This is a genomic window from Roseivirga seohaensis subsp. aquiponti (assembly GCF_001267955.1).
In the GTDB taxonomy this organism is placed as follows: Bacteria; Bacteroidota; Bacteroidia; order Cytophagales; family Cyclobacteriaceae; genus Roseivirga; species Roseivirga seohaensis.
In genome coordinates this window covers 172465-227272 of the sequence record NZ_JSVA01000007.1, presented here as the reverse complement: position 1 = coordinate 227272, position 54808 = coordinate 172465, and the positions used below count along the sequence as shown (strand labels likewise).

Annotated in this window: 70 protein-coding genes (2 of these 70 running past the window's edge); 48 read left to right on the top strand and 22 right to left on the bottom strand. The window is 39.2% G+C overall.

Features of this window, described 5'->3' with window-relative positions:
- The 35 genes from fusA to OB69_RS06545 form a co-directional block, all read left to right on the top strand.
- Positions 1-624, top strand: the 3' portion of a protein-coding gene (fusA, locus tag OB69_RS06710) for an elongation factor G (RefSeq protein WP_053222935.1). 1476 nt of this gene lie to the left of the window's left edge; 624 of the gene's 2100 nt are visible here — the last part of the coding sequence; its start codon lies beyond the left edge, outside the window; the stop codon is at positions 622-624.
- Positions 625-642: 18 nt separating this feature from the next.
- Positions 643-948 carry a 30S ribosomal protein S10 gene (rpsJ, locus tag OB69_RS06705; RefSeq protein WP_053222934.1) on the top strand — a complete coding sequence of 102 codons (306 nt, stop codon included), beginning with the start codon at positions 643-645 and terminating at the stop codon, positions 946-948.
- Positions 949-1160: 212 nt separating this feature from the next.
- Positions 1161-1793 (top strand): 50S ribosomal protein L3, encoded by a 633-nt coding sequence (gene rplC / locus OB69_RS06700; RefSeq protein ID WP_053222933.1) that lies wholly within the window; start codon positions 1161-1163, stop codon positions 1791-1793.
- A 4-nt stretch (positions 1794-1797) separates the two neighbouring features.
- A complete protein-coding gene (rplD, locus tag OB69_RS06695) occupies positions 1798-2424 on the top strand; it encodes a 50S ribosomal protein L4 (protein ID WP_053222932.1) in 627 nt (208 codons plus the stop codon).
- 6 nt (positions 2425-2430) lie between these two features.
- Positions 2431-2718 carry a 50S ribosomal protein L23 gene (gene rplW / locus OB69_RS06690; RefSeq protein ID WP_053222931.1) on the top strand — a complete coding sequence of 96 codons (288 nt, stop codon included), beginning with the start codon at positions 2431-2433 and terminating at the stop codon, positions 2716-2718.
- A 10-nt stretch (positions 2719-2728) separates the two neighbouring features.
- On the top strand, positions 2729-3559 hold the full coding sequence (gene rplB / locus OB69_RS06685) for a 50S ribosomal protein L2 (protein ID WP_053222930.1): 831 nt from the start codon (positions 2729-2731) through the stop codon (positions 3557-3559).
- A 3-nt stretch (positions 3560-3562) separates the two neighbouring features.
- A complete protein-coding gene (gene rpsS / locus OB69_RS06680) occupies positions 3563-3841 on the top strand; it encodes a 30S ribosomal protein S19 (protein WP_053222929.1) in 279 nt (92 codons plus the stop codon).
- Positions 3841-4242: a 50S ribosomal protein L22 gene (gene rplV / locus OB69_RS06675; RefSeq protein WP_053222928.1), complete on the top strand. Its 402-nt coding sequence runs from the start codon at positions 3841-3843 to the stop codon at positions 4240-4242. Before rpsS ends, rplV begins: the two co-directional genes overlap by 1 nt.
- Positions 4243-4248: 6 nt before the next feature.
- A complete protein-coding gene (gene rpsC, locus OB69_RS06670) occupies positions 4249-5001 on the top strand; it encodes a 30S ribosomal protein S3 (protein WP_053222927.1) in 753 nt (250 codons plus the stop codon).
- A gap of 28 nt (positions 5002-5029) precedes the next feature.
- On the top strand, positions 5030-5449 hold the full coding sequence (rplP, locus tag OB69_RS06665; protein ID WP_053222926.1) for a 50S ribosomal protein L16: 420 nt from the start codon (positions 5030-5032) through the stop codon (positions 5447-5449).
- A 2-nt stretch (positions 5450-5451) separates the two neighbouring features.
- Positions 5452-5646, top strand: a complete 195-nt coding sequence (gene rpmC, locus OB69_RS06660) for a 50S ribosomal protein L29 (RefSeq protein WP_053222925.1) — start codon at positions 5452-5454, stop codon at positions 5644-5646.
- A 7-nt stretch (positions 5647-5653) separates the two neighbouring features.
- Positions 5654-5911: a 30S ribosomal protein S17 gene (gene rpsQ / locus OB69_RS06655; RefSeq protein WP_053222924.1), complete on the top strand. Its 258-nt coding sequence runs from the start codon at positions 5654-5656 to the stop codon at positions 5909-5911.
- Between the two features lie 2 nt (positions 5912-5913).
- A complete protein-coding gene (rplN, locus tag OB69_RS06650; protein WP_053222923.1) occupies positions 5914-6282 on the top strand; it encodes a 50S ribosomal protein L14 in 369 nt (122 codons plus the stop codon).
- 3 nt (positions 6283-6285) lie between these two features.
- Complete coding sequence (rplX, locus tag OB69_RS06645; RefSeq protein WP_053222922.1) at positions 6286-6618, top strand: 50S ribosomal protein L24; 333 nt, start codon at positions 6286-6288, stop codon at positions 6616-6618.
- A gap of 5 nt (positions 6619-6623) precedes the next feature.
- Positions 6624-7178 carry a 50S ribosomal protein L5 gene (gene rplE / locus OB69_RS06640; RefSeq protein WP_053222921.1) on the top strand — a complete coding sequence of 185 codons (555 nt, stop codon included), beginning with the start codon at positions 6624-6626 and terminating at the stop codon, positions 7176-7178.
- Positions 7179-7182: 4 nt separating this feature from the next.
- A complete protein-coding gene (rpsN, locus tag OB69_RS06635; protein WP_053222920.1) occupies positions 7183-7452 on the top strand; it encodes a 30S ribosomal protein S14 in 270 nt (89 codons plus the stop codon).
- A gap of 154 nt (positions 7453-7606) precedes the next feature.
- The gene (gene rpsH, locus OB69_RS06630; RefSeq protein ID WP_053222919.1) at positions 7607-8002 is read left to right on the top strand and encodes a 30S ribosomal protein S8; all 396 of its coding nucleotides are present in this window, start codon (positions 7607-7609) and stop codon (positions 8000-8002) included.
- Between the two features lie 11 nt (positions 8003-8013).
- The gene (gene rplF / locus OB69_RS06625) at positions 8014-8568 is read left to right on the top strand and encodes a 50S ribosomal protein L6 (protein ID WP_053222918.1); all 555 of its coding nucleotides are present in this window, start codon (positions 8014-8016) and stop codon (positions 8566-8568) included.
- An 8-nt stretch (positions 8569-8576) separates the two neighbouring features.
- Positions 8577-8924, top strand: a complete 348-nt coding sequence (gene rplR, locus OB69_RS06620) for a 50S ribosomal protein L18 (RefSeq protein ID WP_053222917.1) — start codon at positions 8577-8579, stop codon at positions 8922-8924.
- A gap of 5 nt (positions 8925-8929) precedes the next feature.
- On the top strand, positions 8930-9448 hold the full coding sequence (gene rpsE / locus OB69_RS06615) for a 30S ribosomal protein S5 (protein WP_053222916.1): 519 nt from the start codon (positions 8930-8932) through the stop codon (positions 9446-9448).
- Positions 9449-9453: 5 nt separating this feature from the next.
- Positions 9454-9633, top strand: coding sequence for a 50S ribosomal protein L30 (gene rpmD, locus OB69_RS06610; RefSeq protein ID WP_053222915.1), 180 nt, complete (start codon positions 9454-9456; stop codon positions 9631-9633).
- 1 nt (position 9634) lies between these two features.
- Complete coding sequence (gene rplO, locus OB69_RS06605; RefSeq protein WP_053222914.1) at positions 9635-10081, top strand: 50S ribosomal protein L15; 447 nt, start codon at positions 9635-9637, stop codon at positions 10079-10081.
- Between the two features lie 6 nt (positions 10082-10087).
- Positions 10088-11416 (top strand): preprotein translocase subunit SecY, encoded by a 1329-nt coding sequence (gene secY, locus OB69_RS06600; RefSeq protein ID WP_053222913.1) that lies wholly within the window; start codon positions 10088-10090, stop codon positions 11414-11416.
- A 1-nt stretch (position 11417) separates the two neighbouring features.
- A complete protein-coding gene (gene map / locus OB69_RS06595; RefSeq protein WP_053222912.1) occupies positions 11418-12191 on the top strand; it encodes a type I methionyl aminopeptidase in 774 nt (257 codons plus the stop codon).
- Between the two features lies 1 nt (position 12192).
- Positions 12193-12411: a translation initiation factor IF-1 gene (gene infA, locus OB69_RS06590; RefSeq protein WP_053222911.1), complete on the top strand. Its 219-nt coding sequence runs from the start codon at positions 12193-12195 to the stop codon at positions 12409-12411.
- Positions 12412-12417: 6 nt separating this feature from the next.
- Positions 12418-12534, top strand: a complete 117-nt coding sequence (gene ykgO, locus OB69_RS18440; protein ID WP_082338105.1) for a type B 50S ribosomal protein L36 — start codon at positions 12418-12420, stop codon at positions 12532-12534.
- 2 nt (positions 12535-12536) lie between these two features.
- The gene (rpsM, locus tag OB69_RS06585) at positions 12537-12914 is read left to right on the top strand and encodes a 30S ribosomal protein S13 (RefSeq protein ID WP_053222910.1); all 378 of its coding nucleotides are present in this window, start codon (positions 12537-12539) and stop codon (positions 12912-12914) included.
- Between the two features lie 39 nt (positions 12915-12953).
- The gene (gene rpsK, locus OB69_RS06580; RefSeq protein ID WP_053222909.1) at positions 12954-13346 is read left to right on the top strand and encodes a 30S ribosomal protein S11; all 393 of its coding nucleotides are present in this window, start codon (positions 12954-12956) and stop codon (positions 13344-13346) included.
- An 18-nt stretch (positions 13347-13364) separates the two neighbouring features.
- The gene (gene rpsD, locus OB69_RS06575) at positions 13365-13970 is read left to right on the top strand and encodes a 30S ribosomal protein S4 (RefSeq protein ID WP_053222908.1); all 606 of its coding nucleotides are present in this window, start codon (positions 13365-13367) and stop codon (positions 13968-13970) included.
- Positions 13971-14000: 30 nt separating this feature from the next.
- A complete protein-coding gene (locus tag OB69_RS06570; protein WP_053222907.1) occupies positions 14001-14990 on the top strand; it encodes a DNA-directed RNA polymerase subunit alpha in 990 nt (329 codons plus the stop codon).
- 6 nt (positions 14991-14996) lie between these two features.
- On the top strand, positions 14997-15569 hold the full coding sequence (rplQ, locus tag OB69_RS06565; protein WP_053222906.1) for a 50S ribosomal protein L17: 573 nt from the start codon (positions 14997-14999) through the stop codon (positions 15567-15569).
- 111 nt (positions 15570-15680) lie between these two features.
- Positions 15681-16793 carry a glutamine-hydrolyzing carbamoyl-phosphate synthase small subunit gene (gene carA, locus OB69_RS06560; protein WP_053222905.1) on the top strand — a complete coding sequence of 371 codons (1113 nt, stop codon included), beginning with the start codon at positions 15681-15683 and terminating at the stop codon, positions 16791-16793.
- 5 nt (positions 16794-16798) lie between these two features.
- Complete coding sequence (eno, locus tag OB69_RS06555; RefSeq protein WP_053222904.1) at positions 16799-18088, top strand: phosphopyruvate hydratase; 1290 nt, start codon at positions 16799-16801, stop codon at positions 18086-18088.
- A 147-nt stretch (positions 18089-18235) separates the two neighbouring features.
- On the top strand, positions 18236-18535 hold the full coding sequence (locus tag OB69_RS06550; RefSeq protein ID WP_053222903.1) for an FtsB family cell division protein: 300 nt from the start codon (positions 18236-18238) through the stop codon (positions 18533-18535).
- Between the two features lie 60 nt (positions 18536-18595).
- A complete protein-coding gene (locus OB69_RS06545) occupies positions 18596-19171 on the top strand; it encodes a hypothetical protein (protein ID WP_053222902.1) in 576 nt (191 codons plus the stop codon).
- 127 nt (positions 19172-19298) lie between these two features.
- On the opposite strand, the gene OB69_RS06540 is transcribed toward OB69_RS06545, so the two are convergent.
- Both OB69_RS06540 and OB69_RS06535 read right to left on the bottom strand, forming a co-directional pair.
- The gene (locus OB69_RS06540; protein WP_053222901.1) at positions 19299-20372 is read right to left on the bottom strand and encodes an Ldh family oxidoreductase; all 1074 of its coding nucleotides are present in this window, start codon (positions 20370-20372) and stop codon (positions 19299-19301) included.
- Between the two features lie 11 nt (positions 20373-20383).
- On the bottom strand, positions 20384-21340 hold the full coding sequence (locus OB69_RS06535; protein WP_053222980.1) for a Ppx/GppA phosphatase family protein: 957 nt from the start codon (positions 21338-21340) through the stop codon (positions 20384-20386).
- A gap of 134 nt (positions 21341-21474) precedes the next feature.
- Between OB69_RS06535 and OB69_RS06530 the strand changes: the two genes are divergently transcribed.
- From OB69_RS06530 to OB69_RS06520, 3 genes are all read left to right on the top strand, one after another.
- Complete coding sequence (locus tag OB69_RS06530) at positions 21475-23055, top strand: acyl-CoA carboxylase subunit beta (RefSeq protein WP_053222900.1); 1581 nt, start codon at positions 21475-21477, stop codon at positions 23053-23055.
- Between the two features lie 76 nt (positions 23056-23131).
- Positions 23132-24202: a M42 family metallopeptidase gene (locus tag OB69_RS06525; RefSeq protein WP_053222899.1), complete on the top strand. Its 1071-nt coding sequence runs from the start codon at positions 23132-23134 to the stop codon at positions 24200-24202.
- Between the two features lie 5 nt (positions 24203-24207).
- Entirely contained in the window at positions 24208-24987 is a 780-nt protein-coding gene (locus tag OB69_RS06520; RefSeq protein WP_316931877.1) for a helical backbone metal receptor, read from the top strand.
- 34 nt (positions 24988-25021) lie between these two features.
- Here OB69_RS06520 and OB69_RS06515 read toward each other — a convergent pair whose 3' ends face one another.
- The 7 genes from OB69_RS06515 to OB69_RS06485 form a co-directional block, all read right to left on the bottom strand.
- Positions 25022-25531 (bottom strand): DUF1036 domain-containing protein, encoded by a 510-nt coding sequence (locus tag OB69_RS06515; protein ID WP_082338104.1) that lies wholly within the window; start codon positions 25529-25531, stop codon positions 25022-25024.
- A 149-nt stretch (positions 25532-25680) separates the two neighbouring features.
- Positions 25681-27432, bottom strand: a complete 1752-nt coding sequence (locus OB69_RS06510; RefSeq protein WP_053222896.1) for an ABC transporter ATP-binding protein — start codon at positions 27430-27432, stop codon at positions 25681-25683.
- Positions 27433-27513: 81 nt separating this feature from the next.
- Positions 27514-28728 carry a 3-phosphoshikimate 1-carboxyvinyltransferase gene (locus OB69_RS06505; protein ID WP_053222895.1) on the bottom strand — a complete coding sequence of 405 codons (1215 nt, stop codon included), beginning with the start codon at positions 28726-28728 and terminating at the stop codon, positions 27514-27516.
- Positions 28729-28730: 2 nt separating this feature from the next.
- On the bottom strand, positions 28731-29765 hold the full coding sequence (gene aroB, locus OB69_RS06500) for a 3-dehydroquinate synthase (protein WP_053222894.1): 1035 nt from the start codon (positions 29763-29765) through the stop codon (positions 28731-28733).
- On the bottom strand, positions 29762-30859 hold the full coding sequence (locus OB69_RS06495; RefSeq protein WP_053222893.1) for a bifunctional 3-deoxy-7-phosphoheptulonate synthase/chorismate mutase type II: 1098 nt from the start codon (positions 30857-30859) through the stop codon (positions 29762-29764). The genes aroB and OB69_RS06495 overlap by 4 nt, the downstream gene beginning before the upstream one ends.
- Before the next feature lie 198 nt (positions 30860-31057).
- Positions 31058-31600, bottom strand: coding sequence for a prephenate dehydratase (locus OB69_RS06490; RefSeq protein WP_053222892.1), 543 nt, complete (start codon positions 31598-31600; stop codon positions 31058-31060).
- Positions 31593-32690 carry a bifunctional 3-deoxy-7-phosphoheptulonate synthase/chorismate mutase type II gene (locus OB69_RS06485; protein ID WP_053222891.1) on the bottom strand — a complete coding sequence of 366 codons (1098 nt, stop codon included), beginning with the start codon at positions 32688-32690 and terminating at the stop codon, positions 31593-31595. The genes OB69_RS06490 and OB69_RS06485 overlap by 8 nt, the downstream gene beginning before the upstream one ends.
- An 82-nt stretch (positions 32691-32772) precedes the next feature.
- Here OB69_RS06485 and OB69_RS06480 point away from each other — a divergent pair, with 82 nt between their 5' ends.
- On the top strand, positions 32773-33984 hold the full coding sequence (locus tag OB69_RS06480) for a proline dehydrogenase family protein (RefSeq protein ID WP_053222890.1): 1212 nt from the start codon (positions 32773-32775) through the stop codon (positions 33982-33984).
- 79 nt (positions 33985-34063) lie between these two features.
- Here OB69_RS06480 and OB69_RS06475 read toward each other — a convergent pair whose 3' ends face one another.
- Positions 34064-35245, bottom strand: a complete 1182-nt coding sequence (locus tag OB69_RS06475) for a M56 family metallopeptidase (protein ID WP_053222889.1) — start codon at positions 35243-35245, stop codon at positions 34064-34066.
- The gene (locus OB69_RS06470; RefSeq protein ID WP_053222979.1) at positions 35238-35597 is read right to left on the bottom strand and encodes a BlaI/MecI/CopY family transcriptional regulator; all 360 of its coding nucleotides are present in this window, start codon (positions 35595-35597) and stop codon (positions 35238-35240) included. Before OB69_RS06470 ends, OB69_RS06475 begins: the two co-directional genes overlap by 8 nt.
- Positions 35598-35923: 326 nt before the next feature.
- Here OB69_RS06470 and lysS point away from each other — a divergent pair, with 326 nt between their 5' ends.
- Entirely contained in the window at positions 35924-37645 is a 1722-nt protein-coding gene (gene lysS, locus OB69_RS06465; RefSeq protein WP_053222978.1) for a lysine--tRNA ligase, read from the top strand.
- Positions 37646-37734: 89 nt separating this feature from the next.
- Here lysS and OB69_RS06460 read toward each other — a convergent pair whose 3' ends face one another.
- The 7 genes from OB69_RS06460 to OB69_RS06430 all read right to left on the bottom strand — a co-directional run bounded on the left by OB69_RS06460 (position 37735) and on the right by OB69_RS06430 (position 44288).
- The gene (locus tag OB69_RS06460; RefSeq protein WP_053222888.1) at positions 37735-38247 is read right to left on the bottom strand and encodes a hypothetical protein; all 513 of its coding nucleotides are present in this window, start codon (positions 38245-38247) and stop codon (positions 37735-37737) included.
- A gap of 2 nt (positions 38248-38249) precedes the next feature.
- Positions 38250-39431, bottom strand: a complete 1182-nt coding sequence (locus tag OB69_RS06455; protein ID WP_053222887.1) for an ImmA/IrrE family metallo-endopeptidase — start codon at positions 39429-39431, stop codon at positions 38250-38252.
- A gap of 282 nt (positions 39432-39713) precedes the next feature.
- Complete coding sequence (locus tag OB69_RS06450) at positions 39714-40067, bottom strand: DUF5615 family PIN-like protein (protein ID WP_053222886.1); 354 nt, start codon at positions 40065-40067, stop codon at positions 39714-39716.
- Positions 40068-40077: 10 nt separating this feature from the next.
- Positions 40078-40305: a DUF433 domain-containing protein gene (locus OB69_RS06445; protein ID WP_053222885.1), complete on the bottom strand. Its 228-nt coding sequence runs from the start codon at positions 40303-40305 to the stop codon at positions 40078-40080.
- 468 nt (positions 40306-40773) lie between these two features.
- A complete protein-coding gene (locus tag OB69_RS06440; RefSeq protein ID WP_053222884.1) occupies positions 40774-41115 on the bottom strand; it encodes a HepT-like ribonuclease domain-containing protein in 342 nt (113 codons plus the stop codon).
- Entirely contained in the window at positions 41105-41413 is a 309-nt protein-coding gene (locus OB69_RS06435) for a nucleotidyltransferase family protein (protein WP_053222883.1), read from the bottom strand. Before OB69_RS06435 ends, OB69_RS06440 begins: the two co-directional genes overlap by 11 nt.
- Positions 41414-41591: 178 nt before the next feature.
- Positions 41592-44288: a putative LPS assembly protein LptD gene (locus tag OB69_RS06430; protein WP_053222882.1), complete on the bottom strand. Its 2697-nt coding sequence runs from the start codon at positions 44286-44288 to the stop codon at positions 41592-41594.
- A gap of 109 nt (positions 44289-44397) precedes the next feature.
- Between OB69_RS06430 and OB69_RS06425 the strand changes: the two genes are divergently transcribed.
- The 4 genes from OB69_RS06425 (at position 44398) to OB69_RS06410 (ending at position 48764) form a co-directional block, all read left to right on the top strand.
- On the top strand, positions 44398-45204 hold the full coding sequence (locus OB69_RS06425) for an N-acetylmuramoyl-L-alanine amidase family protein (RefSeq protein ID WP_053222881.1): 807 nt from the start codon (positions 44398-44400) through the stop codon (positions 45202-45204).
- A 3-nt stretch (positions 45205-45207) separates the two neighbouring features.
- Entirely contained in the window at positions 45208-46161 is a 954-nt protein-coding gene (locus OB69_RS06420; protein WP_053222880.1) for an MlaD family protein, read from the top strand.
- Between the two features lie 102 nt (positions 46162-46263).
- Positions 46264-47892, top strand: a complete 1629-nt coding sequence (locus OB69_RS06415; protein ID WP_053222879.1) for an acyl-CoA carboxylase subunit beta — start codon at positions 46264-46266, stop codon at positions 47890-47892.
- Between the two features lie 2 nt (positions 47893-47894).
- Positions 47895-48764, top strand: coding sequence for a transglutaminase-like domain-containing protein (locus OB69_RS06410; protein ID WP_053222878.1), 870 nt, complete (start codon positions 47895-47897; stop codon positions 48762-48764).
- A gap of 204 nt (positions 48765-48968) precedes the next feature.
- Here OB69_RS06410 and OB69_RS06405 read toward each other — a convergent pair whose 3' ends face one another.
- The 3 genes from OB69_RS06405 to OB69_RS06395 all read right to left on the bottom strand — a co-directional run bounded on the left by OB69_RS06405 (position 48969) and on the right by OB69_RS06395 (position 50704).
- Complete coding sequence (locus tag OB69_RS06405) at positions 48969-49262, bottom strand: type II toxin-antitoxin system RelE/ParE family toxin (RefSeq protein ID WP_053222877.1); 294 nt, start codon at positions 49260-49262, stop codon at positions 48969-48971.
- The gene (locus tag OB69_RS06400) at positions 49247-49486 is read right to left on the bottom strand and encodes a hypothetical protein (RefSeq protein WP_053222876.1); all 240 of its coding nucleotides are present in this window, start codon (positions 49484-49486) and stop codon (positions 49247-49249) included. Before OB69_RS06400 ends, OB69_RS06405 begins: the two co-directional genes overlap by 16 nt.
- Positions 49487-49753: 267 nt before the next feature.
- The gene (locus OB69_RS06395) at positions 49754-50704 is read right to left on the bottom strand and encodes an NAD-dependent epimerase/dehydratase family protein (RefSeq protein ID WP_053222875.1); all 951 of its coding nucleotides are present in this window, start codon (positions 50702-50704) and stop codon (positions 49754-49756) included.
- Between the two features lie 222 nt (positions 50705-50926).
- Between OB69_RS06395 and OB69_RS06390 the strand changes: the two genes are divergently transcribed.
- Complete coding sequence (locus OB69_RS06390; RefSeq protein WP_071426730.1) at positions 50927-51190, top strand: hypothetical protein; 264 nt, start codon at positions 50927-50929, stop codon at positions 51188-51190.
- A 2-nt stretch (positions 51191-51192) separates the two neighbouring features.
- The gene (kbl, locus tag OB69_RS06385) at positions 51193-52386 is read left to right on the top strand and encodes a glycine C-acetyltransferase (protein ID WP_053222874.1); all 1194 of its coding nucleotides are present in this window, start codon (positions 51193-51195) and stop codon (positions 52384-52386) included.
- A 62-nt stretch (positions 52387-52448) separates the two neighbouring features.
- Here kbl and OB69_RS06380 read toward each other — a convergent pair whose 3' ends face one another.
- Positions 52449-52655: a YgaP family membrane protein gene (locus OB69_RS06380; protein ID WP_053222873.1), complete on the bottom strand. Its 207-nt coding sequence runs from the start codon at positions 52653-52655 to the stop codon at positions 52449-52451.
- A gap of 411 nt (positions 52656-53066) precedes the next feature.
- Here OB69_RS06380 and OB69_RS06375 point away from each other — a divergent pair, with 411 nt between their 5' ends.
- Both OB69_RS06375 and OB69_RS06370 read left to right on the top strand, forming a co-directional pair.
- Positions 53067-54287 (top strand): 6-bladed beta-propeller, encoded by a 1221-nt coding sequence (locus OB69_RS06375; protein ID WP_053222872.1) that lies wholly within the window; start codon positions 53067-53069, stop codon positions 54285-54287.
- Positions 54288-54411: 124 nt separating this feature from the next.
- Positions 54412-54808, top strand: the beginning of a protein-coding gene (locus OB69_RS06370) for a 6-bladed beta-propeller (protein WP_053222871.1). 779 nt of this gene lie beyond the right edge of the window; the window shows 397 of its 1176 coding nt (coding positions 1-397); it begins with the start codon at positions 54412-54414; its stop codon lies off the right edge, out of view.

The following is a 54808-nucleotide window of genomic DNA, read 5'->3' as shown; positions in this document are numbered from 1 at the left end:
GTTGAACACAAAGAGGTTTATAAGAAACAGTCTGGTGGTAGAGGTAAATTTGCCGATATCTCTTTCGAAATTGGCCCAAAGGATGAAGATTTCGTAGGAAAAGGACTTCAATTTGTGAATCAAATCGTTGGTGGTGTAATTCCAAAAGAATTCATCCCAGCTATTGAAAAAGGATTTGCTTCAGCTATGAAGAACGGGCCTTTGGCAGGTTACCCTGTTGAAGACATGAAAGTTAGATTGTTCCACGGATCATTCCACGATGTGGATTCGGATGCGCTTTCTTTCGAACTTGCAGCTAGAATGGGCTTTAAGGCTGCTGGTAAGCAAGCCGGTCCAAAATTGCTAGAGCCAATTATGTCGGTAGATGTAGTTACTCCTGATGAATATACTGGTTCAATTACTGGTGATTTGAATAGGAGAAGAGGTATTATGAAAGGTATGGATACAAAAGGAACTTCTACAGTTGTTAGAGCCAGCGTTCCTTTGTCAGAACTTTTCGGTTACGTTACAGATTTGAGAACAATGTCTTCTGGTCGTGCTACGGCTGCTCTGACTTTCTCTCACTATGACGTAGTACCTAATGGCATTGCAGACGAAGTGATCAAAAAATCCAAAGGAGAATAATCTGTAAATTTTAGAATAATGACACAGAAGATAAGAATCAAATTAAAGTCATACGATCACAACTTGGTGGATAAGTCATCAGAGAAAATCGTAAGAGCTGTGAAAACTACTGGAGCTATTGTTAGCGGTCCAATTCCGTTACCAACAGTAAAAGAGAAATTTACAGTATTGAAATCTCCACACGTAAACAAAAAAGCGCGTGAGCAATTTCAACTTTGTACTTACAAGCGATTGGTAGATATTTATTCTAGCAGTGCTAAAACTGTAGATGCCCTTATGAAGCTTGAGCTTCCTAGTGGTGTTGACGTTGAAATCAAAGTATAAGTACTTTTTTAGATACAGAATATAAGAGGCTGGTCTTAATGGCTAGCCTCTTTTTTATGCGAAGAGAGCAAGCCATTACTAACGGCTTGAATTTGAGAGAATTTATTATAGAAATTTCAAATCTAGAGTTTGTAGCAGAAAATTAATTCTCTATCTTTGCAATCCGTTTCACGGGAGCCTCGGATTTGTGGGGTTCTAAATGAATTAATAAGATGTCTGGAATAATCGGAAAAAAAATCGGAATGACTAGCATTTATAGTGCCGATGGACGTAGTGTCGCATGCACGGTGATAGAGGCTGGTCCTTGCGTAGTAACGCAAGTAAAAAATGAGGGAACAGACGGGTATACAGCTGTACAGCTTGCTTTTGGAGAGCGTAAGGAGAAAAATACTCCTAAGGCTTTAAAGGGTCATTTCGCTAAAGCGAATACTACTCCAAAGAAAGATGTTGTTGAGTTCCGAAATTTTCGCGAAGAATTTGAAGGTCAGGTGGCTTTAGGTAACGAAATCGTTGTAGGCGATGTCTTCAAAGAAGGTGATTTCGTTGATGCTGTTGGTACTTCAAAAGGTAAAGGTTTTCAAGGTGTTGTAAAAAGACACGGATTTGGTGGAGTTGGACAAGCAACGCACGGTCAGCACAACAGATTGAGAGCACCTGGTTCCGTTGGTGGAGCTTCTTATCCTGCAAGAGTATTTAAAGGTACTCGTATGGCTGGAAGAACTGGTGGAGATAGAGTGACAGTAATCAACCTGCGCGTAATGAAAGTGGTACCAGAAAAGAATCTGATTGTAATCAGTGGTTCTATTCCTGGTGCGAAAAATTCAACCGTAATCCTAGAGAAATAAGAAGATGGAGATTGCAGTACTAAAAAATAGTGGCGAAGACACTGGAAGAAAAGTAACGCTTTCAGGCGACATCTTCGGTATTGAACCGAATGATCACGCAATTTACTTAGACGTAAAGCAGTACTTGGCTAACCAAAGACAAGGAACACATAAGTCGAAGCAGAGAGCCGAGATTGCAGGTTCTACCAGAAAAATTAAAAAGCAAAAAGGTACAGGAACAGCGAGAGCTGGTAGTATTAAATCACCAGTATTTAGAGGCGGTGGTAGAGTATTCGGTCCTGAGCCAAGAGATTATCACTTCAAGTTGAATAAAAAGCTTAAAGTTTTAGCTCGTAAATCTGCTTTAGCATACAAGGCGAAAGATAATAATCTTTTGATTTTGGAAGACTTTACTTTCGATGCTCCTAAAACAAAAGAGTACAAAAAGATGATTGACGGTTTGTCATTATCTGGTAAGAAAACTCTTGTGGTTGTAGGTGAACATGATACTAATGTTCTTTTGTCTGGAAGGAATATCCAGAATACTAAAGTAATCACGGCAAGTGCATTGAATACTTATGATGTGCTGAATGCTGAAAGCTTGCTTTTGAGTGAAAGCTCAGTTGAAATAATCGAAAACTTATTGAAGTAACAGAAAATGAGTGTTCTTAAAAAACCTTTAGTTACCGAAAAAGTATCGGCCTTGAACGAAAAAGGCAAGTACGGATTTGTTGTAGACTACAAAGCCAACAAAATAGAAATCAAAGTGGCTGTTGAGCAAATGTACGGTGTAACCGTGGAAGATGTTAACACCATGAGATATAGTGGTAAGACCAAATCTAGAATGACAAAGTCTAGAGTAGTACAAGGTCAAACCAGCGCATTCAAAAAAGCAATTGTAACAGTTGCTGAGGGTGATGTTATTGATTTTTATAGCGGCATTTAAATAGATAATAATGGGCGTTAGAAAACTAAGACCAATGACTCCAGGAACCAGACATAGAATGGCTCCTGACTTTGCAGAAGTAACTGTTAAAAAGAGTGCTCCTGAGAAATCGTTGACCGTACCTTCTAAGAGATCTGGTGGACGTAATAATACTGGTAAAATGACCATGCGCTACATGGGTGGTGGTCATAAGCAAAAAATCAGAATTGTTGATTTCAAGAGAGAAAAATTTGATGTACCTGCCACGGTAAAATCAATTGAATATGATCCAACACGTTCAGCAAGAATTGCATTGTTGTTTTACGCTGATGGAGAGAAAAGATATATCATTGCCCCTAAAGGCTTAGAAGTAGGTCAGGTTGTAGTGTCTGGTGAAGGTGTTGCACCTGAAGTAGGTAATGCAATGCCTCTTTCTAAAATCCCAATGGGTACAATTATTCACAATATTGAATTGAAGCCAGGAAAAGGAGCTTCAATGTCGAGAAGTGCTGGGGCTTATGCTCAGATTGTAGCCCGTGAAGGAAAATACGCTACCCTCAAATTACCTTCTGGTGAAATGAGAAACGTTCTTTCTGCTTGTATGGCAACTATTGGTGCTGTAGGAAATGCAGAGCATATGAATGTTGTGCTTGGTAAAGCTGGTAGAACAAGATGGTTAGGAAGAAGACCAAGAGTAAGGGGTGTAGTAATGAACCCAGTTGATCACCCGATGGGTGGTGGTGAAGGTAAATCTTCAGGTGGACATCCTAGATCAAGAAAAGGATTGTTCTCTAAAGGTTTGAAAACCAGAACACCTAAGAAATATTCGAATCGTTTGATCATTGGTAAAAAGAAGAAATAAGACATGGCACGTTCGTTAAAAAAAGGACCATATATCGATTTTCGCTTAGCCGGTAAAGTAGAGGCTATGGAAGAGTCTGGTAAGAAGTCTGTAATTAAGACTTGGTCCAGAAGATCAATGATAGCCCCAGATTTTATTGGGCACACTTTCGCTGTTCATAATGGAAATAAATTTATTCCAGTGTTTGTAACTGAGAATATGGTGGGGCATAAGTTAGGTGAGTTTTCACCAACTAGAAATTTCCGTGGTCACATTGCTAAAAAAGATAAAGGTAGAAGATAATGGAAGCTGTAGCTAAGTTAAATAATGTACCTACATCTGCTCGTAAAATGAGAATGGTAGCTGATTTAATCAGAGGCCAACGTGTAGACAGAGCTTTGAATCTTTTAAAGTTTGAGCCAAAAGAAGGAGCAGCACGTCTTGAGAAATTATTGAGATCAGCTGTATCTAACTGGATCGCTAAAAATGAGGACGAAAGATTAGAAGATGCAGATCTTGTGATCAAAGAAATCCGTGTTGATGGTGGCAGAATCTTAAAAAGATTAAGACCAGCTCCACAAGGAAGAGCACATAGAATAAGAAAAAGATCTAACCATGTAACACTTATTGTAGACTCAAAAAATGCATCTACTAAGGTTACCGCTGGTCAGGAGGAAGAAGTCACTAACGAAACTGCTAATTAAGAACAGATGGGACAAAAAGTAAATCCTATAGGTCTAAGATTGGGTATCATCAAAGGTTGGGATTCCAACTGGTACGGAGGTAAAGACTTTTCTAATAAATTGGTCGAAGATCAAGAAATCAGAAAGTATGTAAATGCCCGTATTCCAAAAGGTGGTATTTCTAAGATTATTATTGAAAGAACACTTAAGCGTATCACCATTACAGTACATACTGCTAGACCAGGAGTTGTAATTGGAAAAGGTGGACAAGAAGTGGATCGCATCAAAGAAGAGTTGAAAAAACTTACAAGTAAGGATGTTCAAATCAATATCTTCGAGATCAAAAGACCAGAATTGGATGCCAAGCTAGTAGGAGAATCAATTGCTCAACAATTAGCAGCTAGAATTTCTTACAGAAGAGCAATGAAGCAAGCAATTGCTTCTGCAATGAGAGTTGGTGCTCAAGGAATTAAAGTAAAGTGTTCAGGACGTTTAGGCGGAGCTGAAATGGCAAGAACTGAGATGTATAAAGAAGGAAGAATTCCTTTGCATACACTTAGGGCCGACATAGATTACGCAATTTCTGAAGCTGATACAGTTTACGGAAAAATCGGAATCAAAGTATGGGTATTCAAAGGTGAGGTTTTCGGTAAGAGAGATCTTTCTCCTAATATAGGAGGTGGAAATCAATCAGAAAGAGGAGCTGGAGGTGCACCTGGAAACAGAAGAAGACCTTCTGGAAACAATAGAGGAGGAGCCCCAGCCGGTAGAAGACGTTAATCACATCACCTGTTAAAAGTTTACAACGATGTTACAACCAAAGAGAACCAAATTTAGAAAAATGCAAAAAGGCCGTGTGAAGGGACTTGCGGGTCGCGGTCACACTTTGGCTTTCGGAACATTTGGTATAAAATCATTAGAAGCTGGATGGATCACAGCACGTCAGATTGAAGCTGCTCGTATTGCCATGACCAGAGCTATGAAAAGGGAAGGTCAAGTTTGGATTAGAATTTTTCCAGATAAACCAATCACGAGTAAGCCTGCTGAGGTAAGGATGGGTAAAGGTAAAGGAGCTCCTTCATATTGGGTAGCTTGTATTAAGCCTGGTACTATTCTTTTCGAATCTGGTGGAGTAAGCCAAGAATTGGCAAAAGAATCGTTGAGATTGGCAGCCCAAAAGCTACCTATATCAACAAAGTTTGTTGTACGTAGAGATTACGTTGGATAGTTATGAAAAATCAAGAGATCAAAGCACTTACCGTTGAGGAATTGGCGGAAAGAATTAAGGCCGAGACAGATAACATTGGCAAATTGAAATTTGCCCAAGCCATCTCTCCAATAGAAAACCCAATGAAAATCAGGGATTCTAGAAAGTTGATAGCTAGACTAAAAACTGAGTTGAGAGCTAAAGAACTCGCAAATTAAGATACGCATGGAGACCAGAAATCTTAGAAAAGAAAGAATCGGGATAGTAACCAGCAACAAAATGGAAAAAACCATTACTGTAGCCGTGTTACGTAAAGAAAAGCACCCGATCTACGGTAAGTTTGTTAAGAAAACTACCAAATTTTCTGCTCATGACGAAACTAATGATTGTGGTATCGGTGATACTGTGAAAATCATGGAAACTCGTCCGCTGAGTAAGAATAAGCGTTGGAGATTAGTAGAAATTATTGAAAGAGCTAAGTAATCATGATCAGGCAAGAATCAAGATTGAACGTTGCAGATAACAGTGGAGCAAAAGAAGTTCTATGTATTCGCGTATTAGGCGGTACAAAAAAGAAATTCGCGACTGTTGGCGATAAAATTGTGGTCTCTGTGAAAGCGGCTCACTCTTCAAGCAATTTGAAAAAAGGTACTGTTACAAAAGCAGTAATTGTTAGAACCAAGAAAGCCGTAAGAAGGAAAGATGGTTCTTATATCAGATTCGAAGACAATGCTGCTGTATTACTGAACCAGAACGATGAACCAAGAGGTACTCGTATGTTTGGCCCGGTGGCTAGAGAATTGCGTGAAAAACAATTCATGAAAATTGTTTCATTGGCACCAGAAGTATTGTAAGCAATGGAAAGAAAGAAAAACAAGCAGCAAAAACTGCATTTGAGAAAAGGAGATACTGTGAAAGTACTTTCTGGAAACTCAAAAGGTAAAGAAGGACAAGTCCTTGAAGTTTTCATCGCAAAGCAGAGAGCAATTGTTGAAGGCGTTAATATTGTATCAAAACATACTAAGCCTTCTGCTACTAACCCTAACGGGGGAATTGAAAAAACAGAAGCTCCAATTCATGTTTCAAACCTTATGGTAAAGGATCCAGCTACTGGTCAATTTGCTAGAACAGGTAGAAAAGTGAACAGCGAAGGAAAATTAGAAAGGTATTTTAAGACTAAGTCAAATTAATTATAATGGCTAATCCTAGATTAAAAGATACTTATATCAATGATATAACTCCTGCAATGATGAAGAGGTTTGAATATACCTCCATTATGCAGGTGCCTAAAATCACTAAAATTGTGGTTAACAAAGGTATAGGAGCTGCAGTTGCAGACAAAAAATTAGTTGACGTAGGAGTAGAAGAACTTACTACCATTACTGGTCAGAAAGCTGTTGCTACAATTGCTAAGAATTCAATTTCAAACTTTAAGTTAAGAGAAGGGATGCCTATTGGTGCCCGCGTAACTTTGAGAGGAGATAGAATGTTCGAATTCCTTGATAGACTTTTGAATATCGCTTTACCACGTGTAAGGGATTTCAGAGGTGTAAAAGATAAAGGATTTGATGGAAGAGGTAATTACACTTTAGGTATCAAAGAACAAATCATTTTCCCTGAAATTTCCATCGATAAAGTGAATAAAATCACGGGTATGGATATCACTATTGTTACTACTGCAAATTCTGATGAAGAAGCATTCGAGTTGTTGAAAGCATTTGGAATGCCTTTCGCAACTGGTAAAAAATAATACTATGGCTAGAGAATCGATAAAAGCTAGAGAAAGAAAAAGAGAACGTCTTGTTGCTAAGTACGCTCAAAAAAGAGCAGAGCTTAAAGCTGCTGGTGACTGGGAAGGTTTGGATAAATTACCTAGAAACGCATCTCCAGTAAGACTACACAACAGATGTAAACTTACTGGTCGTCCTAAAGGATATATGAGGAAATTTGGTATTTCTCGTGTTACATTTAGAGAAATGGCTTCTGCAGGTAAAATACCTGGAGTAACAAAATCAAGCTGGTAAGCTTTTTTTTATTTCGCTAATAAAATATTTTCAATACCTTTGCAGGCCGATTTAGGTCGGGAGGTATTAATTTTAAATAGAATTCCAATTCTGGGTGATATCGCCAGATTGGAGACGGATTTTTGAAAAATCGAGCCGTCATAAACAAAAAACAATGACTGATCCAATAGCAGATTATTTAACACGATTACGTAATGCCATAAAGGCAAAGCATAGAGTCGTAGACATTCCTGCTTCTAACTTGAAGAAGCAGCTGACAAGTGTATTACACGAAAAAGGATACATTTTAAACTATAAGTTTGAAGATGAAGGTCCACAGGGTAATATCAAAATCGCTCTAAAATATAATAGAGTTTCAAAAAAGTCAGCTATCGAGAAATTACTCCGTGTGAGTAAGCCAGGCTTAAGAAAATATGTTGGTGCAGAGGAATTACCTAGAGTTTTAAATGGCTTAGGTATAGCTATCATCTCTACATCAAAGGGAATTATGACCGATAAAGAAGCGAGAAATCTTCATATCGGTGGTGAAGTTTTATGTCACGTATACTAAGATAAGAAGAGATGTCACGAATTGGTAAGAAACCGATTGATCTACCTCAAGGAGTATCTGTAGACGTAACCGCAGACAATGTGGTTACTGTTAAAGGACCTAAAGGAGAGCTGAAACAGGCAGTAAATCCTGATATAAAAGTAACCGTTGATGGTGCTGTTCTTATGGTTGAAAGACCAACTGAACAAAAAAGGCACAAGTCACTACACGGTTTATACCGCTCATTAATCAATAACATGGTTGTTGGTGTAAGTGAGGGTTACAAGAGAGATTTAGAATTAGTAGGTGTAGGTTATAAAGCGACCGTTACTAATAACGTGTTAGAGCTAAGCCTAGGTTACTCACATAATATCTTTGTTGCTGTTCCTGATGAGATTAAGGCGAGTGCCGAAATGTTGAAAGGAAAGAACCCTACAGTTTCTTTAGAAGGAATTGATAAAGAATTGATTGGTCAAGTGGCTGCTAAGATTAAGTCATTAAGAAAATCAGAACCTTATAAAGGTAAAGGTATCAAGTTCGTTGGTGAGGTAATCAGAAGAAAAGCTGGTAAAACTGCTTCTAAATAAGAGTAATCATGGCTGTTAGTAAAAGTAGACTAAGAATAAAAAGAGGAATTAGAAATAAGATTTCTGGAACTTCTGAAAGACCGAGAATTTCAGTTTTCAAAAGTAATTCACGTATATCTGCCCAAATTATCGATGATTCAAAAGGGCATACGCTAGTATCAGCTTCTTCTGTTGAATTTGATAGTAAGAAGAAAAATACCAACATAGAATTATCTAAAGAAGTTGGGAAAAAATTGGCTGAAAAGGCAATAGCAGAAGGTATCACCAGTGTGGTTTTCGACCGTAATGGTTATGTATACCATGGTAAAGTACAAGCATTGGCAGAAGGAGCTAGAGAAGGCGGTCTTAAATTTTAATCAGGATGTCACAGAAAAATATAAAATCAGTAAAAGCAAGTGAGATCGACCTTAAAGAAAAGGTAGTTGCGATCAAGCGTGTGGCTAAGGTAGTTAAAGGTGGTAGAAGATTTAGTTTCTCTGCAATCGTTGTAGTTGGTGACGGAAATGGTGTTGTTGGATACGGTTTAGGAAAAGCTAATGAGGTTACTGACGCGATAACTAAAGGTATTGATGATGCAAAAAAGAACTTGGTAAAAGTTCCTTTGTTGAAAGGTACTGTGCCTCACGAGTCAATCGGTAAATTTGGTGGTGGTTTCGTATTAGTGAAGCCAGCAGCTGAAGGTACTGGTGTGATTGCAGGTGGTGCGATGCGTGCCGTATTTGAAAGTGCGGGTTATCACAATGTTTTGGCCAAATCTAAAGGTTCTTCAAACCCTCACAACGTAGTAAAGGCTACATTTGATGCTCTTTTGAGCATGAGAGATGCTTATACTGTTGCTGAACAAAGAGGAATCACGATGTCTAAAGTTTTTAACGGATAATAAGAATGGCAAAGGTTCAAATTACACAGGTTAAGAGCACAATCGACAGACCTGAAAGACAAAAGAGAACAATCCAGGCTTTAGGCCTTGGTAAAATCAACAGAACAGTAGAGGTAGAGTTAACTGCATCTATTGCTGGTATGATTAATAAGGTAAATCATTTAGTATCTGTAAAGGAACTGTAAGATGGATTTGAATAGTTTAAGGCCTGCAGAAGGTTCTACGAAAAATAGAAAAAGAATAGCTAGAGGTACAGGTTCTGGTCGTGGCGGAACGTCAACACGTGGTCACAAAGGGGCTAAATCTAGATCTGGATATAAAAGCAAAGGCGGTTTTGAAGGCGGTCAAATGCCATTACAAAGACGTGTGCCTAAGTTTGGTTTTACTAACCCTAACAGAGTTGAATACAAGGCGTTAAACCTTGATTCGCTTCAAGAGTTAGCAACAAAATTAAATGCTGACACCATTGATTTCAACACTTTGATGGAGAATGGTTTTGCTCAGAAGAATGATCTAGTTAAGATTTTAGGTAGAGGCGAATTAACCTCTAAAGTGAATGTATCGGCCCATAAATTTTCTAGTTCTGCTCAAGCAGCAATCGAAAAAGTAGGCGGAACCGTTACAAAGCTTTAATATAAGATGAAGAAGTTTTTTACTACCATACGAAATATATACTCCATTGAGGAATTGAGAAATAGGATCCTAGCTACGCTGGGATTCTTGATCGTTTTCAGACTTGGATCTTTTGTTGTTTTACCTGGTGTAGACGTTGCTAAATTAACCGATGATGCGGGTGGGATATTTGGTATCCTTAACTCATTGTTAGGAGGTTCATTTAGTAGAGCATCTATATTCGGTTTAGGTATTATGCCTTATATCTCAGCTTCAATTGTAATTCAATTGATGACTGTGGCGGTACCTAGCTTCCAGAAAATGCAGAAAGAGGGTGAATCTGGTAGGAAGAAACTTACTCAAATCACTAGAGTTTTAACAATTCTAGTAACTCTTGCTCAAAGCTTTGGATATATAAAAGCGACTATTATTTCTCAAGATGCTGTTTTACCAAGCATTGACCCTTCTCTTTTCATGATCAGTTCAATGATCTTGTTAACTGCAGGTACAATGTTCTGTATGTGGTTAGGAGAGAAGATTACCGATAAAGGAATTGGCAATGGTATTTCTATGCTAATTATGATCGGTATCATTTCAAGTTTACCTGGAGCAGCATGGATGGAGTTTGTAACTACAAATGGTATAGGTAGAGCATTGTTCTCTGTGATTGAAGTAATTGTTTTGTTCTTTGTTGTAATTGTTACAGTAGCTTTGGTTCAAGCAACCAGAAGAATTCCTGTACAATATGCAAAGCAAGTAGTAGGTGGAAAGGTATATGGTGGCCAACGTCAGTTTATTCCTTTAAAGGTGAATGCCTCTGGTGTAATGCCCATCATCTTTGCTCAAGCATTAATGATTCTTCCAAGTTTATTGGCAGGGATATGGCAAGACAGTAGCGATATTGCTAACTCGATTGGAGCAGCGTTTAGTAACCCATACTCATGGCAGTATAATGTTACCTTTGCTATATTAATCATAGCATTTACATTCTTCTACACTGCCATTACGGTAAATCCATCTAACATGGCAGATGACCTTAAAAGAAGCGGTGGTTTTATCCCAGGTATTAAGCCAGGAAGACCAACCTCTGAATTTATAGGAGATGTTTTAGATAGAATTACGCTTCCTGGATCAATATTCTTAGCGATAATCGCTATCCTTCCAACTTTTGCATACAATGCAGGTGTAGGGCAGCAGTTCGCTTACTTCTACGGAGGTACCTCACTTTTAATTATGGTGGGTGTGATTTTAGATACTTTACAACAAATAGAAAGTTATTTGTTGATGCGACACTACGAAGGAATGATGAAGTCAGGCAAGATGCGTGGCCGATCTCAGAACGTAGCTGTAGCATAATATGATTCATTACAAGACTGAAGAGGAAATTCAGATAATCCGAGAGAGTGCCGATATTCTTGGCAGAGCTCACGGAGAAGTAGCTAAACAAGTTAGAGCTGGTGTTAAAACCCGAGACTTGGATAAGATTGCTGAAGAATATATTCGTGATCACAATGCGGAAGCATCGTTCAAAGGCTACAATGGATTTCCTTCTACCCTGTGTATTTCTGTGAACGAAAATGTAGTTCATGGATTTCCAGGAGAATACGAATTGAAAGACGGTGATATAATCTCTATAGATTGTGGAGTCTTCTACAAAGGTTTTCATAGCGATTCCGCTTATACATACCCCGTAGGAGAAGTTTCCCCAGAGACATTGGCACTGCTTAGAGCAACGAAAGAGTCGTTGTATATAGGTATTGAACAAGCCAAGTATGGCAATCGGTTAGGCGATGTAAGTGCATCTATCCAAAAATACGTTGAAGACAGGGGCTACACTGTAGTACGAGAACTTGTTGGGCACGGATTAGGAAGAAGCTTACACGAATCACCTGAAGTTCCTAACTACGGTAAACGTGGTCGAGGAGTTAAATTACAGGAGGGTTTGGTAATAGCCATTGAGCCGATGGTCAATTTGGGTACAAGGAATATAGTTCAGGAGAATGATGGTTGGACCATCAGAACCAGAGATAGAAAGCCTTCAGCCCATTTTGAGCATACTGTGGCGATATTCAAAGACAGAACAGAAGTGTTAACAACACATAAGTATATAGAAGAAGTTTTTAAATTTTAGTATGGCAAAACAAGGATCTATTGAACAGGACGGTACTATTCTAGAAGCATTACCAAATGCAATGTTTAGAGTGGAACTTGATAATGGACACACCGTAACTGCTCATATTTCTGGTAAAATGCGAATGCACTATATCAGAATATTACCAGGTGACAAAGTGAAAATGGAGATGTCGCCATACGATTTAAGCAAAGCAAGAATTACTTACAGATATAAATAAGAAATCATGAAAGTGAAAGCATCTATCAAGAAGCGTAGTGCTGATTGTAAGCTGATCCGTAGGAATGGAAAGTTATACGTGATAAACAAAAAGAATCCTAGATTCAAACAAAGACAAGGGTAATTATGGCTAGAATTTCAGGAGTAGATATTCCGGATCACAAGAGGTCAGAGATAGGTTTGACCTATATTTTCGGAATTGGTCGCAGCTCGGCTGTTTACATTTTAGGTAAAGCCGGTATCGATGTGAACAAGAAGATTGGTGATTTAGATGACGAGGAGCAAAAAGCAATTCGTACCATCATCAGTGAAGAGTTCAAAGTAGAAGGAGTTTTAAAATCAGAGGTTCAATTGAGCATTAAGCGTCTGATGGATATTGGTTGTTACCGTGGTTTGCGACACAGAAAAGGTCTTCCTGTTCGTGGTCAGCATACTAAAAACAACTCACGTACCCGAAAAGGTAAGAGAAAGACTGTTGCGAACAAGAAAAAAGCAACCAAGTAATTTGAATTAATGGCCGCTAGGTCTGAAAATATTTGAAGAATGGCTCAGAAGAGAAAAGATAAAGCTAAAAAGCGAGTAGTTCAGGTTGAAGCTATTGGACAAGCCCACATTAAGGCTTCTTTCAATAACATCATCATATCAATCACTAACCTACAAGGTCAAGTGATTTCTTGGGCATCTGCTGGTAAAATGGGTTTTAAGGGTTCTAAAAAGAACACTCCTTATGCAGCCCAAATGGCAGCCCAAAATTGCGCTCAAACTGCCTACGATTTGGGTTTGAGAAAAGTTGAGGTATTTGTTAAAGGACCAGGCTCAGGAAGAGAGTCTGCTATTAGATCACTCCAAAATACTGGTATCGAAGTAACGATGATTAAAGACGTTACTCCATTGCCACACAACGGATGTCGTCCTCCAAAACGTAGAAGAGTTTAATCCAGAAATTAGAAAGTAATGGCAAGATATACAGGTCCTAAGGCCAAAATTGCGAGAAGATTTAACGATCCTATCTTTGGTCATAGCAAAGCATTGCAAAAGAAAGCTTACCCTCCTGGTCAACACGGAAGAGGTAGAAGAAAAAAACAATCTGAATATGCTATCCAGTTAATGGAGAAGCAAAAAGCAAAATACACTTATGGTGTATTGGAGCGTCAGTTTGCTAACACGTTCGATCGTGCATCAAGAAAATCAGGTATTACAGGTGAAATCCTTTTACAAATGTTGGAGGCAAGACTTGATAATACAGTATATAGAATGGGTATTGCTCCTACAAGAAGAGGTGCAAGACAATTAGTTTCTCACAAACACATCACCGTGAATGGAGAACTAGTTAACATCCCATCTTATGTAGTTCAACCAGGTGATGTAGTAGGAGTAAGAGAGAAATCTAAATCTCTAGAGGCCATCACCGACAGTTTAGCTAACAATTCAGCACAAAAATATCCATGGATTGAGTGGAATAAAGCTGAAATGAACGGTAAGATGATTGCTCTACCTATGAGGGACGAAATTCCTGAAAAAATCAATGAGCAGCTTATTGTCGAGCTTTACTCTAAATAATCTATTTAAGAACTTAAACGATCTAATCATATGTCAATACTCGCATTTCAAATCCCTGAAAAGGTGGTGATGGAAAAGGCGGACGACTTTCACGGTCTGTTCACATTTAAACCGCTTGAAAAAGGATACGGGGTTACAATCGGTAATGCATTAAGAAGAATTCTTCTTTCTTCATTAGAAGGTTACGCTATCACAGGTATTAAAATCCCTGGTGTTTTGCATGAATTCTCAACGATTGAGGGTGTTGTAGAAGACGTAGCGGAAATCATTCTAAATTTAAAGAAGGTTCGTTTCAAGAAAATCTCCGACACTGTTGATAATAAAATTACTGTAATTATTGAAGGTCAGGATAAGTTTGCTGCTGGTGATATTGGAAAATTCACTGGTGCTTTCGAAATCCTTAACCCAGATGAAGTAGTGTGTCACCTTGATAGTTCGGTAAAGTTCGAAATTGAGCTTTCTATCGATAAGGGTAGAGGTTACGTTCCTGCTGAAGAGAACAGACCTTCTGAGCAATTATTCGGATACATTCCAATTGACGCTATTTATACGCCAATCAAAAACGTAAAATTCAGTGTAGAAAACACTAGGGTTGAACAAAAAACTGACTATGAAATGTTGGTTTTGGATATTCAAACTGACGGTTCTATTCACCCTGAGAACGCTTTGAAAGGTGCAGCCCATATCTTAATTCAACACTTCATGCTATTCTCTGATCAGAATATGATCTTGGAAACAGGTTCTCTAGATGAACCAGAGCAAGTAGATGAAGAAATGCTTCATATGCGTAAGTTGTTAAAAACTCAACTGAACGATCTTGATCTTTCAGTAAGAGCTTACAACTGTCTTAAAGCTGCTGATGTAAGAACATTAGGCGACTTAGCAAGACTTGAAATTTCTGATATGATGAAATTCAGAAACTTCGGTAAAAAGTCTTTGGCTGAATTGGAGCAACTAATAGCTGATAAGAACCTTACTTTCGGTATGGACTTATCAAAATATAAACTTGACGAGGAATAAAGTAAGATGAGACACGGGAAGAAATTTAATCACCTGAGTAGAAAGGCACCGCATAGAAAAGCAATGCTTTCTAACATGGCTTCTTCTTTGATCGCGCACAAGAGAATTTCAACTACTGTAGCGAAGGCAAAGGAGCTTAGGAAATATGTTGAGCCTCTTATTACAAAAGCTAAGACTGATACTACTCACTCAAGAAGAGTTGTATTCTCTTATCTTCAAAATAAGGAAACGGTAACAACACTTTTCAACGAGATCGCAGAAAAGGTAGCAGACAGACCTGGAGGGTACACTAGAATTATCAAAACTGGAAACAGATTAGGTGATAATGCTGATATGTGTATCATTGAATTAGTAGACTACAACGAATTACTACTTAAAGAAGCAACTCCTGCTAAGAAGAGCAGAAGAAGCAGAAGAGGTGGTAAGAAAGATGACGCTACTACTGAAGCTACTCCGGCAGCAAAAGCACCTAAGGCAGCAAAAGAAGAAGCTGTAGCGGCACCAGCTGCTGAAACTGAAGAAACTCCTGAAGCTAAAGCTGAAGAAGCGAAAGAAGATGATAAGAAAGACGGGGAATAATTCTACTTTCTTAAAAATATAGAATAAGGGATTGAGCTAATTTGTTCAATCCCTTTTTTATTTACTTTTGTATCGCATTGAAGAATTGAATTTGCGCACGAATCTATAAATATGTCCACAACGAATAATATCAACAGTAAAAGAAAAGCCATTCTTCTTTTAGCAGATGGAAGCCGCTACGAAGGTACTGCCATTGGTAAAATAGGTATTGCCGGAGGCGAAATTTGCTTCAATACAGGAATGACAGGTTACCAAGAAATTTATACCGATCCATCTTACTATGGTCAGATTGTAGTAAATACTACTTCTCACATTGGTAATTATGGTGTAGAAGATGACGAGCAAGAGTCCGATTCTCCAAAAATTAGAGGGTTAGTAGTCAATGACTTTTCAAATGACTACAGCCGTAAAACAGCAGACGGTTCACTTCAAGACTATTTAGAGAAAAATAATATAGTTGGAATTTCTGATGTAGATACCCGCCTTTTGGTAAGGTATATCAGAGATAAAGGTGCTATGAATGCTATTATTTGTTCGGAAGATCTTTCTGATGATGAATTAAAAGCAAAAGTAGCCGAGATTCCTTCCATGGATGGCTTAGAATTGTCTTCTTATGTAAGCACTAAAGAACCTTACTTTGTAGGAGATGAAAATGCTGATATCAAAATCGCAGTACTCGACATCGGAGTAAAGACGAGTATTTTGAAACATTTGGCAAGTAGAGGTGCCTATTTAAAGGTTTTTAATGCCAAAACCACTTTTGAAGAAATGAGCGAGTGGAACCCTGATGGATACTTTTTGTCAAATGGGCCTGGAGACCCCGCTGCAATGCCTTATGCTGTTGAAACTGCACAGAAAATAATGGAAGAAGATAAACCACTTTTTGGCATTTGTCTTGGTCATCAAGTGATTGCCCTGGCCTGTGGTGCAACTACATTTAAAATGCACAATGGACATAGAGGCTTGAATCACCCTGTTAAAAACTTGATTTCAGGTAAAAGCGAAATCACCTCTCAGAACCATGGCTTCGCAGTAGATTTAACTACGCTAAAGGAAGCCGGAAGTATGGAGTTAACCCATATCAACCTGAATGACGATACTGTTGCAGGTTTACAAGTAAAAGGAAAGAAAACATTTTCAGTGCAATACCACCCAGAGTCTTCACCTGGGCCGCATGATTCACGCTATTTATTCGATCAATTTATTAACCTTATCAAATCATAATATCAATGAGTTTAATTGAAAGTATCCACGCAAGACAAATTCTTGACTCGAGAGGAAATCCTACCATTGAAGTAGATGTAATTACTGAAAACGGTGTTTTAGGCCGTGCTGCAGTTCCATCTGGAGCTTCAACTGGAGCACATGAAGCTGTTGAGTTAAGAGATGGAGATAAAGACGTGTACCTTGGTAAGGGAGTCTTGAAAGCTGTGGAAAATGTAAATGACACCATTGCTGCCGAATTAATTGGCTTTTCTGTTTTCGAGCAAAATTTGCTCGATAAGATTATGATTGAGGTAGACGGAACAGAAAATAAAAGTAACCTAGGTGCGAATGCTATTTTGGGTGTTTCTTTGGCTATTGCTAGGGCAGCTGCGGCTGAACTTGGTCTTCCGCTTTACCGTTACGTGGGTGGCGTTAATGCAAATACGCTTCCTGTTCCTATGATGAACATTATTAACGGAGGCTCTCACGCAGATAATTCTATCGACTTTCAAGAATTCATGATTATGCCTGTTGGGGCTAAGAGCTTTACTGAGGCAATTCAAATGGGAGCTGAGGTGTTCCATCACTTAAAGAAAGTACTTTCTTCACGTGGTCTTTCTACTAACGTAGGCGATGAAGGTGGCTTTGCTCCAAATTTAGCATCTGATGATGAAGCGCTTGAAGTGATTTCAGAAGCGGTTAAAAATGCAGGCTATAAAGTAGGCGAAGATTTCGTTTACGCGCTAGATGTGGCATCTTCTGAATTCTATTTGAAAGATGAAAAAGTATATCATTTTAAAGATTCTACAGGGAATAAAATGACGCCAGTCGAAATGGCTGATTACCTTGCTTCACTCTGCGAAAAATATCCAATCATGTCGATTGAAGATGGTATGTTCGAAGACGATTGGGAAGGCTGGAAAGCCCTAACTGATAAAATTGGTAGCAAAGTGCAGTTAGTGGGAGATGATTTGTTCGTAACGAACGTGAAGCGTTTACAAAAAGGGATTGATGGTGGTATTGCCAATTCAATCTTGATTAAGGTAAACCAAATAGGTACTTTGACTGAGACAATTGAGGCGGTAAGCTTAGCCAACAGAAATGGCTATACTGCTGTAATGTCACACAGATCTGGCGAAACAGAAGACAATACTATTGCAGACTTAGCAGTAGCACTGAACACTGGTCAAATCAAAACTGGATCAGCTTCGCGCTCAGACAGAATGTCGAAATACAACCAATTGCTTAGAATTGAAGAGGAATTGGGAGAAGTGGCTAAATATCCTGGAAAGGATTTCAGAAAGGTTTACTAAGTCGAATAATACTTAATAGTTAAAAGGCTTCATCCTTTACAGAATGAAGCCTTTTTGCTTTATATGCATTATAAAGCCTATCATATGAGTTAACAGTAAATCGTCATACTTTTGATTTTGTGCTAAAAAGTTAGTTACTTTTGTATTATGAAGGCTTTCACCAAGGTTCCTCGCTTCGCAAAGAGTTTTTACTTCCTCTTCGGAACGTTTTTTATTATTTGGATGCTGTTTGTAGACTCAAATGACATCGTGACTCAGATTAGGCTGAAGTCGAAACTAAGTAATCTTGAAAAACAGAAAGAATACTACCTAGAGAAAAAAGTAGAAGTACTTAAGAATAAAGAAGAGTTGACGACTAATCAGGAGTTACTTGAGAAGTTCGCAAGAGAAAAGTACTTAATGAAGAAACCATCTGAAGATCTTTTCGTCATAGTAACGGAAGACTAAATCAAGAAAAAAATATGCATACCAAGTCCTCTTTTTGAGGACTTTTTCGTTATCAGAACTATGAGAAAACTATTCACCCTTGTCGCCTTATTTTTTATAAGTTTTTCAAGCCTTCAGGCTCAGATTTACTTCGAGGAAGAACCTCAAGAAGCGGATTCTGTTAGTTTTATGGATCGGGTTTATTTTGGAGGAAATTTTTCATTCAACCTCGGTACCAACTTTACTTATATAGATGTTTCACCGCTAGCCGGTTATATGATTACTCAGGACTTTTCTGCGGGTTTAGGTGCCACATATCTTTATCTTTCCCGTAAGTACACTCTTCTACCTTCACGTGACGAATTTAAAGTGAGTAGTAGTGTATATGGAGGGCGTACTTTTCTTAGACATAATATTTTCGACACCTATTTTGCTCATTTGGAATTTGAGACTTTGAATGTTGAATTTGCCCCAGATCCTTTTAGTGAAGCTACGAATCGGGAATGGGTTCCTGGCTTATTTATTGGTGGCGGTGCATTTCAACCTATTTTTGGAAAGGGCGGAGTAAATATTACGGTACTATATAACCTGCTTCATGATGACCTTAGGTCTCCTTACGGAAGTGCATTGGTAATACGAGGCGGAATTACTTTTTGATCTAAGCTTGATTTCAAATCTGGAAAAACCCTCCAAAAGTTGATGTAATTAGATCATCAGTGGTAATTCACTTTGTTTAAAGTCTAAATAGGAACTTTTGGAGGGCTCTCTTAATCTACTCTGGTTTTTAGAAATCAATCCCAAATTTCTTACCTACTTCTTTCAAATCATCTACCACAGGTTGAAGTAGTGGAATTCCTTGCGCCATTCTTATTTTCTCCATTTCGCGTTCTGGGTCACCGGGAATAAGCACAGGCTGTTCTGAATCTACCGGAGTTGAGCTTCTAAATCGCTGAATCCAATTGTCCATATGCTCTTTAAATTCTGATGCAGGGCGGAAAGCATCTACACGCATAGCACCAAAGAAATGGCCTAGGCCTTCGCCAACGGGGTCACTTACCGGATCCATAAAGCTTACAAACGGAGGTGCCCAAGGACCATAATTTGCGCCAGAGAGTACAGCAGAGAAAATATCTACTACCGAACCCATAATATAACCTTTATGGCTTCCGTGTAACCTACTTCCGCCTAAAGGCCGTAAAGCACCACCTTCTTTTACTCCGAAGGCGTTGGTGGTATCTATGCCGTCTTTGTCTTGCACCCAACCCTGAGGTACGGGTTCTCCCTTTCTTTGAAGAATTTCGAGTTTACCATTGGCCGCTGTGGTGGTAGCAAAGTCGCCTACAAAGGGAGGTTCGTTTCCGGCTGGAATTGCAATGGCAATTGGATTGGTACCTAAAAGTCTTTCTTTAGAAAAAGTAGGAGAAACTAAAGGACTGGCATTGGTCATTGAAATGCCAATCATGTCGTTTTGTGCAGCCAATAATGAATGGTAGCCAGCAATGCCATAGTGGTTAGAGTTTTTTACCGAAACCCAGCCTGTTCCTACATTTTTTGCCTTTTCCATGGCTGCTCTCATAGCGAAAGGAGCAACGACTAAACCCAAGCCAGCATCCCCATCAACAACGGCCGTGCTTGGGGTTTCATAAGTTATTTTGATGTTCGGGGTCGCATTAATTCTTCCTTTTTCCCAAAGCCTAACGTAGCCAGTAAGTCGCGCGACCCCATGAGAGTCGATTCCTCTTAAGTCGGCAGAAAGAAGTGTTTCACAAGCCTGGGTAGCATCTGCTTCTGAGCAACCCATTTTAATGAAAACAGAATGAGAAAACTGATATAAATCTTGGTAAGAATAATTCGACATGCTTTTATTTTTTAATTCGGAGTGTTTTTCTCCGAAATCTTAATGTGCGAAAACGAAGTATATAAAAGCCCTTCTTTTAATGCGTAAGCGCAGGCTGTAATATTTTCGGTATTCATGTGTTTTAATACAAACTGTATTAAGCAACTGGCTACAACAATCATATCTACACGCATGGTTACCATGCCAGGTATATGCATTCGCTCTTTCCTGTTCTTGGTAATCAGTTCTTTGTAAATACGGTTGTTTGCTTCTATCGGGAATTGGAAAATCAAGCTATTCGGAGCTCTTTCAATCCCATTCTCTTTCATGTAAATTTCAGAAAGGGTGTCAAAGGTGCCCGAACATCCAATTAAGCCTTGAGGCTTGAACTCTTCAATCGCACTTACTAAGCTAGAAAGTTCAGTTTCGAGCCAAGAACTCATTTCTTCTATACTTTCTTGAGGCATAGGATCGTCCTTATGGAATTTATCTAAAAGCCTTTGCGCTCCAATTTCGAAGCTTTGTTTCCAGAAGATTTCTTCGTTGTTTCCTATGATGAACTCCACACTTCCGCCACCAATATCCATGACCAACTGTGGCGTTTCTGTGAGGTGAAAAGTAGACTTCACTCCATAAAAAATGAGTTCAGCTTCACGGTCACCAGAAATAATTTGAATGTCAATAGAAGTTTTCTCTTTGATCCCATCCAACAGTTGTTGGCCATTTTTAGCCGATCGAATGGCGCTTGTGGCAACTCCCGTAACGATTTTTACCTCGAATTGATCAATAATGGTCTTGAAAACTTGAAGGGTGTGAAGGGCTCTTTTTTTGGCATCAGCTGAGATTCTCCCTTTGCTAATGCCATTCTTGCCAATTTTTACGGCTATTTTCTCGCGGTATAGCGTTTTGACCTCGCGCTTGCTCAACTCCACTATAAATAAGTGGAAGGTATTAGTGCCCAAATCAATAACTGCTATTCTCTCTTTCATGCCCCTCTGCAAAGATGGGCGAATATAAGGCATTCTATTAAAATATGGGTGTTCATCGAAAGGTAATAGATGCCGATTATGTTCTTTTTTTGTACTGACCTGTATATCTTTGGCAAGTATATAAAACCACATCTATGGCTAAGAATACCCCGCTTAAAAAGCATAAGACCAAAGCAGAAAAAATTGAATGGTTAGAGCAGAAAAATGCAGAAGCCTTATTAGGTGGAGGCCAGAAACGGATCGATAGTCAACATAAAAGAGGTAAGCTTACCGCTAGAGAACGTCTTGAACTCTTACTAGATGAAGGAAGCTTTGAAGAAATAGGCAAGTTTGTAGAACACAGAGCTACGGATTTCGGTCTGGAAAAAGAAATCTACTTGGGTGATGGCGTTGTGACGGGGTATGGAACGGTTCATGGCCGTTTAGTATATGTGTATTCACAAGATTTCACCGTGTTTGGAGGTTCGCTTTCTGAAACACATGCCGAAAAGATTGTTAAAATAATGGATTTGGCCATGAAGAACGGTGCGCCTGTGATTGGCCTAAACGATTCTGGTGGGGCTCGAATTCAAGAAGGCGTAGTGTCGCTTGGCGGTTATGCCGATATCTTTTATAGAAACACCTTGGCATCAGGTGTAGTACCTCAAATTTCTGCCATTATGGGCCCATGTGCGGGTGGTGCGGTATATTCGCCAGCCATTACCGATTTTATCTTCATGGTAGAAAACACTTCTTATATGTTTGTTACGGGGCCAAATGTGGTGAAAACTGTAACACAAGAGGAAGTAACTTCTGAAGAATTAGGAGGTGCCAGTACGCACAGTACAAAAAGTGGAGTAACACACTTCGCTTCCGCCAATGAGGTGCAGTGCATTAATGAAATTAAACAACTGCTGTCGTACATCCCGCAGAACTGCGAAGACACGGCTCCAGTATATGAATATGATTTAAATGAAGATGCGGTAAGAACCGTATTAAATGATATTATTCCAGAAAACCCGAATCAGCCTTACGACATGCGTGAGGTAATTGAAGGTTTGGTTGATGAGGATTCTTTCTTCGAAGTCCATAAAAACTACGCAGAGAACATTGTGGTGGGCTTTGCCCGAATTGGTGGAAGAAGTATTGGTATTGTAGGAAACCAGCCGGCTTCTATGGCTGGGGTTTTAGATATTGATGCGAGTGTAAAAGGTGCGCGATTTGTACGTTTCTGTGATTGTTTCAATGTGCCTTTGTTGGTGTTAGAGGATGTACCAGGCTTCTTGCCAGGCACAGACCAAGAATGGAATGCTATTATCACCAATGGAGCCAAGTTGTTGTATGCTTTCTCTGAAGCTACAGTGCCAAGAATTACCGTAATCACCAGAAAGGCTTACGGTGGGGCCTATGATGTAATGAACTCAAAACACATTGGGGCAGATATGAACTATGCTTGGCCTTCGGCTGAAATTGCTGTAATGGGAGCTAAGGGTGCTGCAGAAATCATTTTCAAAAGAGAAATTGCTGCTGCCGATGATCCAGAGGCCAAACTCGAAGAGAAAGTAGACGAATACACCGAGAAATTTGCCAACCCTTATCGTGCTGCACGAAGAGGTTATGTGGATGAAGTTATTCTACCGCAAGACACCCGTAAGAAACTTATTAGGGCCTTTACCATGTTGGAGAACAAGGTGGCTACGCTACCAAAAAAGAAACACGGGAACATTCCTTTGTAAGAAGGAATTCTCTGTACCGAATTAAATTATAGAACTGGCCTTGGCCAGTTTTTTAGCATTTAGAATACTGAAAATTATGAATCAAAAGAGTCAGGAATTCCTTACCAAATATTTAAATAATGCTTCGCCAACAGGTTTTGAAGCTTCAGGTCAACAAATCTGGTTGGATTATATTAAGCCATTTACAGATACTTATTTCACGGATAAATACGGAACAGCAGTAGGGGTAATCAATCCTGATGCAAAGTTTAAAGTAGTAATCGAAGCCCATGCCGATGAGATCAGCTGGTTTGTAAATTATATTGATGACAACGGCTACATTTATGTAGTTCGCAATGGTGGTTCTGATCACCAAATAGCGCCTTCAAAAAGGGTGAACATCCATACAGAGAAAGGAATTGTGAAAGGTGTTTTTGGTTGGCCAGCCATTCACGTGCGCGATAAAGCGTCTGAAAAATCACCTTCACTGAAAAATATCTTTATCGATGTAGGAGCAGAGTCGAAACAGGAAGTGCTCGATATGGGCGTTCATGTGGGTACTGTAATCACTTTTGACGATGAGGTTTTCAAACTGAATAAAAAGTTTTGGTGTGGGCGTGCACTCGATAACCGTATTGGTGGATTTATGATTGCCGAAGTAGCCAGAAGACTTCATGAAGAAGGAAAGAAACTTCCATTTGGTCTTTATGTGGTCAATTCGGTACAAGAAGAAATTGGTTTGCGTGGTGCAGAAATGATTGCCGCTAGAATTAAACCAGATGTGGCTATTATTACAGATGTATGTCACGATACGGCTTCTCCAATGTATGAAAAACAATTGCAAGGCGATCAGAAATGCGGTTTAGGGCCTGTGTTGGCCTATGGCCCTGCGGTACATAACAATGTGTTGAAAATGCTTATCGAAGTTGCGGAGAAAAATAAGATTGACTTCCAGCGTCATGCAAGCTCAAGGTCAACGGGCACCGATACTGATGCTTTTGCTTATTCAAACGAAGGTGTGCCTTCAGCTTTAATTTCTTTGGCTTTGAAGTACATGCACACAACAGTTGAAACTGCGAACGAAAGCGATATTGAGAAAGTAATTGAATTGATGTATCAGTTTATTATTCAATTGCCTGCCGATCATGATTTTAGCTATTTAAAATAATTAGTTTGGAAGGGGGTATAAGAATCGTGTTGGATCAAATGGGGCGAAAGGTAGAAGTGCCTAGCTTGCCTCAGCGCATTATTTCTTTAGTACCTTCCCAAACAGAGTTATTATATAATTTAGGACTTGGTGACCGCGTTATTGGGGTCACCAAGTTTTGTATTCACCCAAGCCAATGGCATCAATCTAAAACCTTTGTGGGTGGCACCAAGCAGTTTAAGTTCGATGTAATTGATGAACTCAAACCTGACCTCATTATTGGAAATAAAGAAGAAAACTACATTGAAGGCATAGAGGAACTGGCCAAGAAATACCCTGTTTGGGTGAGTGACATCACTGGATTGGATCAAGCTTTTGATATGATTTTGGCCATTGGTAATTTGGTGGACGAAAGGGCTAAGTCTATTTCCATTGTTGAAAAAGTGAAGGAAGGTTTTGCTTCGCTTCCCTATAAGTCGAGAAGAAAGGCACTGTATCTTATTTGGAAGAAGCCTTATATGGCAGCAGGCAGAGCAACCTTTATTGATGAAATGATGGATTTCGCTGGCTTTGAAAATGTGCTTTCAGAAACGCGTTATCCAGAACTTACACTAGAGGCTATTCAAGAATTAGCGCCAGAAGCTATTCTTCTTTCTTCGGAACCTTACCCTTTTAAAGAAAAGCACATTGGCGAGTTAAAGGCAGTTTTGCCCAATTGTGATGTTCAGCTTGTAGATGGCGAAATGTTCAGTTGGTACGGAAGTAGATTAATGCAAGCCCCTTCTTATTTCGCAAACCTGAAATAAAAAGAGGAAGCCCCAGCAGCTTCCTCATACAAGGTTACTTAAATACGGCAATCTCGTTGCACGCATCTGAATTGTAACACTCCCAAATGTTTTGTCGCTTAAAACCAAGCTTCTTTCTAGAGCCATCTTTTAAAGCGAATTTATGATCTCCCTGCCACACCTTCTTTTTTGATTTATGCTGTGTAGCAGCATAGTAGAAGTAAGTTTGTTCGTCAGAATTACCCATTAACTTCTTTTCTTTTGGGTCTAAAACTTCGAAGCCCGAGGTCACCCAGTCACCATTGTATTCTTTGTACCGAATGGCGACTTCAATTTTTTCACGCGAACGATTCTCAAAATAGATATGATACTCTTTTTTGTTATCCTTTTCCGTAGTGTCTGAAGTATGTAGTGTGGTATCTGAACGATAGAAATCAACCGTACCCTCGATTTGTTCGAGCATTGGACTAGTGTAAGGCCCAGTAACTTTTTCGGCACGAGGTGTACCGAGAAAAGCCACTAGGCTCGTGCATAGCACGAGCGCTAAATTAGTGACAGTTTTCATAAAACGTTTAGGTGAAACGGACTTAAAGATGAAGCATTAATATGAAATATTCAACATATTTACATAAAACTTTTTTAAGCCCGAGAATTGGCTAAACGTGGCGCTGCCAGAAGGGAAGTGGGGTTCAGAATAATGTAATACCGTTGGCTTTAAATTCTTGCCTGATAAGTGTACAATTGGAAATACCTTCCTTCTTTCGCAATCAAATCATCGTGTGTACCTCTTTCAGCAATTTCACCATTTTCTATTACTAGAATTTGGTCGGCTTTACGAATGGTACTTAAGCGGTGAGCAATCACAAAAGTAGTTCTGCCTTTCATTAAGCTCGATAAACTTTCCTGAATGAATGATTCACTTTCGGTATCTAGGTTAGAAGTGGCTTCGTCAAGAATAAGGATTTTTGGATCGGCTAAAATTGCTCTGGCAATAGCAATTCTCTGTCGTTGACCACCAGAAAGTTTTACACCTCTTTCACCAATTACGGTTTCCAATCCTTTTTCAAAGCGATCGGTGAACTCATTTACATACGCTGCTTTCACTGCATTTTGTAATGCTTCTTCAGAAGAATCTGGTCTTGGGAAAAGGATGTTTTCACGGATAGTCCCTTCAAAAAGGAAATCATCTTGAAGTACCACACCTAATTTCCTTCTATAACTTTTCAATAAAATGGTAGAAAGGTCGATGCCATCAATGGTGATTTTTCCTTCACGTGGGTTAAGGAATGAAGCGGCCAAACCTGCAATCGTAGATTTACCTGAACCAGAAGTTCCTACCAAAGCAGTAACGCTACCTGAAGGTGCATCGAAACTGATGTTTTTCAAAACGTCTACATCTTCTTCATAGGCGAATGAAACATTTTCGAATTTGATATTGGCGTCTGTTTCTTTAAGCTTAATGGTTCTGTTTTCGTCATCGTCTTCTGCCTTCATCAACATAATTTCTTCAGTACGATCTAATCCAGCAAAGGCTTCTGTAATCTGACTCCCAATGTTTGACATTTGAACAATTGGCGCAATCAGTAAGGCGAGCAAGCCAATAAATGCAAAGAGTTCACCCGTGGTCATGGTGCCTTGAATGATATAGTAGCCTCCAATACCGAGAATACCAGTGCTCGCCACTCCCGCCAAAAGGAAGGTGGCTGAACTTGTGACCACGGCAGTGGCGGTAAGTGTTTGTTTTACGTTTTCATATAGCGATCTCACACCGCCTTCAAAGCTTTCGGTTTCTTGTAATTCGGCACCAAAGCCTTTGATGACTCTCACACCACTCAAAGTTTCCGTTAGTCGGCCAGTAACTTCCGCATTGAGTTGACCTCTCTTTCTGAAAATTGGTCTTAAATAGGCAAAGGCCTTCATGGCGATTAAACCGAAAATGATAACCGGAACGACTACAAATGCGGTGAGTTTAGCGTTCATGTTGATTAACAATACGAGTACGGCTACAGCGGTAATTGTTCCGCCAATCAGTTGAACAAAGCCTGTACCTACCAAATTTCTTACGCCTTCTACATCCGTCATAATTCTTGAAACTAATGCTCCTGACTTGGTGCTATCGAAGAAATTTAGGGGGAGTGATAAAATTTTCTTTTGTACTTGAACACGCAATTCAGCAATGAGTTTTTGCGCTTGAACGCTGAGGATACGTGTAAGCGCAAAGGAAGTAATGGCTTGGGTGATAATTGCCGCTATGGTAATAAGGATAACGGTTTTTAGCATTTCCATGTCTTTGTTCACCACAACATCGTCAATAAGGTATTGAGTGGCTTTAGGAAGTACCAAACTGGCCGCACTTCTCAGTAGAATTAAGACCAGTCCAAAAAGTAAAAGCCCTCTTTTGGGCCAAATGATTCTTTTAAAAACCTCACCTATTGTGATGTTGTCGAGCTTTTTCTTCTTTGCCATGGTAAACGCTGAAATATAGTAAGACCAACCGTCTTGAAAGTCAGTTAGTTCATTTGATGAAAAGTAATTTGAATGACATTATTACTGACCTGTTGCCAATTCAATGTCTTTCCAAAAACCTGGGTATGATTTGTTGACTACGCTGGGTTCTTTGATGATGATATCTTGTAAAGTACACAGCGGAGCGAAAGCCATGGCCATCCTATGGTCGTCATAGGTTTCAATCTCGATCGGCTCATCACTCAATTCGAATTTCGAACGAAGCTCAAATACCTCTGGTGCTACTTCTTTTAGCTTGACCTTAAATTTTTTCAATTCCTTTTTTAGGGCTTTTACTCGGTTGGTTTCTTTGATTACCAAGCTTTCTAAGCCCGTCATGGTGCATTGTATTTTCTTTGCCGCACACACAACGGCTATGGTTTGGGCTAAATCTGGGCAATCGCTGAAGTCAAAATTCACTTCATTAGAATGAGGAATTTTCTGAAGCACTACACCATCGGCTTCGAAAGTACTCATTACACCCAGTTGGTTCATCATATGCACAATGGCAATGTCGCCCTGAAGCGATTTTTGCCTGAGTCCTTTCAATTTGATTTTGGCTTCATCGGCCAAGGCCACAAAGCTATACCAATAGCTTGCACCCGACCAATCGGATTCTACTACATATGGATAATCTTTGTATTGTTGTGGCTTAATTTCAATGGTTTGGTTGGTCCAGTTGGAGTGAATTCCAAAAAGCTTCATCATGTCCAAAGTCATTTGGATATAAGGTCGAGAACCGATTTTTCCTTTTAATTCTAAGCTAAGCCCTTGTGGCAAACATGGGGCAATCATTAATACAGCAGATATAAATTGACTGCTTACATCGCCCTTCATCTTAATCCGATTGGATTTTTGTTCTTTGAGCGGTTTTACCTTGAGTGGAGGAAAGCCTTCTTCTTTTAAAAACTTCACCTTGGCCCCAATGCTTTTGAGTGCATCTGCTAAAATCTTTATCGGACGCTGCTGCATTCTTTCTGTGCCTGTAAGTATTCTTGAGCTTTCACCCAAAACAGAAAAGGCAGTGAGAAAACGCATGGTGGTTCCAGCATCTAAAACATCAAGTGTTTCTTCTTTGCTTGCCAATAACCGAATCATCGTCTGCGTATCTCTGGCCTCTGATAAGTTTTGGATTTCAGAAATATTGCCCGAAAGTGCATTAATGATTAAGGCCCTATTGCTCTCACTTTTAGAAGCAGGAAGTGGAATTTCTACTTCTCTAAGTTGGGGTGAGTGTTTAAGGTGAATAGTGTCCAAGGTTATTGCTTCAGTTTAATGAAATAGAACAATGCATCAATGACGTCTTTTTCGTCTACAGCGATATCGTAAGTAGCCTTTCCGATGTTCATCAGAAGGGAATGGTTGAGGAGGTTGTTAAGATTCTTTTTGTCTTGGTACATGAGTTTTACTATGCCCGAAAAGTCCTCTTTAGCGATGTTAATTTCAGGATAAATTTCGAGAATGGTGCGAGAAATTTGCAATAGATCTTCTTCCGAAAAACCCAGTAGTTTTTTTGACAAGTAGGCTTCACAGATCATTCCAGCAGCAATTGCTTCTCCGTGTAAAAGCTTTTTGTCAGTATTTAAATAGAAGCTTTCAATGGCGTGACCTATAGTGTGGCCAAAGTTTAAAATCTTTCTAAGTCCAGCTTCTTTTGGGTCGGCTTTTACCACAGCTGTTTTTATTTCTACGGAATGCGCAATCACGGCCTCCCAGTTTTCAATGTCTAAACCATGGGCAGTAGTTTGTTCAAAATAATCAGCATCGGCTATTAGCCCGTGTTTAATTACTTCTGCAAAACCCGACCTGAGTTCTCTTGGCGCTAAGGTTTTTAGAAACACCGGGTCGATCAAAACACTTTCTGGCTCTTGAAAAAAGCCCAAATGGTTTTTAAAACCCATAAAGTCGATTCCTAACTTTCCGCCTACATTGGCATCTACAGCGGCCAATAGGGTAGTGGGGATGTTGATAAATCGAATTCCACGCTTGTAAGTCACCGCACAGAAACCACCCATATCGCCAATTACACCACCACCCAAATTGATCAGCAATGCTTTTCTGTCAAAGTTGTTTGTGGTGAATTGCTCCCAAATGTGTTCGCAAGTGCGAAGGGTTTTGTGTTCTTCGCCCGAAGTGATTTGTATGAGCAAATGCTCAGGCAGAAAGGCCTGTACCAAAGGATAACAATGCGCATGCGTATTCTCATCGACTAAAACCGCTAGTTGCGTAAAGTCAGTTTCCTTTAATACCGCCTTAAGGCTGGTTTCTATGTGGTCAATTACAATGTGGCTCATGCTTTTGTTAATGGACGGGTTTCTTTCAGTTGTGCTTCTTGCTTTTTCACTGATTCCTCGTGAATAGCAAATAAAAGGCTTTTCATAAACTTCTCCGTCATGTTTTTACGCAAGCCATCCTGAATTCTGCTTTCCATTACTTCTTCCCATCGGCTGGGCTGGTAAACGGCCAAATTATGTTCACGCTTATAGTCGCCTACTTGCTCTATTACTTTGAACCTTTCGGCAAAAAGTTCTAGTAATTGGGCATCTAGTAAATCAATTTTTTGTCTGAACTGCTCCAGTTCATTGAGCATTTCTGGATGCTCGTCTACGTTTTTTCTGAAAATTAGGCTTTCATAAATGATCTTGAGCGTGTCTGGGGTAATCTGTTGTTTGGCATCACTCCAAGCCTTGTCTGGGTCATGATGGGTTTCAATCATCAAACCATCCAAACCAAAGTTAATGGCCCTTTGACTTACGGCTCCAATAATTTCGCGTGCGCCAGCAATATGGCTTGGGTCACAAATCACAGAAATGCCAGGAATCATGCGTTTTAAGTGAATGGGTAAGGACCACTCAGGCTTGTTGCGGTATCTTTTTTCGTAAGGATCTGAAAAACCTCTGTGAATACCAGCTACTTTTTTAATGCCTACTTTATTAAGCCTTTCAAAAGCACCTAACCAAAGTTGAAGGTCTGGATTGATCGGGTTTTTTACCATTACAGGAATGTCGGTGCCTTTTAAGGCTTCGCAAATTTCTTGTACCGAAAATGGGTTTACCGTTGTTCTTGCACCTATCCAAAGCACATCAACACCTGCTTTTAAAGCGGCATCTACATGTTCTGTTTTTGCTACTTCTACGGTAACGGGCACATTCAGAATGTCTTTGGCAATTTGTAGCCATTCTAAAGCTTCAGCACCAACGCCTTCAAATGAGCCAGGCCTAGTTCTTGGTTTCCATACCCCCGCCCTAAATAATTCAACAGGGCTTCCTTTTAAACCTTTGGCAATGGTTTCGATTTGCTGCGGACTTTCCGCGCTGCAGGGGCCCGCAATGAGCACATGCTCTGATAACCCAAGCCCCCAATCTTTAATGTCGATGATGTTCATAATTACGTTTGTTCAAAAAAAAAGCCCGACTCTTTCGAACCGGGCTATTAAATATCTTTAGTGATTTCATTCAATGATAGCGCAGGCTCGATCTCGAGTGAGTTCTAAAGTAAAAAAAGTAATAAAATGATGTCCTTGCTGCTAACATGCGATAAACTTAGGTATCTCTTTTTTAAAGAAAAACATAAAGTGAATAATTTTTTAAATATTCTCCACCAAAGCGAAAGTCGTGTTGTTGGTTGAATGGTCTTCAATATTCTCCATCAACAGTAATAAGTCGTTGGCTTCAATGGCCTCTTTGCTGGCAATTACTCCTGCATTTTTCTCTCGATTATTCTTAAGCTCATGAACGGCACTTACCGTACTTGTGCTAGAAATAAAAGTAATATGACTGTATTTGGTGAAGAACTTTTTAGTTTCTTTGATTGCCATAGGGTGAGAATAAATCTTCTTTATTCCTTCAATATTGGAAGCTTTAAAGCTTCCCAAGCAAAGATGAATAGGCAGTTCGAACTGTTCTAAAATACGATGTCCAGAGCTTTTAATACGCTCCAGATTGTCGCCAACCAAACCAGAGGTATTATTTTTAATGGCAATCAATGCTTTTTTAATGCGCTTTTCTTTCAATGCTTTAAAAATTTCATCGAAGGTAGGAAAAAGCATATGGCTAGCATTGGGCAAAAATTTTTGCCTTGCCATATCATGATAAGTGTTTTCAGGGCCGAGTAGTCCTAGTTCAGTCATTAGGTTGTTTGTCTTGTTCTGTATTAAATACGGATGTCTGTATCCTTACGGATTGTTGGTGAATATGGCGGTAAAGTTCACGAATAAATTCTGGGTCTAGGTTCATGGCTTTGGCCCATTCTGGTCTCGATTGAAGGATTTCTTTCCATCGACTTATCTGAAAGATAGCCACATTATTTTCTTTTTTATACTCTCCAATTTTTTCTACTAAACTTAATCTAGTAGCAATCGCCTCAAGTATCTCTCTGTCAGCTTGATCTATTTGTTCACGAATAATTTCTAGTTGATTTATAAAGTCTTGGTCTTTGGAAGTATGACTTCTGAAAATCAAGCTATTCAGCAAGAGATTGAAATCACTTGGCGTTAATTGTTGTGCATTATCGCTTAAAGCATTGTCTGGATCAATGTGCGTTTCTATCATTAAACCATCATAGTCCAAGTCCATTGCCCGTTGCGATAGTTCACTTATCAAGCTTCTTTTTCCCCCTATATGGCTAGGGTCACAGAGTAGCGGAAGGTCAGGAAATTCACCTTTCAATTCCATAGGAATTTGCCAAAGCGGAGTGTTGCGGTATTTGCTTTGCTGAAAAGTTTGAAAGCCACGGTGTATGGCACCAAGATTTTTGACGTCACATTTTAACAGCCTTTCCAAAGCCCCTTTCCAAAGTGATAAATCTGGATTGATGGGGTTCTTTACAAAAACAGGAAGGTTTGTGCCTCTGAGTGCTTCGGCAATTTCTTGTACGTTAAATGGGTTTACGGTAGTGCGCGCCCCAATCCATAATAAGCCAGCGCCATTTTTTAAAGCAATGTCTACATGTTCGGTGGAGGCTACTTCGGTAGCAAACTTAAAACCGAGCTCCTTTTGCACTTCCTTCACCCATTCAAAAGCCACTTCGCCCATGCCTTCGAAAGAGCCGGGGCGGGTTCGGGGTTTCCAAATTCCGCCTCTAATAAAGTCTACTTTAGAAAGGTCTAATCCTTTAAGCGTTTCTAAAAATTGACTTTGGCTTTCTATGCTACAAGGCCCGGCAATAATGATGGGCTTTTTGTCGCTGTCTAACCGTCTGTGTAAAGGGAGATTAGTCATGTATATTTCGTTTGCAACTCATTAGTAACAAAGGTAGGAGACTATTGGTTTGTTACTATATTTGCGGACTTTGAATATCGCTATGGAACTAAAAAAGTTTGTTGATTTTGACAACCTTACGAATGCCTTTGCGGCTCGAACTGACGAAGCACTTAAGCAAGCGCATTTTATTTTCTCTACTATGCAATCTCCCGGATTGGTAAAAGTAGGAATGGCCCTTACCAAGTGGTCGTTAAATGTAGGTTTGCCAGTAAAGGGAATCATTAGAAAAACCATTTTCAATTTGTTTTGTGGAGGCGAAACACTAGACGGATGTCAGCGTGCTACCAATGAGTTGGCGGCTTTTGGTATTGGTGCCATTTTCGATTATTCTGTTGAAGGAGAGAAATCTGAAGAAGGATTTGATGGAAGTGCACAAGAAATAATGAGAACCATAGACCGAGCGAGCCAATATGAGTTCATTCGGTTTTCTGCTTTTAAGATTACAGGCTTGGCTCATTTTGATTTACTGACTAAAATTCATGCAGGAGAAAAACTGACAGAAGAGGAAGCCGCTGCTTATGAAAGAGTGAAGGCTAGGGTAGATATGATATGTGCCGAAGCCAAGCGAAAGGATGTTTCTGTGTTGATTGATGCGGAAGAAACGTGGATTCAGAAACCCGTAACAGAAATTACGAGAGACATGATGGCCAAATACAATACGGAAAAGGCCTTAGTATTTTACACATTTCAGATGTATGCCCATAGCATGTTAGGCCATTTGAAAGAGCTACATGCCGATGCCAAAGAGAACAACTATAGGCTAGGCGCAAAGTTAGTGCGTGGGGCTTACATGGAAAAAGAGGCTGAAAGAGCGCAAGAAATGGGCTATGAAAACCCAATTCAACCTAACAAAGAAGCAACTGATAGAGATTTTGATGCAGCAACCGAATATTGCATTAAACATATTGATGATATAGGCCTTTTTGCGGGTTCACACAACGAGAAGAGTAATTATTTGGTAACACTTTATCTAGAAAAGTATGGTTTACCAAGAGATGATAGAAGGGTTTACTTTGGTCAGTTGTATGGCATGAGCGACCACATTTCATTCAACCTTGCGGCAGCAGGGTATAACGTAATTAAGTATGTACCTTATGGGCCAATTAAGGCTACCATTCCGTATTTGATGAGAAGGGCAAATGAAAATACTTCTGTAAAAGGACAAAGCGGACGCGAATTAACTTTGATTAAGAAGGAGTTGGAACGAAGAAAAGGAGCCAAAAAACAATTTGCTCATCAGGATAAATTTTAAGCTAATCGCTTTTGAAGTAAAGTAAAAAGCCTGACTTAGTTGAACTAGGTCAGGCTTTTTAATGTGTGTTGTTTTGATGTTAATGATTACTTCTTCTAACACCTTTCACTGTAACTACTGGCTTTTCAGTGATTAGATCATTTGGAATTTCTAATATTTCTATGCCTTCTTTAGTAAAAGTGCTTTTGACCAACGGATGGTCTTTAAGGGTTTGCCGTTCGGTTTCAGTTGGTAGTTTGAAATTACGTTTAACAGATTTTACCTCCACTACTTCTACGGGCACTTCAATTTCATTTTCGAAAATAATTTCATTATCCGAGGTACGTGTTGAATCGAGATACTCTATAAAAGGTTCAACCTCAACTTCCACATCGATGAGAACTTCTTCGAGTTCATCTTCCAATACAGGTTCAACTACATCGGTGCAGGCGTAAGCAATAAATAAGAGGCCTAAAATAGGCAGGGCGAGTAATGGTTTTAATTTGTTCATGACATTTGAGTTTAGTTTTTGAATCATTTTTAATCTTTTCTGAATGGGATGCTCGCTAAAGCTGGAAATCAAACTGCTGTTCACTTTGGCCAAGGCGAATTGCAATAATGATCTTTCGTAATGCTTTGGGTGCGTACGTTGTAATACCGAATGATCGGCTATGTATTCATGTTGAAGACGGATGGATTTAGCGTAGAGGTAACTAAATGGATTGAACCAATAAACACACTTGAGTACTTCAAAAAGCAGTAAATCCAGTGAATGCCTTCCTTCAATATGAGCAAGTTCATGCGCGATGATCTGCTGTTTTAAACTTTCGTTTTTATTCAGTTCTTTACCCACAAAAATGGTGTTGAAGAAGCTGTAAGCATCATTTCCTTCGGTTTCAACTACTTCAATACAGTTGTTCTGTAACGAAGGCCACTTGCCCACTTTTCGCTTTACAATGAAGAGTTTGAAAACCAGAATAATGACCGAGACGATTAATCCTAAAAGGTATAGGGCTTCGATAGAAACTAGTGGGTTTGTTTGGGTAGAAATTTCGGTAACACCAATTGGCGTGGAGGCAGTAGCCTGAGCCGCCAAAGCTGTTGTTGAACTAAAAGCAAATTGACTTTCGAAACTCAATAGAGGAATTAGTATTGAAGCCACAACCGTGAATAACAGGTAAAACCTATTCACAGAAAGTAATTTTTCCCCACGAAGGAAGAGCCAATAGAAGCCATAAAAGCTTGCCAGGCAAATCGAAGACTCTATTAAATAGCTATTCATGGTCTTTTAGTTTTTTCATCAAATCTTCCACTTGTTCGGGACTTAGCTTTTTTTCCTGCATCATAAATGAAAACAGCTTTTCGGCCGAGCCCTCGAAATAATTGCTCAAAAATCCATTCATGAAGTTTTTGGTGTAAGCTTTCTTTTTCACCGTAGCGGAATAAGAAAATGTATTGCCCACTTTCTCTCTGTTTACAAAGCCCTTGTTTTCCAAAATTTTCAAGAAAGTACCCACCGTATTATAGGCCGGTTTTGGCTCGGGCATTTGATCCACAATGTCTTTGATAAACATTTTATCGTGCTCCCAAACAATCTGCATTATTTGCTCTTCTGCTTTTGTTAAGTCTTTCATAACTCCTAATTCTTTCGGAAATCTCTTAAGCTTTTCGGACAACTCCTAATTATTTAGGAGTAAAATTTTTCGATGGAGCATAGAGACCGCTTTTAAATTCTGCAAAAAACCTCCAAAAGTTGTCTCCTAAATATCAGAGAGGATAAATGGTTCATCTGAAGCACAAGAAAAAACTTTTGGAGGGTTTCTAACTTCAGAAATATCCACATTACCCAACTATGCCTGTTTTATTGATCGAGTTCAGGTGAATACTACATAGAGACCGTTTTTAATTGTTTAATAAATGTGAGTGAATGACTAAATTGCGCCTCGAAAAAAATAAAGCAATGCAGATTTTAAGCGAACAGGAAATTGTCAGAAGACAAGAGCGGGAGGAACTTCAAAAGCTCGGTATTAACCCATATCCTTCAGAAACCTTTGAAGTAACCACTTACTCAAAGGAAATTAAGGAAGGATTTGATAAAGATCCTGAACGCTTTAAACAGATTACCATTGCAGGTAGAATGATGAGCCGAAGAATTATGGGTTCTGCCTCTTTTGCTGAAATTCAAGATTCTCAAGGCCGAATTCAGGTCTATGTAAGAAGAGATGATATTTGCGAAGGTGAAGACAAAACGCTTTATAATACGGTTTTCAAGAAGGTTCTTAGTATTGGTGATTTTGTTGGAATTAAAGGTTATGTGTTTAAAACACAGGTAGGGGAAATTTCTGTGCACGTTACGGAAATGACTGTGCTTACTAAATCTTTAAAGCCACTTCCTTTACCAAAAACTGATGCCGAAGGTAAAGTACACGATGCCTTTACTGATCCGGAGCAGCGTTACAGACAGCGCTATGTTGATTTGGTGGTGAACCCTCATGTAAAAGAGGCTTTTATAAAAAGAACGCATATGGTAAACTCAATGCGTCAGTTCTTGGCCGACAGAGGTTACCTAGAAGTGGAAACGCCAATACTTCAACCACTTTACGGTGGGGCAGCAGCAAGGCCGTTCAAAACACATCACAATACTTTGGACATGACGCTTTATTTGCGAATTGCCAATGAATTGTACCTAAAAAGATTAATTGTAGGTGGCTTCGATGGTGTTTTTGAGTTCTCTAAAGATTTCAGAAACGAAGGAATGTCACGTTTCCATAATCCAGAATTTACTCAAGTAGAGCTTTATGTGGCTTACAAGGATTACAACTGGATGATGGATTTAGTGGAGGAAATGGTAGAGAAAGTGGCCATTGACCTACACGGAACTACCAAAGTTCAGGTGGGTGAAAACATAATTGATTTCCAACGCCCTTGGAAACGCTTTACCATGTTCGAAGCCATTGAGCATTTTACAGGAATTGATATTTCTGAAATGAACGAGACTGAGCTGAGAGAAACAGCTAAAAAACTGAATGTGGCTACCGATGACTCGATGGGGAAAGGAAAACTCATTGATGAGATTTTTGGTGAGCACTGTGAAGGCAAACTAATTCAGCCTACTTACATCACAGATTACCCAGTGGAAATGTCGCCATTGGCGAAAAAGCACCGTAGCAAAGAAGGTTTGGTAGAGCGTTTCGAAGCGATTTGTAATGGTAAAGAAATTTGTAATGCATTCTCTGAATTGAACGACCCTATTGATCAAAGAGCGCGTTTTGAAGAACAACTGGAGTTAGGCAAAAGAGGAGATGACGAAGCTATGACTTTAGATGAAGATTTCCTTCGTGCCTTGGAATACGGCATGCCACCAACCGCTGGTTTGGGCATTGGTATCGATCGTTTGTCGATGATTATGACCAACTCAAAGTCGATTCAGGATGTGTTGTTCTTCCCTCAAATGAAACCAGAGAAGAAAGCAAAAATGGCTACGGATGATGAGTTTGTAAAAGAAGGCGTTCGATTAGAACTGGTTCAAATTCTTAGAAAACTGAATATCAATACCATTGCGCAACTCAAAGAACAAACGGCCTCTAAACTGCTCAACGATATGGGCGGCATGAGAAAGAAGCTCAAGCTTCAAGATGTGCAAGCGGCTAGCTTAGAAGAAATTGAAGGCTGGTTAAAGTAACATTTAACCCAATCTAAAAATACAGAAAGCCATTTTGCGAGAGTAGAATGGCTTTTTTGTTAATGATGGATGCGTTCTATTGTATCTCGTTAGTCGTTATGGTATCCAAGTTCTTCGTTCTTATCCCTAAGTAGGCTATACAATTCAAAATAATTTCTACTTTCAAATGCCCAATTTGTTATCAGGTTCATGATTTCTTCCATGTCTTCTATATAGGCCATTCGACTGTCAGCACCACGAATTCCTTTTTCATTAAGCTTCTTGCCACGAGTTAAAAAGATTTTCTTTTCTTCACGAATGACTTCTCTGGCGGATTTGTACTTCTCTCCTTCGGGTAGGAATTTCTTTAAAAGTTTTTCAATCCCTTTATAATAAACATTGTACTTTTCTTCTGGGTCGTCAGGTATACTGCCTAGAGCAAATTCTTTAAGCTCGTCTTGTGATTTAACGGAACCGAGTTCATCCAGAACCAGTTGTTCCCCAGTTTTGGTGTTAGCTTCTGAGAGTATCTCTTCAATTTCTCTACTCCTCTTTTCTTTTTCGAGCTTCTTTTGCTCTTCCGTCTTTTTTTTCTGTTCCTTGTCGCTATTTTCTTCGCTCATAATTAAACTAGTTCTAAATTATTTTTGATCTCCAGTATGATTTCACTTACTGTTTCTTTATTAAATGGTATGGCATTAATCTTCTGGACTGATTCATCTAGCCCAGGATCATATTTATTGTATCCAGGCCAATATGAAGGGTTGTCATAGCAATAGAAATTGTAAATCAAACAAGGATGTATATCCCATTCTTTGGCATATTTTTGAACAACAAAATGATTGGAAATCGATGGGACGATGAATTTATATCGTTCGTCAGGTAAAAAATATCTTCTGGCAAAATCATCAGCCTCTTCTTCGTTATCAAGCCACAAGTCTGCTTCACCTGTTAGATGAAACGATCGAGTTTTAATGTCATCTAAATGGTATAAAGCATGAAACAATTCATGCAATAGTGAAAACCAGATCGTTCCATATCTTTTGAATAGGTCTGTTATGATAATGCATGGCTTGTTGTTCACCACAAATGTTGCTCCGCGTACTTGTGTTTGAGGAATGTGCCTTTGAAATATTACCGTTATACCTGCATGATATAATGCTTTGCATACTTTAAAGAAACCATCCTTCTCATTCCTAGAATAGGGTTTTATTCGGCTGATCAAGTGCTTTAAACGATCGCGATCAAACTCATTAGGGTTATTGATAGTTTCAAATTGTGCATACGCTGTTCGAATCCAAAATGCTCGTAGTTTGTCACTAGCCGATATTTTAGATTTACTAAAGGCAACCCTAGTTAAGGTCTCATCTCTATATTCAAAGATGTTTTTAAGTCCAAAGAAAGAAACAATTCGTTCCTCGATTTCAGCCAGATTCTTTATGTCATTAATAAAACCGAGCTTTTTAAGCCCTGCTAAGTCGAAATTCTCAAAAATGAATTTCGCTTTTCTAGTCCTGTTTAGTTCTTTAGTTTTTTCGGCTGTATTTTGATTTAAATAAAGTTGAATTGTTTTTTCAACATCAAGATTAAGAAATTCACCGATCTTCAGAAGTTTAATTGTGTCGACCTGTTTAGCTTCATTGTCCAATATTGGCTCGACTGATTTTTTGTCCATTCCCAAAGCATCATACGCTTGAGATTTGGTTATATTCAGTAGAATTATTCTTTGTTCGAATAACTCTCTCAATGAGGGCGAATCTTCGCTACTGAATATGTCTGCTAATAATTTATCAATATCACTATGCATGAGGCAATTTTCCCTTGTTGGTTAATACTAACTCAGAACAATAAATCAAAGGTAGGAAAATTTTCCCACCATGTAAAAATAGATGTGCGAATAATATTAACGAGCGTTCACAATGATATAAAGCCTCATATACCTGCCGCATTTATCTCGTAGATATCTCACGCCTTTTAAGCTTCCTTTCAGCGAGCAACTATTGGAGGCTTGTTGGTGAAGAATATTAAGAATAGCGGAATATGATGTCCCACTAAATGGCTATGATTTTAGCTATTATGTTTTGAGGCGCTAATATTTTTTCTGGCGGATTGAGTTAGAGTCGATTACAGTTAAGTTTTTATCAAAGGATAATATGTTTTTAGAGATCAGGATTTCTAAAATTCTAGCAGTTTCTAAAGGGTCTTCTGGTTGAAGTCTGATAAAGATCACTCCTGCGTTTGGCCTGTAACCGTGTCTGAAAATTAGTTCTCCGTAGTCACTGTCATAGGTAATGATAGTTCGGTTCTCTGCAATGGCTATTTGCATAACTTGTTCGTCTGTAATACTAGGGTTATCAATGCCAATGGCTTTGATGTCATACCCTAAAGATTTAAGGTGAGTTACACTGGAGAATGGGACGTTCTCATTTGCTAAAAACTTCAATCTATCTTAGTTAAGAGGTGGTGTACAGTAATCCATCTTTCAAACATGCTTGGATATAAGAAAATACCGCTTGCAAAGATTCATGATTTAGTCGCGGATAGTTTTCTAGGATTTGATCTTCGGTCCATCCTTGGGCTAACAGTCCGATGATATGTTCAACAGACACTCTTGTGCCTTTTACCGTTGGCTTACCTAATAATACTGTGTCGTCTGCAATGATATAGTTTCTCCAATCCATAGTCTAAAAATACGAAATTTATGAGTTTCTAGTTCGGTTTTAAATAAGTAGCAGGCATCCTTTCTCAAAGTTTATGTATGCTACATTCATAGCGTATATATCTCATGTAATTTATTAAAACTTGATAAGCACCCAAATAAGAATAGCGCCAAAGAGATTTTCTTAAAGCCAATTTTTGCGCCTAAAATGATAAACCGTTAAAACGGTTCAGAGAGTAGTTGTATAACCATAGCCCACGGTTTAAACCGTGGGCTATGTTGTGGGTATATCTCTGTGAAATGGTTTTAACCATTTAAATTAAAGTGTTGTCGGCAACAGTCTAGGGTCTATTATCTATCATCTAATCTCTAACCCCTCAAAAAATCAATTATCGAAGAAGCTTCTTCTGCGGCTAAGTTTCAAATCTTTAAGTGCCGAAGCTTTAATTTGAATGTCGATAGAGGAGGAGGTAAATCGCGCTAAAAGTAATCAGTTGCCTGCTTTTATCTTTTTGATTTCTTCGGAGAGGGCCGGAATGTTTTTCTGGATTATTGCCCAAATTATTTCATCATCTACTGAGTCGTAAGCATGAGCAATTAGGTTTCTGAGCCCAATAATTTTTGCAGACGAAGATATTTTTAGATTTGGTTCTATGGAGTGGAATTTCTTTATCGCCTCGCCTATTATTTCTAGGTTTCTTTCCGTAGCTCTTTTTACCACAATCTCCTTTTGATAGTTTTCGAAATTATTTTCAACCAAGGATTTGAAGTGCTCTAGTTCTTCAATTACACTCTCAATATCTAAAATGTATTTTAGTGCTCTAGGCTGCATATAATTCTTTTTTTGAGTCGTTTATAGACTGAATAAGAATCGGGTTTTTCAAAGACTTACGAGAAACTAAGTCAACGCTTCTGCCAAGGAGCGTTTCAAGCTTTTCTTTCAAATCGAAATAATTATCTGCATAATCTAGAAGCTCCAGTTCTTCTGAAAATTGAATCAAAAAATCAATGTCACTATTTCCGTGCAAGTTATTTTTAGCTGCAGAGCCAAATAAAGCAGCAGAAATTACCTTGTGTTCTTTGAACAAGGCATAAATCGCATCTAAATTATTTTCGATAATGGAGACCATGGATGATAAAGATAGTGAATAGTATAATCTTGAAATAGAGCCATACTCAAATTACTTAAGAGTGAACTAAATGATGGCAACACATGCACTTTAAACGTCTATGAACATTGGGTTTATTGTTTGCGAAAAACCTTTTGAACGCTAACATAATAACAAATAACGTTTAACCCCTCAAAAATCAATTATCGAAGAAGCTTCTTCTGCGGCTAAGTTTCAAATCTTTAAGTGCCGAAGCTTTAATTTGAATGTCGATAGAGTAGGAGGTAAATCGTCCGAATGGAATCCAGTTACCCGTTAGCTCCCAACAGCCTAGGTCGCGATATACGCCTAACGAACTTTGTGTAAATTCTTTTAACTCTACATCATAACCCGTATTAAAAGTGAGTTGCCACTTTTCGGAAACGGCCACTTGACCATTCATTTTAATGGATTGGCGTGTGGTTGTAGAAAACTTATTATTAAATAAATTTTGGCTAAAGGAGTAATTATAACTGAACCTAACGTTCCATGGTACGGAAATATCAACATAAGCATTGGGGTCGTCAAAATATTGAGGTACCCGCTGTTGATTCACCATGTCTCCATTATTTAAAGTGCCATAACCATCGTCTTCTCCGTTTAAAAATCCACCTCCTTCAATTGCCGCCATACCACCAGCTCCGCCCCTCATAGATGAAGACGAATTATTGTTTGATGCCTTTGAATTGAGGTTGGTGCTCAAAGAAAAACGCCCACTTCTTATTTTTCCAAGCCCTTTGCCTTGTGTAAGCGCAATTACATCTACCCTTTTGATTACATCGCCCTCGCCATCATTGGTGGTTAAATAAGTGTAAGGGTCTAAAACTATACCCGCACTAATGTCGATTTTGTTTTTAAACAGTGTAGTTCTTGCGGCTATATTATAATCCGAAAGATTGAATGAGTCGGCCAGAAAGTTGTAGCTGGTAGAAAACGAAAGGTTCTCAAGAATCGACACCTTTTCAGATTTGGTGGTATCGTTCCTCACTTTCATTTCAACCTTATTACTAACGTTAAAAGTAATAGCTGCCGATTCCCCTAAAGATGGGCTTCCATAAACAAAGCCGTTGTACTTAGATAAAAACTGATAAACTGGCTCTCCGGTAGAGGTGGTGTCTACTTGAATGTTTTTATAATAACCATACTTCTCTTGCCCAAAATCAGGACGGTAACTGAAACTTAAACTGGGCTGCATGATATGGCGTAAAGATTCAATTTTACTACTAGGTTTAAAGTTTTTAGTACCATATAATTGAGTAGAAACATTAACGTTAGCCCCGTAGGTAGATGCCCTCGAAAAGCCATTTAATGTATCTATTCTAACCGCATTCTCATCTTCTAAATAGGTGTAATCGAGTTCCTGTAAATACCATAGTTCCTGAAAATTGATAGAAGGAGAAACGTTAAAGTTTTTCAAAAATGGAAATGAAGTGGAAATAGGAATTGAGTGTTTTGCACCGTTTTGGGCATTGGCAAATAACTCTGGAAGTTTGGCAAAAGTAACTGCTAAGGTATCGGCCTCACTGGTAGAATTGGAAATGTCAAATCCAGCGGTATTTGGTCTGATTAAGTTGGTGATCTTATTTGATGTACTGAAGGCCCAAGAGAAAGAAAGCCTCTTTAAAGCTTCTTGCTTGGCGGTTGAAAATGGCATAACCCTGGTCATGTTCAAAGAAAAATCAGGCAGAGATACATCAAGAATATTGGTTTGAATATTCTGCGAATGACGGGCATTTAAGCCATAACTAAAGCGGTTATTCGCGAAACTTCCTGTTAGCGATATGTTCGAACGGAACTCTGAACGAATCGTATTCTGGAAGTTTTCGGTGGAAATATTATTGTTGTTGTATGAGCTTGTTCCAGCATTGATACTTGCCGAAAAACGAGTTTTACCTCTTGATTCTGGCCTGTGAGAAATGGAAACCCAAAAGTCATTTGAGTTCAATGGATTTTCGTCTATCTCAGGAGTTTTGCTTTTATTATACCTAAGGTCTACACTGCCACTATACTTGTAGCGTTTTTTATAGGTGGAGCGTACATTTAACCCGAAACTACCCTTGAAATAATAATCACCAGTGACAGCAGTTCTTAAGTACTCATTATTGCCAAAGAAATAACCTCCTTCGCGCAAGAAAATTCCTCGCACCCTTTCTTCCCCATATTTTGGAAACAGAATTCCAGATTGCGCATCGCTTTTAACATCGGGGAAGAAAGCAAAAGGCAGAGCGAATATTGTAGGGATATCGCCAATATACAATTGGGCAGGGCCTGTAATGATTTTATCGCCCGGAATTACCTTGATTTTATCAGCCTTAATGTAAGTAGTAGCTAACAATTCGGCACAAGGGATAAACTTTCCACCTTTAATATAGGCGCTACCATCTTGGTTCTTTTTGATTTCTTCACCCGAAACGTAGCCTTCATCTTGCTTGGTTACTACGCCTGTAATTTTGGCTCGGTTGGTTGCGAAGTTGTAGCGAATACCCCGAGTTTCATATACTCCGCCCTTATCTTGAAAAACAGGAAGGCCAATCCAGCTGCCCGTAGAATCTTGAACCCCTTTGGCAATAAGTTCATTTTGATTTCTATCGATAATAATTTGTGCAGCATCTAATTTAATATCGCCATACTCGATGTAAGCATTTCCGTATAAGTACGTTACATTCGTAGCAGTTTTGGTGATAATCGAATCTTCGGCATAGTACAAAATAGTAGTTTCTATGCCATTGTTCTTGATTTTGAGGGTGTCTGTACCAACTGGTCTGGTTGTTGTTGGGCTGGTGCTGAGCGGAGTAGGTTCGATCTTAATAGGATCATTCTTTAAACCTCCTTCTTGGGCCCTTAGGCCAAACGCCATCAGTAGTAAAACTAATATGAAAGATATGTTTCTAACAGAGACCAAAGGATTTTTCGCTTTATAGAAAAAATTCAGATTTTTGTGTAAAGGTATTCTAATAACCATTTCTATGCGAACCAAAGTAAAAAATAATAGGCTTGTTCTTCTTGCTTTGTCATTGGCTTTACTAGTTTTTGCTCCATATCAAGGGCTTTCTCAAGCGGCTAAGCCTAAATTTAAAGTGGTGATTGACCCAGGTCATGGCGGAAAAGACTCTGGTACGCGAGGGAAGAATTTACTTGAAAAAAACGTTGCACTTGCCGTATCCATGAAAGTAGGGGAGTATTTAAATGAACTTTTAGACAACGTTGAGGTTATTTACACTAGAAAAACGGATGAATACAGCCATCCCAAAGTTCGTGCCATCATAGCTAATGAGGCCAATGCAGATTTATTTGTCTCTATTCATGCCAATGCCATGCCTGCGGGTAATGAGCACGTATATGGAACAGAAACCTATGTAATGGGGGTTAAAAATGAAGGTAGAAACTTTGAGGTAGCCAAAAGAGAAAACTCTGTAATCTTGTTAGAAGAAGATTATAAAGAGAAGTATCAAGGCTTTGACCCTACTTCGCCTGAAGTAAATATTGCTTTTTCTATTATGCAGGAAGCATTTCAAGAAAATAGCATTTTGCTTGCGCAAAACGTTGAAGATCAGTTTTCTAAAAGGGCAGGAAGGAAGAGTAGAGGAGTGAAGCAGTCGAGTTTATGGGTATTATGGAATACCTCTATGCCTAGTGTTTTGATAGAACTTGGCTATCTTACCAACCCAAAAGAGGAAAGAGAGCTGGGATCTGCTGAAGTACAGGATTATTTAGCTTCGGCAATTTTTAGAGCAATTCGAGATTATATTAATTATTTGGAATCAACAAGGTAGATAGTGGCAAAGGGAAGAGAATTTAAAGTCGGTTTATTTGCGGTGCTCATGTTGGGCTCACTTTATATAGGTTTCAACTATTTAAGGGGACTCGATGTTTTTTCCCCATTAAACACCTATTACGTTAAGTATAGTAATATCAGTGGCTTAAATAAGGGCGACAGGGTAATTCTTAACGGATTAAATGTAGGTACGGTGCTCGAGCGTAAATTCAGCTCAGATGCCTATAACGAAATATTGGTAACACTCGCTATCGACAACACCATTAAAATGAAAGAGGGTACTGTGGCTCGATTGGCCAAACCAGATATTCTTGGGGCTTTGGAAGTACAGCTGATTTTAAACCCAGAGGGTGAACGGGTACTTGAAAGTGGTGACTTTTTGAGCGGTGAAATGGACAGAGGTATTACCGAAATGATTACCGAAGAAGGTCTTTCTGCGGCTAACAGCTTAAACTCTGTAGTGAAAAAAATAAACGATGTACTAGAACCATTCGCGTCTAGAGCCGATACCATTGCCTTAGCCATAGATAACTTTAAACACTTTTCCGATTCCTTAACTTATATGGCTGGTACGCTCAATTCTGGTATGGAGCAAATCAATCTTAGAATTGAATACGTTACCGATTCTATTGTAGCAGCTATGGGTGGTGTTCGACCACTATTGGATGAATACACAGCTTTGGGTGAAAAACTTAATGCTATAGATGTAGAATCACGTTTAATGCGAATGGATTCGGTGCTAATGGGTACTCAAGAATTTATAGGTAGATTGAATTCTAATGAAGGAACTCTAGGTAAACTGATGACCAATGATTCGCTGTATAATGCGTTGAATAGCTCTATGACCGATTTAGATAGTCTGTTCATAGACCTGAGAGAGAACCCAAAACGCTATGTTCATTTTTCAATTTTTGGAAGAAAGAACAGGCCTCCAGCAGACAAAAAGAAAAAATAAATTCCTGAGCGAATAAATCTTTTTGATAACATTAAATCTTGGGTTTACTTTAGATCAAAGGTAATTATCATACTCCCGTTCTTATCGGGCTAACACTTGCATATGGATATTGAATTCAATAAAAACGATGACACTATGCGCCAATTGGTGTATAGACTCGATGAAAAACTCAAGAAAGTAAAATTGGGTGGAGGCGAAAAGAAAATTGAATCACAACATAAGAAAGGTAAACTCACCGCTCGCGAAAGAATCGAATATCTTATTGATGATGGTAGCGACTTTTTAGAAGTAGCGGCTTTGGCTGGTGATGGCATGTATGCCGATGTAGGCGGTTGCCCTTCTGGCGGTGTTGTCACAGGTATAGGTCAGGTAAGCGGTCGCGATTGTATGATTGTAGCCAACGATGCCACCGTGAAAGCAGGGGCTTGGTTTCCGATTACAGCAAAAAAGAACCTTCGTGCTCAAGAAATTGCGATGGAAAACCGTCTGCCAATCATTTATTTGGTAGATAGTGCAGGTGTATTTCTTCCAATGCAAGATGAAATTTTTCCCGATAAAGAACACTTCGGAAGACAGTTTAGGAACAATGCGAAAATGTCTTCCATGGGTATTATTCAAGTAGCCGCAATTATGGGTAGCTGTGTGGCTGGTGGTGCTTATTTGCCAATTATGAGCGATGAGGCGGCTATTGTTGATAAAACTGGTTCTATTTTCTTAGCAGGTTCTTACCTAGTAAAGGCTGCTATTGGTGAAGATATTGACAATGAAACTTTAGGTGGTGCTACAACTCAATCTGAAATATCTGGCGTAACCGACAATAAGTTCCCAAACGATCAGGCTTGTTTAGATTATATTAGAAGCGTTTTTGATAAAATTGGAGAGTTTGAAAAAGCAGGTTTCGATAGAAAGGAACCTAAGGCTCCAAAGGAAAACCCAGAAGAAATTTACGGTATTATGCCGGATAGTAGGGTAAAACCTTACGAGATCAAAGAAATCATTAAACGTATAGTAGATGACTCTGAGTTTGATGAATATAAAGAGGCTTATGGCAAATCCATCGTTTGTGGCTATGCCCGAATCGAAGGTTGGGCTGTAGGAATTGTAGCCAACCAACGTTTGGTGGTAAAATCGAAAAAGGGCGAAATGCAGATGGGCGGAGTAATTTATTCCGATTCAGCCGATAAGTCAGCGCGATTTATCATGAACTGTAACCAACGTAAAATTCCATTGGTGTTTTTGCAAGACGTTAGCGGTTTTATGGTAGGTAGCCGAGCTGAGCACGGAGGGATTATTAAAGACGGTGCTAAAATGGTAAATGCCATGGCCAATTCTGTAGTGCCAAAATTCACTATAGTAATGGGTAACTCATATGGCGCAGGCAATTATGCAATGTGCGGAAAGGCTTATGATCCGCGATTGATTTACGCTTGGCCTACCGCTCAAATGGCGGTAATGAGTGGCGCAGCAGCAGCCAAAACCTTACTTCAAATCAAAGTAGCCTCGCTAAAAGCACAGGGTAAAGTAATTGAACCAGAAGAAGAGAAGAAGTTGTTAGAAGAAATCACAGACAGCTACAATGAGCAATTGAGTCCGTATTATGCGGCTTCTCGCATTTGGGTAGATGGAATTATTGATCCTTTAGACACCAGAAAGGTGATTGCTAAGGGAATTCAAGCGGCCAATCATGCACCAATTCGTGAACAATTCAATGTAGGGATTATTCAAACCTGATAATGAACGAAACAGAAAACCTGACCAATAAAGAATTAAAAGCATTGATTTCGCTGCTGGAAGATGATGACGCTGAAGTGGTTGATCATGTGGAAAGCAAAATCAAATCGCTGGGCACTCATATTATCCCTTATTTAGAATTTGAATGGGAGGGAAGTTTTAATCCAAGAGTGCAGAAAAGAATAGAGGAGTTGGTGCATTCTCTTCAGTTTCAACTGCTCAGAGAAAAACTGGAAGCTTGGAAGGAAAAAGACGGTGACGATCTTTTGGAAGGAATGTGGTTGGTGAATACCTATCAATATCCTGATTTAGAATACGATGACCTGAAAAAGGATCTGGAGCAAATTTATTACGAGGCCTGGCTTGAGTTTAGAACCGATGTACATCCAGTGGATCAGGTGAAAATCTTGAATTCAGTTATTTTCAATAAACTCAAATTTGGAGCGAATACTAAGAATTTCCATTCTACAGGAAACTCTATGATGAATGTGGTGCTTCAAACCAAAAAAGGGAATCCAGTTTCTCTTTGCATAGTATATGCCTTGGTTGCTCAAAAATTGAAGCTCCCCATCTATGGTGTGAATTTGCCCAACCTATTTGTGCTTACGTATAAGAAAGGGGAAACTCAGTTTTATATCAATGCTTTCAATCGCGGCTTGATTTTCTCTAAAAAGGAAGTTGATGATTATGTAGCGAACTTAAAACTAACGCCTAAAGATCAATATTACGAACCATGCACTAATGTAGATATTGTGGTTCGTGTATTGCGAAATCTTTCCATTGCCCATGAAAAACTTGGCAACACCGAAAAGGTAGAGGAAATTAAATCTCTGATCGAAATTTTAGCAGACAAGGCCATTGATATGGAGTAGAGTGTTGAGATACGCTGTATTCTCTAGAAATGAATAGTTTCTGCTTTAGCCCGCGTTAAGTCACCCCGTAGGCCCCGAGACTTCGGGGTTTTTCAGTTGAGCAGATAAGGGTGTGGTTCTTAATAAAGCGGACGGAGTCCTAGTGTCCATAAGTAATCACAGGTTCTGCCAAAGGCAGATAAATCAGAGAACCTGCAAAAGCCTTTAGGGTTTTACTTTTTGAGGGTCTTGGCGGCTATCCCAAAAGGACAGAATATGCAGTGATTCGTCTTTGACCTCATAGAAAATTAAGTAGTCACGAACAATCTTAATTCGAACATTAGGGATGTCGGTTTTACGTCCAATATCTGGGTTGGAGATAATTAAGTTTATTGCTTCTTTGATCAGCGTATTGAGTTTTAAACTGTAGGCTTTGCTTTTATTACGGTTGACCCAGTATTCCAGCACTGATTTACGTTCTGCTTGCGCTTTTGGGGACCAAACTACTTTTTTAACCATTGGTCAATTTCATCATCGGCTTTTTCAGACGATATGCCATTTCCTTTCTCAATCATTTGTTGTGATTCAGCAACCACTTGTTTTTGAGCATCAGACGTTAGGTAAATGGAGTCGTCAAAATCAACAGCCAAAAGTCTGTAAACTTCCTCAAGCACATTCGGGTCTGTAATAGATTTGATCTTTTCAATTAGTCTATTGACATGATGTTCTTCGGATTGAATCATGAAATCAAGTTATAAATAATTTCAGAAGATTCCTGATTAGAGTGGGGTTCAAGGTGTTTTTTTGAGTTCTAGTTTTGTCAAAAAGATAACCCCCCAAGAAAAGCTGATAATTCTCTAACATTAAACTTAATAATGGCAGACAGAGTCCTAGTGTCCATAGTTGGTCACAGGTTCTGCCTAAGGGCAGATAAATCGGAGAACCTGCGACAGTGTTACAACGGTGACTAATGACCAATAACTAATCAACCAATAGACTAATAACTAACCCTAAAACTTATCCAAAAGTGGAGGAAGGTTTTTAAGAATGTCTTCCGTCATGGCATCAAGGCTGAAATCGTGTTTCCAACCCCAATCTGCTCTCGCTTGAGAATCGTCAATGGTATTGGGCCAGCTATCGGCTATGGCCTGACGGAAATCTGGCGCATAATCAATTTCGAATTCAGGCATTTGTTTTTGAATAGACGCTGCCATTTCTTTTGGCGTAAAGCTAATGGCCGAAAGGTTATAGCTAGAACGTACTTTCACTTGTTCTGCAGGTGCTTGCATCAGGTCGATGGTTGCCTTAATCGCATCAGGCATATACATCATTGGCAAGGCCGTGTTTTCTTTTAAGAAACAGGTGAATTTCTCTCCTTTCAATGCTTTGTGGTAAATATCCACAGCGTAATCTGTTGTGCCACCACCCGGCAATGATTTGTAACCAATAAGGCCTGGGTACCTGATGCTTCGAACATCCACTCCGTATTTATCGAAGTAGTATTCGCACCATCTTTCGCCAGCAAGTTTACTGATGCCATATACGGTATTAGGGTCTTTTTCACAGAACTGAGGCGTATTGTCCAAAGGCGTGTTCGGTCCGAAAACGGCAATAGAACTTGGCCAGTAAATTTTGTCTAGCTTTTTCTCCTTGGCCAATTCCAACACATTCAATAAGCTGGTCATGTTCAAGTTCCAAGCCCACTGAGGATTAGATTCGCCTTTGGCAGAAAGGATGGCCGCCAAATGATAAATCTGTGTGATTGAATGTTTTTCAACAACCTCCTTCAGCTGAGCCGCATTCATTACATCTAGTTTCTCGAAAGTGAAACCAGCAATGTTGGCGTGTGGTGAAGAAATATCAGAAGCAATGATGTTTTTGTTTCCAAAAACCTCACCGAGCGCAATTGTCAGTTCCGATCCTAATTGTCCACTCGCTCCGATGATAAGTACTCTAGTCATTTGCTTCTTAATTTTAGTTGTAATCGTTCAATCAGAAATCTATTCTTCTTTTTCTGCTTAAAGAACAGAAAGTTTCTGAACGGTATTAGGTTATTAAGAGCTAGAACCCATAAAACCCCTGACCGAATTGCGCTGCAATATTAGCGAATGGAATAGAATAAGTAAAACCTTTGCCAATACGAATAGCCGTTCGGAACCCATATTTTTTATATTTGCATTGCGATGGAAATCAAGGACTTTGAATCTTATTTAAAAGACAAGAAAATTGACTCGGATGCTTTTAAAAAAGGGCAGCCCGAACAGTGGTCTAAATTCAAAGTTTTATATGACCAAATGCACCCTAATAGCTTTACAGCTCAAAAATTATTTCTCATTAACCCAATTAGGAGAGCATTTCCACTAAAAGAAGAGCTGCTAGAGAAAGCAGTGCCAACAGCGGCAGCCCGCCCTAAAGTGATGATGAGACCCAAACCGAAAACAAATTAATTATGTTCGATACACTCCAACCCAAACTTCAGGCTGAACTAGCAGAAATTAAAGAAGCCGGACTTTATAAAAAAGAAAGAATCATTACCACTCCCCAAGCGGCCGACATCAAAACGGCTGATGGAAGAGAAGTAATCAACTTTTGTGCAAATAACTATTTGGGGCTTTCTTCACACCCTAAGGTGGTTGAGGCTGCTAAAAAAGCGATTGATACGCATGGTTTCGGTATGTCTTCGGTTCGTTTTATTTGTGGAACACAAGACATTCACAAAGAGCTAGAGCAAAAGATTTCAGAATTTTTGGGAATGGAAGATACCATTCTTTATGCCGCAGCCTTCGATGCTAATGGAGGTGTTTTCGAACCGTTATTGGGTGCCGAAGACGCGATTATTTCAGATGCGCTAAACCATGCTTCGATTATTGACGGTGTGCGTTTGTGTAAAGCCATGCGTTTCCGTTACGACCATAACGATATGGACAGCTTAGAGCAGCAGTTGAAAGATGCAGATGCTAAGGGAGCACAAAACAAAATCATTGTAACCGATGGCGTGTTCTCAATGGACGGCACCATTGCACAATTAGATAAAATCTGTGATTTGGCTGATAAATACAAAGCTTTGGTGATGACAGACGAATGTCATTCCACAGGTTTTATGGGTAAAACAGGTAGAGGCGTTCATGAATTCAGAAACTGCATGGACCGTGTAGATATTATCACGGGTACTTTGGGTAAGGCCCTAGGCGGTGCGTCTGGTGGTTTTACTTCTGGTAAGAAAGAGGTGATCGAAATTCTTCGTCAGCGCTCAAGACCTTATTTGTTCTCCAACACTTTGGCACCTTCTATTGTAGGTGCTTCTATTGCGGTATTCGATATGCTTTCTGAAGCCACCACTCTTCGCGATAAGCTGGAAGAAAACACCAAATACTTCAGAAGTAAAATGACCGAAGCTGGTTTTGACATTAAGCCGGGCGAGCACGCTATTGTACCTGTAATGCTTTACGATGCCAAATTGGCTCAAAAAATGGCCGATGCACTTTTAGAAAAGGGCATTTACGTGATTGGCTTCTTCTACCCTGTAGTGGCGAAAGGCCAAGCCAGAATTAGAGTTCAGGTTTCTGCTGGGCACGAAATGCACCATTTAGACAAAGCCATTCAAGCCTTTACCGAAGTAGGTAAAGATTTAGGAGTGATTTAACGTTTCAGAAGAACTGATTAGTAAAGAGGCCATTGGATTCAATCTGATGGCCTCTTTTTATGCTATTTTTTTGCGGGACAAGTATTGAGCCCTACGAGCGTATAGAGTGGGCAAAAGCTCACCAAGCTGGTCAGAAGAAATACTGCGGCCAATACCAATAATACGATGCCCAATGTACCAGTCACTATGTTGCCAAAATAAAGAATTGCAATCACCATTGCGATTAAAATTCTTACTGCTTTGTCTGCATTACCCATATTCTTTTTCATAATCTCAATAGTTAAGTGGTTTCGAATAAAAGCACAATTCCCGTGATGATTATCAGGCACAATCCGCAAACAATCAGCAGTTTAAGTGCTTTTGCTTTCATATCATGAAGTTAGCGGATGCCTCATTGCCGAATACTGATATAAGTCATGCCGCAAGGAGATTTAATCACTGGTTTAGGCCTTGCGATAAAATGGCAGTGGACTTGATTTGGCTGTGAGGCTATTAGAGCAAGCTGTTGTGTTTTTTCCCTTATTCCATCTGAAAACTTTAGAATACACAAAATCAAATTTGATCTGTTATTCTTTTGAAACGACTATTCTTTTAGTTATCCTTGTTAGTGTGGTTGAACTTTAAGGAGGAGTAGATAGTACATAGTATTGAGTAGCTAGATTTTTGATAAATGAAAAAATATGGATACTGCCTTTTGGAGGGTTGTCTTCACCCTTAAAGTCCCTCCAAAAGTTGGTTTACTAAACATTCAACTGATAATGAGAGTAAATTTTTCTGTTTTACTACTTCTGATAGTTCTATGGAGCTGTTCTGACGAGAAGTTAGAGGGGTTAGATGAATCTGGTTTGAACATAGATGAGTTTCGGTCTTATAAAATAGACATGGATATGTCTCAAACTAAACTGGCCGACTTAATAGATACCATTGAAGTAATGAGGCTAGAAGAAACGCCAGAGTCACTGCTTGGTTATGCAAGTCGTTTACAAGAGTACAGCGATGGGTTCGTTATGGCCAGCGAAAAGGTTGGAGTCCTTTTTTTTAATAAGGAAGGTGACTTTATGCATAGTTTCAATCATAAAGGATCAGGGCCAGGTGAGTATGCTGATATTTATGGTTTTTGGATTGAGGGAGATACAATTGCGATTTTTTCTAAAGCAAGTCAACATATAAAGCGATTTGATTTCAAGGGGGATTTTGTCAGCTCAATTAGAATTCCCTATTACGCCCATCATGTTTATCCCATAAAAAACGGTTTCGTGTATGACTTGAATTATGGGGTGATTGAAGATTCACTCAAGTATAGGGCAGTAGTAGTCAATTCAGAACATAAGTTGGAAAAAGCACTTTTGCCATTTAATACTTTTCCCAAAATGCATTACTTCTCTAATTCTCCTTCATTAAAGCCCTATGGTAATGGGGCTACTTATTTAGGAGTAATGAGCGACTCGTTGTATCTGGTCCAGAATAATCAAGTCAGACCACTGGCTCATTTTGATTTTGGGGAGAAATGGTATTGGACTGAAGAGGCTAAAATGAACCCTAAAATGTATATGCCGAGCAAGGGCGAAAAGGTGGATAATATTAACTCGTACATTGGAGAGGGGCATATTTGGCTAACTGCCACCTATATAATGACAGATACTCAACCCTTTCTCATAAATAGGCTTACTGGGGCAGTCGTTTCAATCGACCTGAGGAACCAAGGCGATGGACGGTATACAATTTCTCCGATAAAATGGGAAGGCGATTCTTTTTTTGGCTCAATTCAATCCAATGACTTAATTACTTTGATAAGTGAGTTGGATCAGTCTCGAATAAAGTTCAGCAGGGGCACAACCTTAGAAGAAATTGAGTCTTCAGAGAACCCAGTGCTGATGTGGGTGAAGTTTAAGGTTGAGTAGATAGTACATAGTATTTTGTAATTAGATTTTTGATAAATGAAAAAATATGGATACTGCCTTTTGGAGGGTTGTCTTTACCTTTAAAGTCCCTCCAAAAGTTTGTTTACTAAACATACAATTGACAATGAGAATATATTTTTCTCTTTTACTACTTCTGTTAACAGCGTGTAGCTGCGCTGAAAAGGGTAAGGTTAATGACAAGGAGGCTATCAGTTTGGACGACTTTAAATCATATCATCTTGATTTGAACCTGCCCAAAGAGAATTTTATCGATATGATTGAGTCTGTAGAACTGATGCAATTTGAAGAAACCGATGAGTCACTTTTATCTACGATCCGAAAAATCAATAGGCTCGATGATGGCTTTGTCTTTCATACAGATAAAAAGTTGGGAACGAATGAACATACGACAATCTACTTTTTTGACGTAAATGGAAATTTCAAGAATAAAATAAACCGACAAGGACAGGGGCCAGAAGAGTATAGCTCAATCGAAGATTTATGGATAGAGAACGGTTTGG

Excerpts from the sequence above, each read along its gene's own strand:
- rplR (WP_053222917.1), top strand. The coding sequence starts at position 8,577 with ATGGCTGTTAGTAAAAGTAGACTAAGAATAAAAAGAGGAATTAGAAAT.
- lysS (WP_053222978.1), top strand. The coding sequence starts at position 35,924 with ATGCAGATTTTAAGCGAACAGGAAATTGTCAGAAGACAAGAGCGGGAG.
- OB69_RS06455 (WP_053222887.1), bottom strand. The coding sequence starts at position 39,431 with ATGCATAGTGATATTGATAAATTATTAGCAGACATATTCAGTAGCGAA.
- rpmC (WP_053222925.1), top strand. The coding sequence starts at position 5,452 with ATGAAAAATCAAGAGATCAAAGCACTTACCGTTGAGGAATTGGCGGAA.
- rplO (WP_053222914.1), top strand. The coding sequence starts at position 9,635 with ATGGATTTGAATAGTTTAAGGCCTGCAGAAGGTTCTACGAAAAATAGA.
- OB69_RS06410 (WP_053222878.1), top strand. The coding sequence starts at position 47,895 with ATGAACGAAACAGAAAACCTGACCAATAAAGAATTAAAAGCATTGATT.
- OB69_RS06535 (WP_053222980.1), bottom strand. The coding sequence starts at position 21,340 with ATGAAAGAGAGAATAGCAGTTATTGATTTGGGCACTAATACCTTCCAC.
- rpsJ (WP_053222934.1), top strand. The coding sequence starts at position 643 with ATGACACAGAAGATAAGAATCAAATTAAAGTCATACGATCACAACTTG.
- OB69_RS06425 (WP_053222881.1), top strand. The coding sequence starts at position 44,398 with ATGCGAACCAAAGTAAAAAATAATAGGCTTGTTCTTCTTGCTTTGTCA.
- OB69_RS06570 (WP_053222907.1), top strand. The coding sequence starts at position 14,001 with ATGTCAATACTCGCATTTCAAATCCCTGAAAAGGTGGTGATGGAAAAG.
- rplW (WP_053222931.1), top strand. The coding sequence starts at position 2,431 with ATGAGTGTTCTTAAAAAACCTTTAGTTACCGAAAAAGTATCGGCCTTG.
- OB69_RS06480 (WP_053222890.1), top strand. The coding sequence starts at position 32,773 with ATGGAACTAAAAAAGTTTGTTGATTTTGACAACCTTACGAATGCCTTT.
- OB69_RS06540 (WP_053222901.1), bottom strand. The coding sequence starts at position 20,372 with ATGTCGAATTATTCTTACCAAGATTTATATCAGTTTTCTCATTCTGTT.
- rplC (WP_053222933.1), top strand. The coding sequence starts at position 1,161 with ATGTCTGGAATAATCGGAAAAAAAATCGGAATGACTAGCATTTATAGT.
- OB69_RS06395 (WP_053222875.1), bottom strand. The coding sequence starts at position 50,704 with ATGACTAGAGTACTTATCATCGGAGCGAGTGGACAATTAGGATCGGAA.
- OB69_RS06475 (WP_053222889.1), bottom strand. The coding sequence starts at position 35,245 with ATGAATAGCTATTTAATAGAGTCTTCGATTTGCCTGGCAAGCTTTTAT.
- OB69_RS06470 (WP_053222979.1), bottom strand. The coding sequence starts at position 35,597 with ATGAAAGACTTAACAAAAGCAGAAGAGCAAATAATGCAGATTGTTTGG.
- aroB (WP_053222894.1), bottom strand. The coding sequence starts at position 29,765 with ATGAGCCACATTGTAATTGACCACATAGAAACCAGCCTTAAGGCGGTA.
- OB69_RS06490 (WP_053222892.1), bottom strand. The coding sequence starts at position 31,600 with ATGACTGAACTAGGACTACTCGGCCCTGAAAACACTTATCATGATATG.
- OB69_RS06530 (WP_053222900.1), top strand. The coding sequence starts at position 21,475 with ATGGCTAAGAATACCCCGCTTAAAAAGCATAAGACCAAAGCAGAAAAA.
- OB69_RS06515 (WP_082338104.1), bottom strand. The coding sequence starts at position 25,531 with ATGAAAACTGTCACTAATTTAGCGCTCGTGCTATGCACGAGCCTAGTG.
- rpsQ (WP_053222924.1), top strand. The coding sequence starts at position 5,654 with ATGGAGACCAGAAATCTTAGAAAAGAAAGAATCGGGATAGTAACCAGC.
- rpsM (WP_053222910.1), top strand. The coding sequence starts at position 12,537 with ATGGCTAGAATTTCAGGAGTAGATATTCCGGATCACAAGAGGTCAGAG.
- rpsN (WP_053222920.1), top strand. The coding sequence starts at position 7,183 with ATGGCTAGAGAATCGATAAAAGCTAGAGAAAGAAAAAGAGAACGTCTT.
- carA (WP_053222905.1), top strand. The coding sequence starts at position 15,681 with ATGTCCACAACGAATAATATCAACAGTAAAAGAAAAGCCATTCTTCTT.
- OB69_RS06445 (WP_053222885.1), bottom strand. The coding sequence starts at position 40,305 with ATGGATTGGAGAAACTATATCATTGCAGACGACACAGTATTATTAGGT.
- OB69_RS06550 (WP_053222903.1), top strand. The coding sequence starts at position 18,236 with ATGAAGGCTTTCACCAAGGTTCCTCGCTTCGCAAAGAGTTTTTACTTC.
- OB69_RS06525 (WP_053222899.1), top strand. The coding sequence starts at position 23,132 with ATGAATCAAAAGAGTCAGGAATTCCTTACCAAATATTTAAATAATGCT.
- OB69_RS06485 (WP_053222891.1), bottom strand. The coding sequence starts at position 32,690 with ATGACTAATCTCCCTTTACACAGACGGTTAGACAGCGACAAAAAGCCC.
- rplE (WP_053222921.1), top strand. The coding sequence starts at position 6,624 with ATGGCTAATCCTAGATTAAAAGATACTTATATCAATGATATAACTCCT.
- OB69_RS06460 (WP_053222888.1), bottom strand. The coding sequence starts at position 38,247 with ATGAGCGAAGAAAATAGCGACAAGGAACAGAAAAAAAAGACGGAAGAG.
- rplX (WP_053222922.1), top strand. The coding sequence starts at position 6,286 with ATGGAAAGAAAGAAAAACAAGCAGCAAAAACTGCATTTGAGAAAAGGA.
- rpmD (WP_053222915.1), top strand. The coding sequence starts at position 9,454 with ATGGCAAAGGTTCAAATTACACAGGTTAAGAGCACAATCGACAGACCT.
- rpsC (WP_053222927.1), top strand. The coding sequence starts at position 4,249 with ATGGGACAAAAAGTAAATCCTATAGGTCTAAGATTGGGTATCATCAAA.
- OB69_RS06545 (WP_053222902.1), top strand. The coding sequence starts at position 18,596 with ATGAGAAAACTATTCACCCTTGTCGCCTTATTTTTTATAAGTTTTTCA.
- rplN (WP_053222923.1), top strand. The coding sequence starts at position 5,914 with ATGATCAGGCAAGAATCAAGATTGAACGTTGCAGATAACAGTGGAGCA.
- infA (WP_053222911.1), top strand. The coding sequence starts at position 12,193 with ATGGCAAAACAAGGATCTATTGAACAGGACGGTACTATTCTAGAAGCA.
- ykgO (WP_082338105.1), top strand. The coding sequence starts at position 12,418 with ATGAAAGTGAAAGCATCTATCAAGAAGCGTAGTGCTGATTGTAAGCTG.
- rpsE (WP_053222916.1), top strand. The coding sequence starts at position 8,930 with ATGTCACAGAAAAATATAAAATCAGTAAAAGCAAGTGAGATCGACCTT.
- eno (WP_053222904.1), top strand. The coding sequence starts at position 16,799 with ATGAGTTTAATTGAAAGTATCCACGCAAGACAAATTCTTGACTCGAGA.
- OB69_RS06405 (WP_053222877.1), bottom strand. The coding sequence starts at position 49,262 with ATGGTTAAAAAAGTAGTTTGGTCCCCAAAAGCGCAAGCAGAACGTAAA.
- rplF (WP_053222918.1), top strand. The coding sequence starts at position 8,014 with ATGTCACGAATTGGTAAGAAACCGATTGATCTACCTCAAGGAGTATCT.
- OB69_RS06390 (WP_071426730.1), top strand. The coding sequence starts at position 50,927 with ATGGAAATCAAGGACTTTGAATCTTATTTAAAAGACAAGAAAATTGAC.
- secY (WP_053222913.1), top strand. The coding sequence starts at position 10,088 with ATGAAGAAGTTTTTTACTACCATACGAAATATATACTCCATTGAGGAA.
- OB69_RS06375 (WP_053222872.1), top strand. The coding sequence starts at position 53,067 with ATGGATACTGCCTTTTGGAGGGTTGTCTTCACCCTTAAAGTCCCTCCA.
- OB69_RS06415 (WP_053222879.1), top strand. The coding sequence starts at position 46,264 with ATGGATATTGAATTCAATAAAAACGATGACACTATGCGCCAATTGGTG.
- rplB (WP_053222930.1), top strand. The coding sequence starts at position 2,729 with ATGGGCGTTAGAAAACTAAGACCAATGACTCCAGGAACCAGACATAGA.
- OB69_RS06430 (WP_053222882.1), bottom strand. The coding sequence starts at position 44,288 with ATGGCGTTTGGCCTAAGGGCCCAAGAAGGAGGTTTAAAGAATGATCCT.
- rpsH (WP_053222919.1), top strand. The coding sequence starts at position 7,607 with ATGACTGATCCAATAGCAGATTATTTAACACGATTACGTAATGCCATA.
- OB69_RS06510 (WP_053222896.1), bottom strand. The coding sequence starts at position 27,432 with ATGGCAAAGAAGAAAAAGCTCGACAACATCACAATAGGTGAGGTTTTT.
- OB69_RS06440 (WP_053222884.1), bottom strand. The coding sequence starts at position 41,115 with ATGCAGCCTAGAGCACTAAAATACATTTTAGATATTGAGAGTGTAATT.
- rplD (WP_053222932.1), top strand. The coding sequence starts at position 1,798 with ATGGAGATTGCAGTACTAAAAAATAGTGGCGAAGACACTGGAAGAAAA.
- rplV (WP_053222928.1), top strand. The coding sequence starts at position 3,841 with ATGGAAGCTGTAGCTAAGTTAAATAATGTACCTACATCTGCTCGTAAA.
- rpsK (WP_053222909.1), top strand. The coding sequence starts at position 12,954 with ATGGCTCAGAAGAGAAAAGATAAAGCTAAAAAGCGAGTAGTTCAGGTT.
- OB69_RS06435 (WP_053222883.1), bottom strand. The coding sequence starts at position 41,413 with ATGGTCTCCATTATCGAAAATAATTTAGATGCGATTTATGCCTTGTTC.
- map (WP_053222912.1), top strand. The coding sequence starts at position 11,418 with ATGATTCATTACAAGACTGAAGAGGAAATTCAGATAATCCGAGAGAGT.
- rpsD (WP_053222908.1), top strand. The coding sequence starts at position 13,365 with ATGGCAAGATATACAGGTCCTAAGGCCAAAATTGCGAGAAGATTTAAC.
- rplQ (WP_053222906.1), top strand. The coding sequence starts at position 14,997 with ATGAGACACGGGAAGAAATTTAATCACCTGAGTAGAAAGGCACCGCAT.
- rplP (WP_053222926.1), top strand. The coding sequence starts at position 5,030 with ATGTTACAACCAAAGAGAACCAAATTTAGAAAAATGCAAAAAGGCCGT.
- OB69_RS06400 (WP_053222876.1), bottom strand. The coding sequence starts at position 49,486 with ATGATTCAATCCGAAGAACATCATGTCAATAGACTAATTGAAAAGATC.
- rpsS (WP_053222929.1), top strand. The coding sequence starts at position 3,563 with ATGGCACGTTCGTTAAAAAAAGGACCATATATCGATTTTCGCTTAGCC.
- OB69_RS06380 (WP_053222873.1), bottom strand. The coding sequence starts at position 52,655 with ATGAAAAAGAATATGGGTAATGCAGACAAAGCAGTAAGAATTTTAATC.
- kbl (WP_053222874.1), top strand. The coding sequence starts at position 51,193 with ATGTTCGATACACTCCAACCCAAACTTCAGGCTGAACTAGCAGAAATT.